General features: G+C 52.4%; 32 protein-coding genes. 18 read left to right on the forward strand and 14 right to left on the reverse strand.

Annotation, left to right across the window (positions count from 1 at the left end; genetic code table 11):
• Positions 1 to 39: 39 nt before the first annotated feature.
• The 4 genes from A8O25_RS14980 to A8O25_RS14995 form a co-directional block, all read right to left on the reverse strand.
• Positions 40 to 1,290 carry an exo-alpha-sialidase gene (locus tag A8O25_RS14980; protein ID WP_153042766.1) on the reverse strand — a complete coding sequence of 417 codons (1,251 nt, stop codon included), beginning with the start codon at positions 1,288 to 1,290 and terminating at the stop codon, positions 40 to 42.
• A gap of 90 nt (positions 1,291 to 1,380) precedes the next feature.
• Positions 1,381 to 3,678, reverse strand: coding sequence for a TonB-dependent receptor (locus A8O25_RS14985; protein WP_066836361.1), 2,298 nt, complete (start codon positions 3,676 to 3,678; stop codon positions 1,381 to 1,383).
• Positions 3,679 to 3,776: 98 nt separating this feature from the next.
• Complete coding sequence (locus tag A8O25_RS14990; protein ID WP_153042767.1) at positions 3,777 to 4,154, reverse strand: hypothetical protein; 378 nt, start codon at positions 4,152 to 4,154, stop codon at positions 3,777 to 3,779.
• Between the two features lie 159 nt (positions 4,155 to 4,313).
• Entirely contained in the window at positions 4,314 to 4,784 is a 471-nt protein-coding gene (locus A8O25_RS14995; RefSeq protein ID WP_066836321.1) for an Mpo1 family 2-hydroxy fatty acid dioxygenase, read from the reverse strand.
• Positions 4,785 to 5,140: 356 nt separating this feature from the next.
• Between A8O25_RS14995 and A8O25_RS15000 the strand changes: the two genes are divergently transcribed.
• Entirely contained in the window at positions 5,141 to 7,279 is a 2,139-nt protein-coding gene (locus A8O25_RS15000) for a dipeptidyl peptidase 3 (protein WP_241499045.1), read from the forward strand.
• Between the two features lie 252 nt (positions 7,280 to 7,531).
• Here A8O25_RS15000 and A8O25_RS15005 read toward each other — a convergent pair whose 3' ends face one another.
• The 4 genes from A8O25_RS15005 to A8O25_RS15025 form a co-directional block, all read right to left on the reverse strand.
• A complete protein-coding gene (locus tag A8O25_RS15005; RefSeq protein ID WP_066836323.1) occupies positions 7,532 to 8,056 on the reverse strand; it encodes a DinB family protein in 525 nt (174 codons plus the stop codon).
• A 537-nt stretch (positions 8,057 to 8,593) separates the two neighbouring features.
• Positions 8,594 to 10,069, reverse strand: coding sequence for an OmpA family protein (locus A8O25_RS15010; RefSeq protein ID WP_074987987.1), 1,476 nt, complete (start codon positions 10,067 to 10,069; stop codon positions 8,594 to 8,596).
• A gap of 292 nt (positions 10,070 to 10,361) precedes the next feature.
• A complete protein-coding gene (gene ychF, locus A8O25_RS15015; protein ID WP_066836327.1) occupies positions 10,362 to 11,459 on the reverse strand; it encodes a redox-regulated ATPase YchF in 1,098 nt (365 codons plus the stop codon).
• 341 nt (positions 11,460 to 11,800) lie between these two features.
• Positions 11,801 to 12,133, reverse strand: a complete 333-nt coding sequence (locus A8O25_RS15025) for a DUF3276 family protein (RefSeq protein WP_066836373.1) — start codon at positions 12,131 to 12,133, stop codon at positions 11,801 to 11,803.
• 131 nt (positions 12,134 to 12,264) lie between these two features.
• Here A8O25_RS15025 and A8O25_RS15030 point away from each other — a divergent pair, with 131 nt between their 5' ends.
• Entirely contained in the window at positions 12,265 to 12,678 is a 414-nt protein-coding gene (locus tag A8O25_RS15030; protein ID WP_161947758.1) for a septal ring lytic transglycosylase RlpA family protein, read from the forward strand.
• Entirely contained in the window at positions 12,659 to 13,576 is a 918-nt protein-coding gene (locus A8O25_RS15035) for a DUF58 domain-containing protein (protein ID WP_066836332.1), read from the forward strand. The genes A8O25_RS15030 and A8O25_RS15035 overlap by 20 nt, the downstream gene beginning before the upstream one ends.
• Before the next feature lie 947 nt (positions 13,577 to 14,523).
• Here the strand turns inward: A8O25_RS15035 and egtD are convergent.
• Genes egtD through A8O25_RS23875 form a run of 3 tightly spaced genes read right to left on the reverse strand, consistent with a single transcriptional unit; the run spans position 14,524 to position 16,843 of the window.
• Positions 14,524 to 15,534 carry an L-histidine N(alpha)-methyltransferase gene (egtD, locus tag A8O25_RS15040; protein WP_082893672.1) on the reverse strand — a complete coding sequence of 337 codons (1,011 nt, stop codon included), beginning with the start codon at positions 15,532 to 15,534 and terminating at the stop codon, positions 14,524 to 14,526.
• 14 nt (positions 15,535 to 15,548) lie between these two features.
• Positions 15,549 to 16,271 (reverse strand): SUMF1/EgtB/PvdO family nonheme iron enzyme, encoded by a 723-nt coding sequence (locus tag A8O25_RS23870; protein WP_241499046.1) that lies wholly within the window; start codon positions 16,269 to 16,271, stop codon positions 15,549 to 15,551.
• Positions 16,157 to 16,843, reverse strand: coding sequence for a DinB family protein (locus tag A8O25_RS23875; protein WP_241499047.1), 687 nt, complete (start codon positions 16,841 to 16,843; stop codon positions 16,157 to 16,159). The genes A8O25_RS23870 and A8O25_RS23875 overlap by 115 nt, the downstream gene beginning before the upstream one ends.
• A 77-nt stretch (positions 16,844 to 16,920) precedes the next feature.
• Between A8O25_RS23875 and A8O25_RS15050 the strand changes: the two genes are divergently transcribed.
• On the forward strand, positions 16,921 to 17,997 hold the full coding sequence (locus A8O25_RS15050) for an o-succinylbenzoate synthase (RefSeq protein WP_066836333.1): 1,077 nt from the start codon (positions 16,921 to 16,923) through the stop codon (positions 17,995 to 17,997).
• A 72-nt stretch (positions 17,998 to 18,069) separates the two neighbouring features.
• On the opposite strand, the gene A8O25_RS15055 is transcribed toward A8O25_RS15050, so the two are convergent.
• Entirely contained in the window at positions 18,070 to 18,759 is a 690-nt protein-coding gene (locus A8O25_RS15055; RefSeq protein ID WP_066836334.1) for an SIR2 family NAD-dependent protein deacylase, read from the reverse strand.
• Positions 18,760 to 18,939: 180 nt separating this feature from the next.
• Positions 18,940 to 21,369 carry a type I DNA topoisomerase gene (gene topA, locus A8O25_RS15060; RefSeq protein WP_066836335.1) on the reverse strand — a complete coding sequence of 810 codons (2,430 nt, stop codon included), beginning with the start codon at positions 21,367 to 21,369 and terminating at the stop codon, positions 18,940 to 18,942.
• 152 nt (positions 21,370 to 21,521) lie between these two features.
• On the opposite strand from topA, the gene A8O25_RS15065 reads away from it, so the two are divergent.
• The 13 genes from A8O25_RS15065 to recQ all read left to right on the forward strand — a co-directional run bounded on the left by A8O25_RS15065 (position 21,522) and on the right by recQ (position 38,370).
• Positions 21,522 to 21,824, forward strand: coding sequence for a SixA phosphatase family protein (locus A8O25_RS15065; RefSeq protein WP_082893673.1), 303 nt, complete (start codon positions 21,522 to 21,524; stop codon positions 21,822 to 21,824).
• Between the two features lie 14 nt (positions 21,825 to 21,838).
• Complete coding sequence (locus tag A8O25_RS23270) at positions 21,839 to 22,006, forward strand: hypothetical protein (RefSeq protein WP_161947759.1); 168 nt, start codon at positions 21,839 to 21,841, stop codon at positions 22,004 to 22,006.
• Positions 22,007 to 22,127: 121 nt separating this feature from the next.
• Positions 22,128 to 22,877, forward strand: a complete 750-nt coding sequence (locus A8O25_RS15070) for a ParA family protein (protein ID WP_066836337.1) — start codon at positions 22,128 to 22,130, stop codon at positions 22,875 to 22,877.
• Positions 22,878 to 23,009: 132 nt separating this feature from the next.
• Complete coding sequence (locus tag A8O25_RS15075; protein ID WP_193788623.1) at positions 23,010 to 28,466, forward strand: HAMP domain-containing protein; 5,457 nt, start codon at positions 23,010 to 23,012, stop codon at positions 28,464 to 28,466.
• On the forward strand, positions 28,466 to 28,969 hold the full coding sequence (locus A8O25_RS15080) for a chemotaxis protein CheW (RefSeq protein ID WP_066836340.1): 504 nt from the start codon (positions 28,466 to 28,468) through the stop codon (positions 28,967 to 28,969). Before A8O25_RS15075 ends, A8O25_RS15080 begins: the two co-directional genes overlap by 1 nt.
• Before the next feature lie 24 nt (positions 28,970 to 28,993).
• Positions 28,994 to 29,374, forward strand: coding sequence for a response regulator (locus A8O25_RS15085; protein ID WP_066836342.1), 381 nt, complete (start codon positions 28,994 to 28,996; stop codon positions 29,372 to 29,374).
• 28 nt (positions 29,375 to 29,402) lie between these two features.
• A complete protein-coding gene (locus tag A8O25_RS15090) occupies positions 29,403 to 30,530 on the forward strand; it encodes a chemotaxis protein CheB (protein ID WP_153042768.1) in 1,128 nt (375 codons plus the stop codon).
• Positions 30,527 to 32,158, forward strand: a complete 1,632-nt coding sequence (locus A8O25_RS15095) for a chemotaxis protein CheA (RefSeq protein WP_066836348.1) — start codon at positions 30,527 to 30,529, stop codon at positions 32,156 to 32,158. The genes A8O25_RS15090 and A8O25_RS15095 overlap by 4 nt, the downstream gene beginning before the upstream one ends.
• Before the next feature lie 33 nt (positions 32,159 to 32,191).
• The gene (locus tag A8O25_RS15100; RefSeq protein ID WP_066836350.1) at positions 32,192 to 32,815 is read left to right on the forward strand and encodes a chemotaxis protein CheC; all 624 of its coding nucleotides are present in this window, start codon (positions 32,192 to 32,194) and stop codon (positions 32,813 to 32,815) included.
• Positions 32,816 to 33,017: 202 nt separating this feature from the next.
• The gene (gene speE, locus A8O25_RS15105) at positions 33,018 to 34,301 is read left to right on the forward strand and encodes a polyamine aminopropyltransferase (protein WP_066836352.1); all 1,284 of its coding nucleotides are present in this window, start codon (positions 33,018 to 33,020) and stop codon (positions 34,299 to 34,301) included.
• Positions 34,302 to 34,304: 3 nt separating this feature from the next.
• Positions 34,305 to 35,399 carry an agmatinase family protein gene (locus A8O25_RS15110; protein ID WP_082893674.1) on the forward strand — a complete coding sequence of 365 codons (1,095 nt, stop codon included), beginning with the start codon at positions 34,305 to 34,307 and terminating at the stop codon, positions 35,397 to 35,399.
• A 270-nt stretch (positions 35,400 to 35,669) separates the two neighbouring features.
• Complete coding sequence (locus A8O25_RS15115; protein ID WP_066836356.1) at positions 35,670 to 36,005, forward strand: phage holin family protein; 336 nt, start codon at positions 35,670 to 35,672, stop codon at positions 36,003 to 36,005.
• Between the two features lie 220 nt (positions 36,006 to 36,225).
• Complete coding sequence (gene recQ, locus A8O25_RS15120) at positions 36,226 to 38,370, forward strand: DNA helicase RecQ (protein WP_066836357.1); 2,145 nt, start codon at positions 36,226 to 36,228, stop codon at positions 38,368 to 38,370.
• A gap of 504 nt (positions 38,371 to 38,874) precedes the next feature.
• Here recQ and A8O25_RS15125 read toward each other — a convergent pair.
• Positions 38,875 to 40,071: a S8 family serine peptidase gene (locus A8O25_RS15125; protein ID WP_066836359.1), complete on the reverse strand. Its 1,197-nt coding sequence runs from the start codon at positions 40,069 to 40,071 to the stop codon at positions 38,875 to 38,877.
• Positions 40,072 to 40,428: 357 nt separating this feature from the next.
• Between A8O25_RS15125 and A8O25_RS15130 the strand changes: the two genes are divergently transcribed.
• Positions 40,429 to 41,190 carry a helix-turn-helix domain-containing protein gene (locus tag A8O25_RS15130; RefSeq protein ID WP_066836377.1) on the forward strand — a complete coding sequence of 254 codons (762 nt, stop codon included), beginning with the start codon at positions 40,429 to 40,431 and terminating at the stop codon, positions 41,188 to 41,190.
• Positions 41,191 to 41,252 lie beyond the last annotated feature (62 nt).

Consider the following 41,252-nt stretch of genomic DNA (forward strand, 5'->3'; position numbering starts at 1 on the left):
CCTGTTTTTTTCAGAAAACAGGCCGAAAACGCAACGTAGTTATTTTTTCCCTTTCCCCTCTAGCCTTTGATACCAGACCTCGCTGGCCCCTCCCTGTTTCTGGGTGTAGGCCACCAGCAGGTGAGAGTCACCCACTCCCACCACCACCGGATAACTGGCACTGACGGTGTCTGCCGTTATAAAAGATTGCTGCACTGGTGCGCCCGTAGCGTCTCTCACTTGCAGCCCAATGCGGCCCCGGAACGGTTTTGCCTGGGGCACCTGCTCATCCCAAACCAGGGCCAGCTGTTCGTTTCCAAAACTCACTAGCTGCGGGTGTTTGGCTGAGGCGAGCGTACTTACCGCCTCCCGCGGCGCGAAGGCACCCGCCTGGGGTTTGTGGGTGTAGAAAACCCCGCTTCCGCCGCCCATGGTGTACCATGCGGCATGCAGCCCGCTCCTGGTCCAGGCCAGCGTTGGCCCGGTATGCGGACAGCCGTTGATGACCCAGTTGTCTACACTAATGCGCTCGCGGGGTTGGAAAGTCTGCCCGTTGTCTGTTGACACCAGGTGCATCATGTCCCGGATGCTGTCATTCAAGATGGCGCGGTAGGCTGCATGCAGGTGGCCTCTACCGTCTACAAACAAATCTGTGCGGCAGCACTGGCAGAGTTGCCGGTCAATCACTTTCTCATAGGTAAAGCCCTGCCGGCCGCTGGTGGAGGAGAAGTAGAGGCTGGAGCCTTCTTTGACCGTGTTCTTGCGGGAATCCAGCCAGATGGCGGCCACTTCGCCGGAAGGCAAAAGGGCTAGGTCAAAGTAGCGTTCATCTATGCTGTTCTCTGCGTCCTGCGCCAGTTGCCGGGCGGGGCTCCAGGTTTTTCCGCTGTCAAATGACTGGGTGTACCTCACCAGGCCGGCGTAGCTGTTTTGGTTACTCGGGTTCTGAACGGCAAAGACCGCTAAGATGTCGCCGTTGGCTTTGAAGACCAGTTTAGACAAGTTTTCGTCATGCGGATACACCCCGGCCGAGGTGGGAATTGCCTGGGGTGGGGCAAAGGTGTGGCCTTGGTCAGTGGAGCGGGCATAGTACAAAAGATAATGGCCGGCTGTATCCTGCGCCTGCACCCAGCTAAGCACCGGGTTACCCTTGTGGTCTTTGGTGAGGTAGGGGCTGGAGGCTTTCAGGTGGTTCAGGGAAATCCTCTTCGGGCCGGCTTGTTCCTCCTGGGCCGGCTTCTGCTGGCAACCCACCCCCAGCAGGGCGAGAAAAAGTAACAGGACAGGTTGATAGTTATAGATTGGTTTCATGTTATTCAGAAAGGGATAAAGTGAATGGTAAAGGCTGTTTTCGGCCTGTTTTTCCAAAAACAGCGAAAAACAGAAAAAAGAAGAAGTGTTTTAGAGCTGCTTACCGTTGGCCGTGAACTGATAGCCCAGCCCAACCGTGAAGGTTCTGGGTACGCCCTGGCGGTAGCTTTTGCCATAGGCGAATTTGTCAACGGTGGTGGCGTAAAGCTCATTGGTGAGGTTGATTACGTTCACCCAGGCTTCCACCCCGTGAAAAGCGTACCCCATTCTGGCATGGAAGAGGTGGTAGCCTTGGTACGTCTCAGAATTGGCAGGATCCATGTAGTACCGGCCCACGCGCTGCCATTCGGCGCTCAGCCGCAGACCGGGCAGGAAAAGAGGCTTGTACGTAATTTCTGTATTGCCAATGTACCTGGGGGCGGTAGCCATCTCATGGCCGGAGTAGTCTTGGCCGCGCTCCACAAAATGCCGGAACCAGTGCCGGGCGTAGGTGCCGCCTACCCTGAGCGTTAACGCCTCTACCGGGGAGGCCTGCAAGGTAAATTCCAAGCCCCGGTGTCGGGTGCGCCCGGCATTCTGATTTTGGTAGGTGCCGTCTGCCAGCCGCACAGAGATGATTTCATTGGTCCCGTCCATCTGGTACACGCTCAGGTCCAGATAGGCTTTCTGCTGCCAGAAGCTCCACCAGCCGCCCAGCTCATAGCTTCTGTAATCAGAAGGTTGCAGGGTAGGTGCTTGCACGCCCCGGTACAGTTCAGTGATCTGCGGCGGGGCAAAGCCTACGCTGTAGTTGGCATAAAGTCCGTTGCTTTTCCCAAAGTCATACGTCAGCCCCAGCTTGGGCGAGAACTGATGATATCCATCGGTTTTGTCTGGCGCCCCGGTGAAAGAAGAAGGCGGCAGGTAATTGTCAAAGGCATAGTCCAGCCGGTCATACCTGAGCGCCGCCACCAGTTTCAGGCGCTCTACCGGTGAGATATCTGCCTGGGTGTAGACGGCGGTGTTCAGCAGGTCTACTGCATAATGCGTCAGGAGTGAATCTTTGGCGGTATAGCCGGTATAGGTTCCGCCTTCGCTGCGGTCAATGTCCAGGAACCGGGCGGTGTAGGTGGCCGGGCTGTAATCAGCGCTTATTCCTGCTATGAGGCTGGCGTTGAGAAAGGAAACCTGTTTTCTGTGCTGGGCAATAATGCCGTAGCTGGTGAACGCGTCTTCATTGATTTCCCCTTTTGCCTTGCGCGGGTTCCCAGAGACATTGGCAATGGCGTAAAACGGATTCTGCCCAATGGCATTCTGCCGGAAGAACAAAGTGGCCTGCGTTTGGTTTTGGGCATCCCAGCTATGCGCCAACGTGCTCCTTATGCGCAGCGCCTCCACCTGGCGGTAGGTGAACGTGTGCGGGCTGCTGTATTCCTTCTTGAAGAAACGGGTACTGTCCAGGCCGCCCGTCTGGTCGGTTGTATAATCCACCCACGTGGCAGAGGTGGTGAGCTTGCTGCGGGCCGATATCTGGTAGTCGGTTCTGAGGGTGAAGGCCAGCTTGTCAAAATCACTGTGGCTGATGAGGCCGTCCCGCTGCGCCGCGTAGTAGCCGCCGGCGTACACCCCCACTTTGCCTAAGGTGTTGCTCACGCTAAAGTCTGTGCGGCGGTAGCCCTGGTTGCTGGCTTCCAGCTGTACTTTGGCAGACAGAACGGGCGATGGGGCCAGGGTAATAAAATTCACGGCTCCGCCAATGGCCTCGCTCCCGTACAGTGAAGAAGCCGGGCCTCTGATCACTTCAATGTTCTTAAGGGCCGCCTGATTGATCTCAATGAGGGCATTGTGGTTAAAATCGCCGGAGGCGCGAATGGGAATGCCGTCTTCCAGATACAGAAAGAGGCTTTTGTAGCCAATGGGCTGCCTTATTGCCATGGTATGCTGCTCATTTCCCAGGTTCACCATGTACACGCCGCTCACTTTGTTCAGGACCTGGTCCAGCGTGGTGGCTTTGGTGTCATGCAATACCTGGGCGGAGATGCTGCTGATGGCCACCGGCGCCTCTGTGCGGCTTTGTGCTTCCCGGCTGGCAGAGACCACCACCTGGTTGATCTGGCTGGCAGCGGGCACCAGGGCCACTACCAGCGGTTGCCCCTGCACGGGAAGTTGCTGGGGAAAATATCCCAGGTAGGAGACCGCCAACGTCTCCTGCGGTTGGCTGGCAGACAGCGTGAACCGTCCTGCCTGGTCTGTGCTGGTAGCCAGCGCGCTGGGTTGGCTTTGCACCGTGGCACCCACTAAGGCTTCTTTGGTATAGGCGTTTATCACCCGCCCCTGCACCGTGTGTTGGGCATGGGCATAGCGGGCCAGCGTCATGCAGAGCATGAGGCAAGCAAAATATCTTTGCATAGAACTGGATTGACAGGAATAGAAATAGAAAATCTGCCGTGCCCCAAAAGTGGGAGGCACAGCCAGGCCCACCAGGGTTCACCTGGTGGCATTTACTTCTAAACTGCCGTCTGGGGCGGGTGAAAGATGGCCTGCAAAGACCCGCTGGGTTTGCCTTCTAAAAGAGCCAGGGGCAAGGCTGAACCTTTATGTGCGAACGCCGGGGGGTAGGAGGCCAGTGACTGGTAGAACAAGGTGATTTCCTGCTTCTGTTTCTGGCGCTTCTGGTTAGAGTTGTTCTCGGTCTGCTCCGCCTTCCTGAGTTTCTTCATCAGGTAGCATTTCCCGTTACATTGCAGTTGGGGCTTTTCCCGGTTAAGGCAGAGAAACTTAGTGATGAAGTCTTTGTTGGCCTGGTACTCTAACAAAATGAAAAGCCTGCTGAATGCTTGGGTCAGCATCACCACCAGGAGTAATATGGTTACTGTTCTTTTCACGTTCTAAAGGCGGGGCAAAGGTAGCCAGGCAACCTGTAACTAGCTTAAAGGATTTGTAAAGTTTTTGTTTCAAAGTCAGAAAGTTTCTTTGGTTATGAACGAGACTGAATTTTCTGTTTTAGGGCTGTTTTTGAGAAAACAGCCCTAAAACAGAAATGGCTAATAGGGAATGCCCAGCCTTTGGTAGATAAAACTCAGCAACCACACCGGGCCAATGAGCAGGAACTGCAGGTCTTTTAGAAAGGAGGGTTTCTTGCCTTCTATCTTGTGCCCAATGAACTGCCCCACCCAGGCCCCAATAAAAATCAGCAGGCAGATAGCCCAGAGCGGGACGGAAGGCACCCTGTCCAGCTGGTAAACCACCCAGAGAAAGAATGCGCTCACCAGAACCATGCCCGCCGCCAGCCGCGGAGAGAGGAGTAGGTAGTAGACCATGGCCGCCAGCACAAACAGAATGCCCCAGTTAAGCAGAAAGGGCAGCTCCAGGAAGAAAGCCGGTACCGGAATAGACCAGATCAACCCCACCAGGCTGATCATGATGGCGGGTACACAGATCCAGTGAATGGTTTTGTTCGTGCCGTTGCGGTGGCTCTCGGCGTATTCGTTTAGCAACTGGTGAAGGGCGGCCATGGCTTTTTTTAGGACCAATGTAACCAATCTGGCAGAAGAAGGAAAGCCCCACATCCCGCTGAGTTACAACTAGAAGAGACTTCCAAAGGAACTTATACCCTCAGCTCTGGTAGAAGTTGCTAAAGCCATTCTGGTAATCCGGGCTAAAATCAAACGTATGGCAGTTTTGTGGCGAAGGCAGCAGTACCCCGTGTCACTACCACAGAGATGCGCTACTTACAGGGCGTAGGTTTGGGCGTGCTGTTTTTCTGAAAACAGGCCGAAAACAGGTTTTATGCCTGGGGCAGGTTGGACTGGTTTTTGCCAGACTAACACATATTAGCTATTTTTAAGATCTTATCAATTAACCCAATAGAATGAAGCACCAACGTTCTGCAGCCTCAGCTTTTTTACTGGCATCACTGCTGGTGGGGGGCTGTGCCAAAAATACCACTTCCAGTACCAGTACCGCCTCTGCCACCGCTTCAGCGGTGCAGGCGAAGGAAATGGTCTCTGTCACCCAGTCTTCACCCCCGCAAGTCACCGAGGGCGAGTTTACCTACGTGGCAGACCAGTTCGCCGACCTCCGGATTCTGCGGTACCGCGTGCCGGGCTTTGAGGAGCTCACCACGCAGCAGAAGGAGCTGCTCTATTACCTCTATGAAGCCGCTCTCTCTGGCCGTGACATCATCTATGACCAGAACTATAAGCACAACCTGCGCATACGCCGCACCTTAGACGCCCTTGTGGCGAACAAAAGAGACCGCTCCACGTCGCCAGACTGGGAAAAGCTGATGGAGTACACCAAGCGCGTCTGGTTCTCTAATGGCATCCATCACCATTACTCCACCAATAAGCTGGTGCCTGAGTTCAGCCAGGCCTTTCTGGCCGAGTCTATCAAAAAAGTGCCAGCCCGGCAGCTTCCGCTGCAGCCGGGTGAAAGCGTAGAGGCCTTTATCAACTGGATAACGCCCCTTCTCTTTGACCCCACTATTGCGCCCAAGCGCGTGAACCAGGCGGCGGGGCAGGATTTGATCGCCACTTCGGCCAACAATTACTATGAGGGCGTAACCCAGAAGGAGGTAGAGGATTTTTACGCGAAGAAGTCGAATAAGAAAGACCTCACCCCGGTTTCCCACGGGCTCAACTCCAAAGTAGTCAAAGAAAACGGCCAACTGGTGGAGAAGGTCTGGAAAGTGGGCGGCATGTATGACGCCGCCATCAAACGCATTGTGTTCTGGCTGGAGAAGGCGATTCCGGTGGCCGAGAACGACCAGCAGCGTCTGGCCCTGCAGAAACTGGCCCAGTACTACCGCACCGGTGATCTGAAAGTGTTTGATGAGTACAACATTGCCTGGGTGAATGATGTGAATTCCAAGACAGATGTGGTCAACGGCTTCATTGAGGTGTACGGTGACCCGCTGGGCATCAAGGCTGCGTATGAGTCAGTGGTCTCTTTCAGAGACGAAGAGGCCACCAAGCGCATCAAAGCCATTGGGGATCAGGCGCAGTGGTTTGAAGACAATTCGCCGCTGCTGCCCCAGCACAAGAAGAAGAACGTGGTAGGCATTACCGCCAAAGTGATTACCACCGTGGTAGAGGCCGGTGATGCCGCCCCGTCTACGCCCATTGGCATCAACCTGCCCAACGCCAACTGGATCAGGAAAGAGCACGGTTCCAAGTCAGTGAACCTGGGCAATATTGTGCACGCATACAATGAGTCTGCCAACACCGGCGGAAGCGCCCTTTCTGAGTTTGCGTTCTCGCCGGAAGAGATTGACCGCGCCAAGAAGTACGGCTCCCTGGCCAGTGACCTGCACACTGACATGCACGAGGTGATTGGCCACGCCTCTGGCCAGATCAACCCTGGCGTAGGCACGCCCAAAGAAACTTTGAAAAGCTACGCCAGCACCATAGAAGAGGGGCGGGCTGACTTAGTGGCGCTTTATTATGTGATGGACCCCAAGCTGGTGCAGATTGGGGTCATGCCTTCTTTAGACGCCGGCAAGGCCGAATATGATGGCTACATCAGAAACGGATTGATGACCCAGCTCTCGCGCCTGGCCCCCGGGGAGCACCTGGAGGAAGCCCACATGCGCAACCGCCAGATGGTGGCTGGCTGGGTGTACGAGAAAGGCCAGAAAGACAAGGTGATTGAGAAAGTGACCCGTGACGGCAAAACGTACTTCAGAATCAATGATTACCAGAAGCTGCGCACCCTCTTTGGGCAGCTTCTGCGGGAGACCCAGCGCATTACCTCTGAAGGGGATTACAACGCCGCCAAGAACCTGGTGGAAACCTACGGCGTGAAAGTAGACCCTGCCCTGCACAAAGAGGTACTGCAGCGCTACAGCAAACTGAATATTGCCCCGTATGCCGGTTTTATCCAACCTAAGCTTTCACCGGTGGTAAAAGACGGCAAAGTGGTAGATGTGTTGATTACGTACCCTGCCAACTTTACCCAGCAGATGCTGGAGTACGGCGAAGTGTACAACCTGCTGCCCAACTATAACTAATTTCTGTTTTCGGGCTGTTTTTCTGAAAACTGCTTAAAAACAAGAAGCGCCTGATTTTTCAGGCGCTTCTTGTTTTTATAGGGCAACAGGATGTACAGCATGTCTGTATCTGTTAGCGGTGAGGGCCAGAATAGGGTTCTGCCAACGTTTTTTTTACCTTGCTAAACCGTGTGATGCGGATAAAAGCGCGGGGGCAGATTCTCACCAAAGCCGTTTGCCTCCCGGAAAAAAGCGAACAGGTACTTCCGTCTGTTAACCGGCAGCTCTCTCCTGCAGGATTTTCACCGTTACCAGCAGTTGGCCCACATGGCGCTGGGTATGTTCGGCGGCATGGAAAAGCAACCCCAGCACCGTAGACGGCAGCTGTGCCCTGCCTACCCCTCTGGGTTGGGTTAGCTCCGGTTCCGGCGTTTGGGTAAGTTGGGCCAACGTTAAGTCAACCTGCAGGTTAAACGCCCCCAACAACTCCTGAACAGTGACCTTTTGCTGGGGAGGAATGCCTTCCTGTGAAAGGTAATGCAACTGTTCCTGTTGCAGGCCTTCACCGCGGGCGTACGTCAAAAGCCGGTCTAACACTCCGCACAGGTGCTGTAAGTGAAAACCAACCGAAGCCACCCCGGCAGGTCTCTGCCACAGCAGGTCATCAGAAAATTCCTGCAGGTATTCCTCCAGTTCTTCTTTGGCCTGCAGAAGGGCATGCGCTACTGGCTGCAGCAGCAGCGGGATATTCGCCACCGGACCGCGCAGCCATACTTCCGGGGCCTTTACTTTAGCCATAGTAACGTAAGTTGATGTGTGATGTGACCTCAACCGAAAGAGGGCAATCTGAGCAAAGATAGAATAACCGCTGTTTTGTCTTCATCTTTAAAAGATTAGCCTTTTAGCTGGCAGAGCACCAATGTATAGTAACTTGTTGAGCTTTAGGTACATTTATTGGTCCTGCGGGGAGCAAAAGGAGGCGAACGGCAACAGCAAGTACTCCTCACTAACTTAATTCAACGGCAGGTTCATTTGAGAGACAAGTAGGTAGTTTGCCTTGGCTCAACGCTTAGCAGGTCATACACCAGCCGAGAGAAACCCCTATCTATTCTGCCATGACAAACGCCAGGAGCAGTTCTCTATACCCCAGCACCTTGGTACAATATTTCCGTTTTCGGGCTGTTTTTGCAAAAGGAGCCCGAAAACAGCAGCCTGGTTAAACGGTTTAATTTGCATGAAGTTCCCTGGAAGGCAAAGCCAGGCACATAGGGGTATAAAACAGAAATGCCCCACCAACCGGCGGGGCATTTCTGTTTCTTAACGCAGTCTATTCACTTATTGGATGAAGAGACGGAACTCAGCGCGGCGGTTTCTGGCACGGCCGGCGTTGGTGGTGTTTGGTGCCACTGGTCTTTCCTCACCAAACCCTTCTGTGATCACACGGTCAGAGCTGATGCCTTTGGTGTCTGTGAAGTAAGACTTGGCAGCTTCGGCACGGCGTACAGAAAGCTCCTGGTTGTACTCGTTAGAACCAATGTGGTCAGCGTGGCCAGAGATACGCAGGTTGTAGTGCGGATACTTGTTCAACATGGTTGAGATTCTGTCAAGAGTTGGGTATGAAGTTTTCTTCAGTACTGCTCTGTTGAATTCGAACTCAATCTTAGGAACACGGGCCATGTAGGTGCTGTCAGCGGCGTCTAGGCCTGGGCAACCCATGTTAGCGGCAGAACCGGCTACGTCTGGGCAACGGTCAACGTCATCATTCACACCGTCTCCGTCTTTGTCAAGTACCACTGGGCAACCGTTGGCATCTACCTGAGTACCGGCTGGGGTGCCTGGGCACTGGTCGTTTTTATCGGCTACGCCGTCACCGTCTGCATCTGGGCAACCCCTGGTTGCGGCAGTACCGGCCTGGTCTGGACACTCGTCTTCTGAGTCTCTGATACCGTCACCGTCTCTGTCTGGGCAGCCTTGCAGGGCAGCAGTACCGGCTTCGGTTGGGCACTGATCCTGATAATCTGGAACCCCGTCACCGTCACCGTCTAACGGACATCCTTTTTTATCTACCTGTACACCGGCAGGGGTGTCTGGGCATTCGTCTCTTCTGTCAGAAACGCCGTCACCGTCTGTGTCTTTGGCTTTCCCTAAACCGAAGGAAACCCCAAACTGGTGCTGCAAGTAGCGGTCGTTCAACTCGTCAGTACCCTGCACCTTGATCCCGTCCAGCAAATCTGTAGATGGATAGTTGAAGGTAGATTGGGCAAAGATTTTGAAGTTGTCTGAGATTTTGAAGTTGATACCAGCCCCGGCGGCATAGTTCATGCGCAGGATGCCCTCATCATAAGAGGCTGGGGTGGAGCCGGTAGGGTAGTAGGCTTCTACACTGGCATACTGGGCACCTACGCTGGCTAACAGGTAAGGCTGAATAAAGGCGTTCTCATTCAGGATCTTACCGTTGTTCAACTTGAGTTTTAAGCCCAGGTTGGCGGTACCCACTTCATCGTCAAAACGGGACATGCCGTTGGTGCCGTTGAAGTTGTACATTCCTTCCTGCTTCATGTTGAAGTAGTTCAACTGTAAAGCGACATCAAAAGAAGGAGACAGGTAACGGTTGATCCCAAGGCCGCCGCCCCAGGTAGAGTTACTCATGTCCCAGATGTCATTACGTAGGTTGGTACGTGCCTGAATGGCATTCGCGTATAAAGAGAGTCCCCAGGGCCTATCAGCAGACTGTGCGAAAGTTTCAGGGGTGGCACCCATAGACAGCAGGAACGCGCCTACCATGGATGCCTTAAGTAATGATTTCTTCATAGTTTTAAAGTAATTGGAATATAGTGTAATGCCCATATTTACATGTTTTAGAATAAAATGTTGCCTTTTCACTGAAAAAATAAAATGCAAGGGCGTGTAAATGGCAGAAGGTGAACTAGTTAAAATTTATAAAAGAAGGGCCTGATTTGCTGGTAGAAGGCTTTTTACAGGCCAAATACCAAGTTTTGCCTTGAGTGGCCCTAGACAGATTATTTATGAATATTTATAAAAAAAGGAGAGCGTTTGGGCTCTCCTTTGTATTATGTTATATAACAATTGCTATACTTAGGTCTTAGACGTTAAACCTGAAGTGCATAATGTCGCCGTCTTGCACCACGTACTCTTTGCCTTCCAGGGCCATTTTGCCAGCCTCTTTGATTTTAGCCTCGGTTTTATACTCCTGGTAGTCTTTCAATTTTATTACCTCAGCCCTGATAAAGCCTTTCTCAAAGTCTGTATGAATCACCCCGGCCGCCTGCGGCGCCTTCCAGCCTTTTCTAATGGTCCAGGCGCGTACTTCCTTTACCCCGGCGGTGAAGTAGGTGATCAGGTCCAGGAGGGCGTAAGAGGCTTTGATCAGGCGGTTCAGCCCAGATTCTGTTAAGCCGTACTCTCCCAGGAACAACTCTTTCTCCTCGGCATCTGTGAAATCAGCAATCTGGGCCTCAATGGCGGCAGAGATCACCACCACCTCGGCGTTCTCCTCTTTCACGTGCGCTTGCAGGGCGTCTAAGAATTTGTTGCCGGTCAGGATAGACTCCTCATCTACGTTGGCTACATAGATCACCGGTTTAATGGTGAGCAGCTGCAGATCTTCTACAGATTCCAGGTCTTCTTCTGAGTAATCAAGGGAGCGGGCGTTTTTGCCGCTTTCCAGGTGCTGCTTGAACCGTTGCAGCGAGGCAAACTCTTTCTTCGCCTTGGCGTCTCCAGACTTGGCGGTACGCTCCACCTTGGCAATTTTTTTGTCAATAGACTCCAGGTCTTTCAGCTGCAGCTCTGTGTCAATCACATCTTTGTCAAACACGGGGTCTACGCCGCCGGCCACGTGCACAATGTTAGGGTCATCAAAGCACCGCACCACGTGAATGATGGCGTCTACTTCTCTGATGTTAGCCAAAAACTTGTTGCCCAGGCCTTCGCCCTTGCTGGCGCCTTTCACCAGGCCGGCAATGTCAACAAACTCCATGACGGTGGGTAGTACCCGCTCAGGGTGCACCAGCTCCTCCAGGATCTGGAGGCGCTCATCTGGCACGGTGATCACGCCCACGTTGGGCTCAATGGTACAGAAAGGGTAATTGGCAGATTCTGCCTTGGCGTTTGACAAAGCATTGAATAGCGTAGATTTGCCCACGTTTGGTAAACCCACTATTCCGCAACGAAGTCCCATATAAATAAGGTTGGTATAAGTTCAGGTGAAAATTCTGTGTTTGGCGGCTCCCTGCGCTGAGCAGGGCACCGCCTGAAACGGCCGCAAATATACGCAATCCCTTTTGAATGAGCGTTGGCCGGAAGAAAGGATCTGGTTTTGCCCCGGTCTGGGAGAAAAGCCCCATACCGCACAGGGGCAGAGGCGTTTTGGGGTTGTTTTCAGAAAATCAGGTCAAAAACAGAAAAGAGGGGATGCAGCGGTTTCTGCCTGTTTTAGCAAAAACAGCCCGGAAACAGGAACCGGGAAGGCATAAAAAAAGCTCACGCGAGGCATGAGCTTGGGGAGAATTGAAAGCGGGACTATTCCCACTTCAGTTCTTCATCCACAGCGGCTTCTGTTTCAGCATGCTCCAGACGTTCCAGTTCAGCCAGTGCCTCTTCAGATAACAATTCGCCTTTCACGTGGTTAACGGTATCCTGCAGCGCTTCCATGAACTTGGCAAAGTCTTCTTTGTACAGGAAAATCTTGTGCTTTTCGTAAGAGTAGTTGTCATCCTTGAACTTTCTCTTGCTCTCTGTGATAGTCAGATAATAATCATTGGAGCGGGTTGACTTCACATCAAAGAAATAGGTGCGCTTTCCTGCTCTTACTCTTTGCGAGTAGATTTCTGCTTTGTCGTTGTTCTCTTCCACCATAACTTGAAGGGTTCCTAAAGTATTTGAGGTAGCCAATTTAAAAGAACTGTTTCATATCTAAAAATTTTTAAGATTAATTTTAATAGTTAAATTCGAATGTACTAATGTTCCAAGAGGGGCTCCTTGCCGTGATAAACCGCATTATCCTGCTCATTCTCTGCTTCTTGCCGTATTTTTCAGCAGCGGGCGTTACGCCGCAAAAGGGAAAAGCGACTTATTACGCTTCTTCATTTAATGGAAAAAAGACTACCACCGGGGAGCCGTACAACCCAAAATCTTACACTGCCGCCCATGCCACGCTGCCTTTGCACTCGTATGTACGGGTGCAAAATCTGCAGAATGGCCGGAGTGTGGTGGTCAGGATCAATGACCGCATGAGCCGTAAATCACGGTTTATCATTGACGTTTCTACCGTGGCGGCCAAAGAGCTGAAGATTTATGGGAAGGGAATGGGGCAGGTGCGGCTTACCCGTATAAGTAAACAGGAGGCACTGGCGTTACAGAAGAAAGAAAAGAAACAGCATGAGCAGAATAACGGTTGACCTAGACAGTGTGCGGCACCTGAAGAACCTGGAGTTTCTGGCCAAGCGGTTGGTAGAGGGGTTTATTACCGGATTGCACAAGTCGCCGTACCACGGGTTTTCCGTTGAATTCTCAGAGCACCGCCTTTACAACTCCGGCGAGAGCACCCGCCACATGGACTGGAAAGTCTTTGCCCGCACAGATAAGCTCTTTGTGAAGCGGTATGAGGAGGAAACCAACCTGCGGTGCCAGCTGCTGCTGGATGTCTCCGGGTCCATGTATTACCCCACCGCCAACTACGGCAAACTTGCCTACGCCGTGCTGAGTGCGGCGGCGCTGGCCACCCTGCTGCAAAAACAGCGCGATGCGGTAGGCCTCACCACCTTCTCTGATGTCATTGAGTTGCAGACCCCCATTAAATCAACCGGGGCCCACCTGCATACGCTGCTCCTGCATTTGCAGCAACAGCTGCAGAAGCCGGCCCCCCCGCAGAAGGAAACCAAAGTGGCCGCCATGCTGCACCATGTGGCGCAGCAGCTCCCCAAGCGATCGCTGGTGATTTTGTTCAGTGACCTGCTAAGCCAATATGAGCAGCTGGATGAGATTTTTCTGGCGCTCCAGCACCTGCGCCACCAGCAGCACGAAGTCTTGCTTTTCCATTTCACCCACGCCGAGACCGAAGAGGAATTCCAGTTCCCTGACCGCCCCTTTACCTTTATTGGTCTGGAGAACGGGGAGAAAGTCAAGGTGCAGCCGGCCGAGCTGCGGGAAACCTACGTGGCGGCTATGCGGCAGTTTAAGAACGAACTGAAGCTGCGCTGTGGGCAGTACCGGATTGATCTGGTGTCGGTTGACCTGCGGGATCCTATTGAGAAGGTGCTGCAGGCGTATTTGGTGAAGAGGCAGAAGGTAAGGTGATCTGGGGTTCTGTGAGTTGTTCTTGAATATTCAGGTAGCTTTTGGTGAAGCTTGTCTGATCCCCTGGCTTTGCCGTTTGCTCCGGTGCGACATCACTTTTCTGTTTCATGGTTTCCGCTATGCGCTCACGGCCGCGGGCCCCGTCCTGGCGGCTCGCACTGCTGTTAAAACTACGCCTTTGGCGTTGCCTTCGGCACCGTAGTAACAGAGGCGCTCATCCCCACGACTGGTCTCTGTTCCTTCCCTGAACAGCTTGTGCAGTCATGTCTGCCTCTGCAGGTAACCGTTGCTGATCCGCTAGCCTGTGGCGAGCCCGTGCTGCGCACATCAGTCGGGGGCATGCGTGGTGGAATGTCTGAGGCAGACTGTTAGTGGCTGCTGCTATTGTAGCAGGTCCCGCTGGCGCGAGTCTCCAGACTCGTGCCTGATGATGACGGGTAGTCTCTGACTACCCTCGCTGCCGGGCAGCGACAATGCGCCGTGGTGATCAATTCGTGCTTCAATTCTTGGACTCCCGCTGGCGCGAGCTTGCAGCTAGTGCCTTTTTACTGGTCTTGCTGTTGTTGGTGATCTGTCACGCCTGAAACTTGGGCATACCTCCTTGGCGGCAGTTTGGAACAGCCATGAAGCAAAGCCTTACCTTACTTTTGCATAGAACTGATGCAATAGTGCGGAAGCTACTGACGTGCCTTACATATAGTAAAGCTGTTTAGTGTTTTGATAGAAATGGTTTGGCAATGATTCAAGTTTCTGTTTTCGGGCTGTTTTTCAGAAAACAGCCTGAAAACAGAAACCAATGGCTAGTGAAAAACCGTACCCGGCAGCTTTTGGCTGCCAGTTTCAAAAACTCTAAACATCTTCTTTATATAAAAGGAATAGACCACTCCTGATTCTGCTTTAGAATATCCCTTTCTTAGCTTTTCCCTTAAATAGTGATAAAACAACCCTTACGGTAAGGGTTTGAGCAGGATATCGGCGAAGCCGTGGGTGGTGTCTGTGAAATAGTCTTCTACTTCATACTGGCAGGCGGCGGCCATCTCGTGGATCTGCCTGAGGGAGTATTTGTAGGAGTTTTCAGTGTGAATGGCTTCCCAGGCCTCAAAGGAGAAGGTTTGCTGAAGGGCTTGCACGTGTACCTCCTGCGGCTGCTTGCTGATGAGAAAGCTGCGCATAGTGCCCTCCACGGGGTCATACTCAGCAAAGTGCTGGAACTGCTCCAGGGCAAAATCTGCCGAAAGCTCCTGGTTAATGCGGTGCAGCAGGTTCAGGTTGAAGGCAGAGGTGACACCGGCGGCATCATCATAGGCCCGCCTAATCTTCTCCGGGTCCTTTCGCAAATCAACCCCTACAAGCACGCGGTCCTGGGGGGAAAGTTTTCGGCGCAGTTCGCAGAGAAACTGCTGGGCTTCTCCGGGGGCAAAATTCCCGATGTTGGAGCCCAGGAACAACACCAGTTTGCGGGCCGGACTCTGCTCGTTAAGCCATTGCAGGCCCTGCACATACTCGGCGGCCAGGCCGGTGACTTTCAAAGTAGGATAGGTTGCCTGCAGTTCTTCCAGCAAGTGTTCAACCTGCCGGGGCGAAATATCCAGCGGCACAAAATTGAAATCAGTTTGCTGGGAGACCAGTTCCTTGATCAAAAGTTTGGTTTTAAGCGCATCTCCGGCACCAAGGTCCACCAGCTGGAACGGCTCCTGGGTGCCAAAGGCGAAGAGGATCTCTTTGCGCTGTTTGTCCAGAATCTCGTGCTCCAGTTCAGTGAGGTAGTACTCTGGCAGCTCCATGATTTGCTGGAACAGCTGGCTGCCCCTGGCATCATAGAAGAACTTTGAGGAGAGTTTTTTGGGGAACTGGCTTAACCCCTGGGCAACATCCTGGGCCAGCCCGCTGTCTTTTTGGTCATTGGTTGGCAACAGGTTGATGAACTGCTGTAAAGAGGTGGTAGCCTTTGGGGTCATATTTAAATGTAGGTTTATCTTTTGGCCAGCCTGATGCCGGTGAACTGCCAGCGTTTGTCTGCATGAAAGAAGTTACGATACGTGGGCCTGATATGGTTTTGCGGCGTAGCGCAGGAGCCGCCTCTGAGCACCATCTGGTTGATCATGAACTTACCGTTGTACTCGCCAATAGCACCGGGGGCGGTTTCAAAGTGAGGGTAGGGCAGGTAGCTGCTGTAAGTCCATTCCCAGGTGTTGCCCAGCAACTGGGCGGCATAGGGTTGTTCTGCGGGAAACACGGCTGGCACCGGCTGGTACCGCTCACTCTCCACAAAGTTGCCGGTTGCCAAGGGGTTAGGGTATTTCTGCGACAGTGCCTCCCATTCAAACTCAGTCAACAGCCGGTGCCCTGACCAGTTGGCATAGGCCAGGGCCTCATAGAAGCAGACATGGGTGACCGGTGCTGCCAGGTCAAGCGGCTGCAGCCCGTGCAGGGTAAACTGGAACCATTGATCCTCCTGCTGCAGCCAATAGAGGGGCGCCTGCCACTGCTGGGCCTGCACCAGTTGCCAGCCCTCTTCCAGCCAGTGCCTGAAATCAGCGTAGCCGCCGTCTTGCATGAAACGCAGGTATTCACCGTTGGTCACCGGGGCAGCCTGGGCCTCAAAGGCAGGTATAAACACCTGATGCGCCTGTAGCTCATTGTCAAAGCAGAAGCCCTGGCCCCGGTGCCCAACGGTGTAAAGGCCTTCTGGCACGGGGAGCCATCTGTTTTGGGCTGTTTTTCAGAAAACAGGCCCAAAACAGCCGTTGCCGGACTGGGCAGGTAAGCGGGCAGCAGCGGGTTGCAGCTCAGAATGTACTTGATGTCTGTCACCAGCAGCTCCTGGTGCTGTTGCTCATGCTGCAGGCCCAGTTCCAGCACGGCGGCTAGTTCCGGCTTCTCCAGAAGCAGGGTGTCTGCCAGGACTTTTTCCATGTACTGGTCCACATGTTGGCGGTATGCGTAAATGTCTTGCAGCGGAGGTCTGGAAAGGGTGCCCCGGTCTGAGCGCGCAATGCGGCTGCCCATGCTGTTGTAGTACGAGTTAAACAGAAATGCGTACTGCGGGTGGAAGTGCTTGTAGCCGCTAACGTGGGGCTGCAGGATAAACGTCTCAAAAAACCAGGTTGTGTGCCCCAGGTGCCACTTTGGCGGGCTCACGTCTACCATGGGCTGCATCACGGTGTCTTCTGGGGTGAGGGGCGCGCAGAGTTTTTCGGTTTGCCGCCGTACCGCCCGGTAACGGGCCAGGTACAGCTCCGGCTGGGTATTCAGGGCGTGCTGCATGTGGTTTCTACGGATTGTTCCTTCCTAAACTTAGATCCCGTAAAAAGGTTATAATTTTACTTTCTCTTACTCGTGCCATGCCCATAGTTGTCACTCCGTTTTTCAGGAAACTCCTGTTCAAGTTTGATGCCCGCACCTCCAGAGGGGCCATGCGGGAGCACCATGCCCACTATATTCGCATTCACCATACAGACAACCCGCAGGTGCAGGGGTGGGGGGAGTGCTCGCCGCTGCCCGGGCTGAGCCTTGATTACCGCCCAGACTTCTATCAGGTGCTGCAGGAACTGTGCCGGGAGTACAACTCCCTGGAGCTCAAGCGGGGGCAAGAGGAGGAAGGCGAATACTTTTGGCTGAAGCTGCAGGACTTCCCCTCTATTTTATTCGCCTGGGAAACCGCCTGGGTTGATTTTCTGAGGGGGGGCAACAAAGTGCTCTACAAGTCAAGCTTCACCAGAGGGGAAAGCGGGATTAAGATGAACGGCCTGGTCTGGATGGGAGAGGCTGCCTTTATGCGGGAGCAGATTGAGAAGAAGCTGGAGCAGGGTTTTACGTGCCTCAAATTGAAAATTGGCGGGCTTGACTTTGTGCAGGAAATCAAGATCCTCAGGGAAATCAGGAAAGTGGCGGGTGCCGACCAACTGGAGCTGCGGCTAGATGCCAACGGCGCGTTTGCGGTGCAGGAAGCGGAGGAGAAACTCAGGGAGCTGGCTTTGTTTGACATTCATTCTATTGAGCAGCCCATCAGGCAGGGGCAACTTGAGGCCATGCAGCTCCTGTGTGGTGTGTCGCCCATCCCTATAGCCCTTGATGAGGAGTTAATAGGCGTACAGGGAACCGAGCAGAAATGGAAGTTGCTGGATTTCATTCGTCCAGCCTATGTGATTTTAAAGCCAACTTTAACCGGCGGGCTTTCCTCTTCCCGGAGCTGGATTCAGGTGGCCGAGTCATTGGGTATAGCCTGGTGGCTCACCTCAGCACTTGAGTCTAACATTGGCCTGAACGCCATTGCCCAGTTTGCCGCCGAGTTCCACAACCCGCTTCCGCAGGGCTTGGGTACCGGGCAGTTATACCACAACAACCTGGCGTCACCGCTGCAGGTAAGAGGCGAGGAGCTGTGGTACAACCCGGAGCAGAGCTGGGAGCTGCCAACCTAAACATCCTGTTTTCGCTGTTTTTCTGAAAACAGCCCGAAAACAGGAACTGCTGAAACGGAGGGGGAGAAACGGTTATTTTTCCAGCAGCGCTTTGACCAGTTGCGGCACGCCCACCGTTGCCTTCTCCTGGATTATAGTCACATTACGGCGGTGGCTCAGAGCAGGGGTGTGCGGGTCAACCAGGTAAACAGGGGTGTCATGCGGGGCGTAAGACAAGAGCCCGGCAGCCGGGTACACTTGCAGGCTGGTGCCAATGACCAGAAAATAATCTGCCGTTAAGGCTTCTTCAATGGCCTGTTCCATCATGGGCACGGCTTCGCCGAACCAGACAATATTGGGTCGCAGCTGATATCCTTTCTCGCATAAGTCCCCCAGGTTCAGTTCCCAACCCGTCATGGGGTAAACCAAAGATTCATCATAGGTGCTCCGGCTTTCAAAGAGCTTGCCGTGCAGGTGCAGAATGTGGGAGGAACCCGCGCGTTCATGCAGGTCATCTACATTTTGGGTGATGATACGCACGTCATAATTCTGCTCCAGGTCCACCAGCGCCCTGTGTCCTGCATTTGGCTCCACCCCCTGCGCGCTCTTGCGCCGCTGGTTGTAAAACTCCAGTACCAGTTCAGGATTCCTGCGCCACCCTTCCGGCGAGGCTACAGCCATGACATCATGGCCTTCCCAGAGACCGTTGGCATCTCTGAAAGTGGCCAAACCGCTTTCAGCACTGATTCCTGCCCCGGTGAGTACTACAACTTTCTGCCGCATAACACTAAGTAAATGAAGAGGTAAGGGTGTCTTGGGTTTAGTAGGGGTTACCACATTCCCGTTTACTTATTCCCTTTCTAAAAGATTCAGAAGTCTGGAAACAGAAACTCCTTTTTTGCTGTTTTTAGAAAAACAGGCCAAAAACGGAGTGAACAAAGATTAATGCGCCGCCTTTAGCCTTTAGCTTGACTTCTTTTTAGTGGCAGGCTTGGTGGTGGTTCCTTTTTTGGCGGCTGCTTTTTTGGCCGGGCCTTTCTTGGCGGCGGCTGGGGTGTCTGCCGTGGCCGCTTTCTTCTTGAAACCTCCCCGCGCAGGTTTGTCTGGCGTCTTCTCTGCCAAGTCCAGACACTGCTCCAGCGTCAGTTCTGCCGGCTCTTGCCCCTTGGGGATTTTCACGTTCTTCTTGCCCACCACAATGTAAGGCCCAAAACGACCATTCAGCACTTGCACGTCCGGGTTCTCCGGGAATGATTTGATCAGCTTCTCGGCATCTGCCTTGCGTTTGGCCTCAATAAGGGCTACGGCTTCCTGCTCTGTCACCAGCAGCGGGTCCAGGTCTTTGGGCAGCGAGTAGAACTTGCTGTTGTGCTGAATGTAGGGGCCAAACCGGCCAATGGCGGCTTTCATGTCCTTGCCTTCGTACTCACCTACCACGCGCGGCAACTTGAATAATTCCAAGGCTTGCTCTAAGGTGATAGACTCCAGGAACTGTCCCTTGCGCAGGCTGGCATAGGCCGGTTTGGCATCTGTGCCCTCTACCTCTTCCCCTAGCTGCACATACGGCCCAAAGCGCCCCAGCTTGGCAATCACTTTCATGCCAGAGACCGGGTCAACGCCTAGTTCGCGGGCCCCGCTAACGGTAGACCTTTCAACGTTGGCACTGCTTTCAATGGTTTTATGAAAACTTGAGTAGAAGGTGTCAATCATCTTGTCCCACTGCTTCTTACCGCTGGCTATCTCATCAAATTCTTCTTCTACCCTGGCGGTGAAGGAATAGTCAATCACACTTTCAAAATGGGAGACCAGAAAATCAGTGACCACCATGGCAATGTCAGTGGGGAACAGCTTGGCTTTTTCGGCCCCGGCCATCTCTGTTTTCTGCTGCGCCGTGATCTGGTCTTTCTCCAGAGTAAGTACCTGGTAAGGCCGCTCTTTCCCTTCTCTATTGTCTTTTTCCACGTAGCCGCGTTTTTGAATGGTAGAGATGGTAGGCGCGTACGTAGACGGGCGCCCAATGCCCATTTCCTCCAGTTTTTTCACCAGGCTCGCCTCTGTGTAGCGCGGGGCTGGGCGGCTGAAGCGCTGGGTGGCCTGCAGGCGCTGCAGTTGCAGCGCCTGGCCTTCTGAGAGCGGAGGCAACATGCCTTTCACATCATCATCGGCCAGTTCCTCGTCATCTGTTGACTCTGAGTACACTTTCAGGAAACCTTCAAAGCGCACCACTTCGCCGGTGGCGATGAGTCTCTCTGGCTGGCCGCTAATGCTGATGGTGGCGGTGGTTTTCTCTATCTCGGCGTCTGCCATCTGCGAGGCAATGGCGCGTTTCCTGATCAGGTCATAGAGGCGCTGCTCATTGCGGTCATCACTCACGAGGGTGGCGGCAAAGTCAGTGGGCCTGATAGATTCGTGGGCCTCCTGCGCCTGCTTTGATTTGGTCTTGTACTGGCGGGTCTTCACGTAGTTGTCCCCAAAACTGCGGGCAATTTCGGCGGCAGCCGCCGTCATGGCATCCTGAGACAGGTTCACCGAGTCTGTACGCATGTAGGAGATCTTACCGGCCTCATACAGGCGCTGCGCCACGGTCATGGTCTGGGCAACAGAGAAGTAAAGTTTGCGGCTGGCCTCCTGCTGCAGGGTGGAGGTGGTGAAGGGCGGGGCAGGGGTGCGCTTGGTTGGTTTTTTCTCCAGGCTCTCAATGGTGAAGGCCGCGCCAATGCAGCGCCTGAGGAAATCCTCTGCCTCTTCACGGGTTTTGAAGCGGGTGTTCAACTCTGCCTCCAGTCTCTTGCCACCGGCGTCAAACTGCGCCACCACCTTAAAGGCCGACTCCGCTTTGTGGCGCTCAATTTCCCGCTCCCGCTCTACCACCAGGCGTACCGCCACTGACTGTACACGGCCGGCGGAAAGGCCGGTTTTGATTTTCTTCCAGAGCACCGGTGACAGCTCAAACCCCACCAGACGGTCCAGCACGCGCCGTGCCTGCTGGGCGTTCACCAGGTTCACATCAATGGTGCGCGGGTTCTCAATGGCGTTTAAAATGGCATTCTTGGTGATCTCCCTGAACACAATGCGGCGGGTTTTGGCCTCGTTCAGGTTCAGGGCCTCGGCCAGATGCCAGGAAATGGCCTCCCCCTCGCGGTCCTCATCAGAGGCGAGCCAGACCACCTCTGCCTCTTTGGCCAGTTTCTTAAGTTGGGAGATGACCTCTTTTTTGTCAGAGTTTATGACATAAGTTGGCTTGAATCCGTTTTGAATATCAATTGCGTTGTTATCTTTGGGGAGGTCGCGCACGTGTCCGAAGCTGGATTTTACAATAAAATCCTTGCCTAGATAGCCTTCAATGGTCTTGGCCTTGGCCGGCGACTCCACAATAACTAAGTTTTTTATCATACAGGAAAAGAGGCGGGCAGTGCCCAAAAATTTTTCAAAGATGAAGTAATTTTCTGAGACAATGCAAACCGGTAGTGAAGGAGACGGTTTCTCAGTAGGTACTTAAATATATACCAAGACTCTGTAAAAAGGTTTTTTAGCCATCTAGTAGAATGAAGAATCTTTTATTGATGCGGCACGCCACGGCGGCCGAAAAAGAAACGGGGCAGCAGGATGCTGACCGGGAACTGACTCTTTTTGGGGAGCGCCAGGCCGGCGAGATGGGCATCAAGCTGAAGAGCCTGGGGCTGGTGCCAGAGCTGGTTCTGTGCAGCCCCGCCGTACGCACCCGCGCCACCGTTGAGAACCTCATGGCCGAGGTGGGGCGCAACCTGCCTTTGCAGCTGGAGCAGGTGATCTACCATGGCTCTGAGACTGAGATCTGCGTCTTGTCTCAGATGTTTCTGATGAGGTAGACACTCTGCTGCTAGTGGGGCACAATCCGGTGATCTCTTTTCTGGCCGCCATGCTCCAGCATGAAGGGCAAGAGCCTGTAAACTTTCTACCGGCCACCGTGGCCCACCTGCATTTCACCGGCATGACGTGGGAGCATTTGCGGGCGGGCACCTGTAAACTGCAGGCTCTCTACACCGCGTAGCCTTTCTGTTTTTTGGCCTGTTATCTTGAAAACAGGCAAAAACAGAAATGGATTGGCGTTTTCTTTTGTAGTTTAGCGCAGTTTCAGCGGTGAAAAATTTATTTTAGATTTTCTGCAACCTATGCCAGCAACCATCGTATCGGTCATCAACCAAAAAGGGGGTACGGGTAAAACCACCACTACCATTAACCTGGGAAGTGCCCTCCAGAGACTGGGAAAACGCGTTTTGTTGATCGATCTTGACCCCCAAGCCAACCTCTCTTATTCCTTAGGTATCACGGAGCCCGCCTGTACGCTGGCCGAGGTCTTTTCCGGGCAGCAGAAACTCACTGACTGCCTGCAGGAGAGAAACGGTCTCTGGGTGGCCCCGGGCTCCAATGAACTGGTTGATATAGAGATTTCACTGGTAAGCCAGAAGGAGCGGGAGCTGTTCCTGCAGCACATGCTGCGGGAGGTGGAAGGCTTTGACTACATCCTGATTGACTGCCCGCCTTCCCTGTCCCTGTTGACCTTGAACGCGCTGGTGGCCTCTACTGAGGTGGTCATTCCTTTGCAGATGGAAGTGCTTACCCTGCAGGGGTTGGGGCAAATCCTGAACACGGTGGCGCAGATCAGGGAAACGCTGAACCCTAACCTGCGGGTGAAGGGCATAGTGGTGGTCATGTTTGACAAGCGCCGCAAGTTGAGCTCTGAGATTGAAGATTACCTGAAGGAGAACATTGATGAATACATCTTCCACCAGCGCATCAGGCTGAACGTCAAACTGGCAGAGGCGCCTTCCTTTGGGCAAAGTGTGCTGGATTATGACGCATCTTCTTATGGGGCCAAAGATTACCTGGGGTTGGCCAAAGAATTTGTATCAATTTCTTAGCAAGGGAAACTTTCAGAAGTCTTATAATATTAGTAAATTGCGTGGTGGGCAGATTTGCAGCGCCACCGCATAAAAATTAAATTGGCATCTTTTGCCGCAGCAGATACATAACGCTCCTCAATCATAGATAAGATGGCTTTAGGTAAGAATCTAAAACTCAACAAGGATAAACTCATTGGGAAGGCAGAGGCTGGAGCTCCTGCTGGAGACCCGCAGGAAGGCGCCCCTTCCACTCCTGCAGAGACCCCTCCTGCAGAACAGCCCAAAGAAGATGAGACCCTTGTAGTAGAGGTGCCGTTGGCAGATGTAAAAGTCTCTGCCACCAAAGCCTCTGCTGGCAAGGAAACCCGTGCAGAAGGAAAAGGAAAAGAAATGGAAAAGGGTGTGCCAATGGCCACAAATTCAATCGCCCGCATGTCTCATGACCAGGCAAAGAACCAGGCCAGGAAAAGTGATTCGCCCAGGCTGTCAACAGAGAACCAGGACTCTGACTATATTAACGAGCAGTTGAACCGCGTGCTCTACGCGCTGGACGCTTTTAAGAAGGGAGACGTTTCGGTTCGTCTGACCAAGCAGAACAACGACATCTTCTCTGAGATTGCCGAAGCCTACAACTCCATGGTGGAGATGATTGGCGGGGTAGGCGGCGAGGTGTCCCGTATCTCTAAAGTAGCCGGGGTGGAGGGGAACCTGAAAGCCCGTGCCTCAGCAGAGAACGCCTCCGGTTTCTGGAAAGACATGATCAACAATATCAACGGCCTGGTTGACTCCATTGCCGTTCCGGTATTAGAGGTGGGCAAGGTATTGAAGAACATCTCCCGGGGTAATCTGGATGAGACGTTCCAGATTCCCGTGTCCGGTGACTTCAAGGTCATGGCCGAAACCATCAACCGTACCATTGACAACCTGAACCTGTTTGCCGGTGAGGTAACCCGGGTGGCGCTGGAAGTGGGTACCGAAGGTAAACTGGGCGGACAGGCGTCTGTACCAAACGTGGCCGGTATCTGGAAAGAGCTGACCGATAATGTGAACGCCATGGCCTCTAACCTTACCTCTCAGGTAAGGGATATTGCCAAAGTAACCACGGCCGTGGCCCAGGGTAATCTGGACCAGAAGGTAACAGTAGACCTGAAAGGGGAAATGCTTCAGCTGAAGGAGAACATCAACCAGATGGTGGACTCTTTGAACATCTTCGGGGATGAAGTAACCCGGGTGGCCCGTGAAGTGGGTACTGAGGGTAAACTGGGAGGCCAGGCGAAGGTGCCGAACGTGGGCGGGGTATGGAAAGACCTCACCGACAACGTGAACACCATGGCCAGCAACTTAACCTCGCAGCTCCGTGACATTGCCAACGTGGCCACCGCGGTGGCGAAAGGGGACTTGACCCAGAAGATCACAGTAAATGTGAAAGGTGAGCTGGCCGAGCTAAAAGACAACCTGAACCAGATGGTGGACAGCCTTAACATCTTCGCGGATGAGGTGACCCGGGTAAGCCGTGAGGTGGGTACCGAAGGTATCTTGGGTGGGCAAGCCAACGTGCCAAAGGTAGCCGGTATCTGGAAAGAGCTGACCGACAACGTGAACTCCATGGCCTCCAACCTGACCCTGCAAGTTCGTGACATCGCCAATGTTGCGACTGCGGTGGCGAGAGGTGACCTGAGCCAGAAGATCACGGTAAATGTAAATGGCGAGCTTCTTCAGCTGAAGGACAACCTGAACCAGATGGTGGACAGCCTTAACATCTTTGCCGGTGAGGTGACCCGTGTGGCACTGGAAGTGGGTACCGAGGGTAAACTGGGCGGACAGGCATCTGTGCCAAACGTGGCAGGTGTTTGGAAGGCCCTAACTGACAATGTGAACTACATGGCCTCCAACCTGACGCTACAAGTTCGTGACATTGCCAACGTAGCAACTGCTGTTGCCCGTGGTGACCTGAGCCAGAAGATCACGGTGAACGTGAAAGGCGAGTTGGCCGAGCTGAAAGACAACCTGAACCAGATGGTGGACTCGCTGAACATCTTCGCCGGTGAGGTAACTAGGGTGGCCCGTGAAGTGGGTACCGAAGGTAAACTGGGCGGCCAGGCATCGGTGCCAAACGTAGGCGGTGTTTGGAAAGACCTGACAGAAAATGTGAACTACATGGCGTCTAATTTGACGCTGCAAGTACGTGATATAGCCAATGTGGCAACTGCGGTGGCTCGCGGAGATTTGAGCCAGAAGATCACTGTAGGGGTGAAAGGCGAACTGGCCGAACTGAAGGACAACCTGAACCAGATGGTGGACAGCTTGAACATCTTCGCCGGTGAGGTGACCCGGGTGGCGCTGGAAGTGGGTACCGAGGGTAAACTGGGCGGACAGGCATCTGTGCCGAACGTGGCAGGAACCTGGAAGGCGCTCACTGACAACGTGAACTCCATGGCCTCCAACCTGACGCTGCAGGTGCGTGACATCGCGAATGTGGCGACCGCGGTGGCGAGAGGTGACCTGAGCCAGAAGATCACGGTGAACGTGAAGGGCGAGCTGGCCGAGCTGAAAGACAACCTGAACCAGATGGTGGACAGCTTGAACATCTTCGCCGGTGAGGTGACCCGCGTGGCGAAAGAAGTAGGAACCGAAGGTAAACTGGGCGGCCAGGCCAATGTGCCAAACGTAGGTGGTGTTTGGAAAGACCTCACCGAGAACGTAAACTACATGGCCTCCAACCTGACGCTGCAGGTGCGTGACATTGCCAACGTGGCGACCGCGGTGGCGAGAGGTGACCTGAGCCAGAAGATTACGGTAGATGTGAAAGGCGAGCTCCTTCAATTGAAGGACAACCTGAACCAGATGGTGGACTCGCTCAACATCTTCGCCGGTGAGGTAACCAGAGTGGCCCGTGAAGTGGGTACTGAAGGAATCTTAGGTGGTCAAGCCAGCGTGCCTAATGTAGGTGGCGTTTGGAAAGACCTGACTGAGAACGTGAACTACATGGCGTCCAACCTGACGCTGCAAGTGCGTGATATTGCCAACGTGGCAACTGCCGTTGCCCGTGGTGATTTGAGCCAGAAGATTACCGTTGATGTAAAAGGCGAATTAGCCGAACTGAAGAATAACCTGAACCAGATGGTGGACTCGCTCAATATTTTTGCGGACGAGGTAACCAGGGTAGCAAGGGAAGTGGGTACCGAAGGTAAACTGGGCGGACAGGCTTCTGTGCCAAAAGTACGCGGTACCTGGAAAGAGTTGACGGACAACGTGAACTCCATGGCCTCCAACCTGACGCTGCAGGTGCGTGACATCGCCAACGTGGCGACTGCCGTTGCCCGTGGTGACCTGAGCCAGAAAATCACGGTTGATGTAAAAGGAGAGTTCTTAGAATTGAAGAACATCCTGAACCAGATGGTGGACTCCCTGAACATCTTTGCCGGTGAGGTGACCCGGGTGGCGCTGGAAGTGGGTACTGAGGGTAAACTGGGCGGTCAGGCATCTGTGCCGAACGTGGCAGGAACCTGGAAGGCGCTCACTGACAACGTGAACTCCATGGCCTCCAACCTTACCAGCCAGGTACGTGACATCGCCAATGTGGCGACCGCGGTGGCGAAAGGGGATTTGAGCCAGAAGATGACGGTGAACGTGAAGGGTGAGATTCTTCAGTTGAAAGACATCCTGAACCAGATGGTGGACTCGCTGAACATCTTCGCCGGTGAGGTGACCCGTGTGGCGCTGGAAGTGGGTACAGAAGGTAAACTGGGTGGCCAGGCAAGCGTACCAAATGTGGGCGGTGTTTGGAAAGCCCTTACTGATAATGTAAACACCATGGCCTCCAACCTGACCCTGCAGGTGCGTGACATTGCCAATGTTGCAACCGCGGTGGCGAAAGGCGACCTGACCCAGAAGATCACGGTGAATGTACGCGGTGAATTAGCCGAGCTGAAGGACAACCTGAACCAGATGGTGGACAGTTTGAACATCTTCGCCGGTGAAGTAACCCGGGTGGCGTTGGAAGTGGGTACTGAGGGTAGACTGGGCGGACAAGCCAAAGTGCCGAATGTAGCCGGTGTTTGGAAAGCCCTGACTGACAATGTAAACGTAATGGCCTCTAACCTGACTACTCAGGTACGGGGAATTGTGAAAGTAGTAACCGCGGTGTCTAAGGGTGACTTGACCCAGAAACTGACCCTGCAAGCCAAAGGCGAACTCGCTGATCTGGCAGATACCATCAACAGCATGGTGGAAGACCTGAACCGTTTAGCGGGTGAGGTTAGCCGTGTGGCCAGAGTGGCGGGTGTGGAAGGGAAACTGACAGAGCGTGCCTCTGTACCAGGTGTGAGCGGAAGCTGGAAAGAACTGGTGGACACTTTGAACGACCTGTTGGAGTCAATTGTAACGCCGGTTCTGGAAGTGTCTCGCGTAGTACGTTCCATCTCTGAAGGTGACTTGACTCAAAAAGTAGAGATTCATACCGCAGGTGATATTTTGGCCATGTCAAACGCCTTGAACCTGGCGGTAGACAACCTCAACGCGCTCTTAGGAGAAATCAACGACAGCTCACTGATTGTAGGAAGCTCTTCTGAGGAAATGGCCGCCAAAGGGCTTGAAATGAACCGCGTAACGGTAGATGTGGCCCTGGCCATGCAACAGATGGCAGAGGGTGCGCAGAACCAAGCCTTGAAAACAGACCAGGCCTTTAAGCTGATTGAGGAAATCATGAAAGCGACCAAAGAAACGGCGAACAAGGCAGACGTGGTAAACCGTTCGGCGGTAATGGGTGAGGAGACTTCCCAGTTGGGACTGAAAACAGTGGCCGAGGTGGTGCGCAACATGGAGGAGATTTCTTCTTCTGCCGCGCTGACTGCCAAAACCATTGAAGTATTAAGTACCCGCAGCCAGGAAATTTCCAAGTCCTTGGGCGTGATCACCGACATTGCGTCCCAAACCAACTTGCTGGCCTTGAATGCGGCCATTGAGGCGGCCCGTGCGGGTGAGGCAGGACGTGGTTTCGCGGTGGTAGCTGAAGAGATCCGTAAGCTGGCAGAAGGTTCCAGAAAATCAGCCAGTGAGATTGCCACCCTGGTAGAAGATGTGAAGAAAGATACCTCTTCTGCCGCTGCTGCGATTGCGACCATGGAAGGCCGCGTATTGAAAGGAAAGAATGCTACGTTTGAAGCATCTGGCGCCTTTAAGAATATTGCGACTTCCAGTGGTGAAACCCTTCGCAGTGCCCAGGACATCTTAGAATCTACTGAGGTTCAGAAATCGTCTATTGGAGATGTAGTGAAGTACGTGGAAGAAGTGGTGGCCATTGCCGAGCAGACAGCCTCTGGTACGCAACAGGTAGCAGGAACTGCCAAGCAATTGTCGGCTTCCATGCAGGAACTGACCGCTTCCAGCCAGCGTCTGAATGACATTGCAGATGACCTGCAGGTGGGTATTTCGGCCTTCAAGCTGATTAACGGGAACATTGTTTTCCCTAACCGGAACAACCGCAAGCTTTCTGCCGTGCCGGCTGCGCGCAAGCGTGCTTTTATAGCGCCTGAAGATGACATAGACTCAGATTTGGCCAAGAAGGCAGTAGCCAAAAAAACAGGTAAATCCAGAGGACAAGACTAATGGAGTCACAGAATATTCGTGATAAAAAAGAGGCGGCGGTTGAGGTAAAGGTGCATCTCATTGTCTTTAAACTAGGCACTGAGGAATACGGGGTACGCATTGACCAGGTAAAGGAGGTTACCATTACCCCAGAGATCACCCGCATGCCCAAAACCCCTTCCTTCATCAAGGGGGTTTCTAATATAAGAGGGGATATTATTGCTATTATGGACCTGGAGGAGCGCTTTAACATTGAGCGCTCCACAGCAGGCACCCAAAGCAAACACACCTATACTCTTGTTATGGAGGCGAAGGATTATACCATGGGCTTTATTGTCCGGGAGGTGCCGCAGTCTCTGTCACTCCCGGTTTCAAGCATTGACAAAGCCCCTTCCTTCATTCAGGACATTAACATCAATGAGAACTTCATTGAGGGAATTGGAAAAATTGATGACCGTCTGATCATAGTGTTAGACATCTACAAAATCCTGACCTCTGAGGAAATCATGGAACTGAAATCATAGTGCTTATTTCTGAACTAGACTATTATGGAAATTACTGAGAAAAAAAGAATACTGATTGTAGATGACTCGTTCTACATGCGCACTATGCTTAAAAACATGTTGCTGGATGCGGGTTATGATGTAGTGGGCGAGGCACCAGACGGTAAGACTGCCCTGGAAATGGCCCGCGACAAGGTTCCGGATCTGGTTACCTTAGACGTTATTTTGCCAGATAACACCGGGCTTGATGTATTAAAGGGCATCAAACAAGACAACCCAGAGATCAAGGTGGTAATTGTAAGCGCCGTGGGGCAGGAAGTCATCATGAATGAAGCCGCTGAGTACGGGGCCTTGCATTACATTATCAAGCCTTTTTCTGAAGACAAAGTGTTGGAGGCATTGACCAATGCATTCAAAGAAGAATAACAGTTCATTTTAGTACCGCCACAAACCAGTGCCGCTAACGCCTACACGTAAAATCAGAGTCTTGATTGGAGACGCATCTGTACGCTCCAGATTGGTGCTATTGGGCATGATCAATGCCGATCCCAATCTGGAGGTGGTAGATACTGCCCAGTCCAGAGATGAATTGCTGACCAAGGCAATGTCCTACCAGCCTGATGTGATTGTGACGCATAGCGGCTTAACCTTGAGCGGACATTTACCTTCTTTTACTTCGGTATTAACTACTGAATCTTCCCTGCTTTTGCTGGTGTCTGCTGAAATGGCGCTCCAAAGCCATCCTGCCTCAAACGTGAAAGCGTTTCAGGAATCAGAGCCGGAAGCTGTGAGGAATGGCAAAAAGCGCCCCGGATATAAGGAGGAGCTGATGGCTAAGCTAAAGGAGTTTGGGGGAAGGTTCACAGGCAGCCAAAACGGCTTGAGGAAAGAGAAAAGGAAGGAGCATTTTTCTATGCCCACTTCTACTTCAGCAGTTGATTTATTTTCTTATTCTGCGCTGAATAAACCGCTTCGTCTGGTGGTGATAGGGGCTTCTACCGGTGGGTCAAAGGCGGTTGAATGTTTGATCAGAGAGTTAGAAGTAGTACAGCCAACAGCAGTGCTGGTAGCCTTGCATATGCCGGAGAAATTCACCAAACGTCTGGCCAGAAGGTTGCAGAAACTCACGCATTGGCGCGTGGAAGAAGGCTATGAAGGCATGGCTGTTACCCCGCAGACCATCATTATAGCTCCGGGAGGAATGGATATGCTGGTTAGGCGTACGCCGCTCAGGCCAAACCGCCTCTTCCTGGAAATTATGCCGGCCACTGCTGTGGAGTCACCTTCTGTGGATCTGCTCATGCAGTCTGCCGCCGCCTGTGCCCGGGCGCAGGTGCTGGGGGTGATTATGACCGGCATGGGAAAAGACGGTTCTGCCGGGGCCTGTGCCATTCAGGAGAATGGCGGAGTGGTGATTGCGCAGAATGAAGAGACGTCCTCTATTTTCGGGATGGCCAAGAATGCGATTGAACGCGGGGTGGTGAATGGGGTTTTCCCGTTGGGGCAGATAAATACCATCATCAATAGATTTGTGAGTGATAGACACCTGAGCCACGGGCTCTATTGTAATTTGACAGGATGAAATCGAGGGATCAGGAATATAAAGAGATATTTATAGCTGAGGCTCTCGAATACTATGATGCGCTGAACCGGCACATTAGTGATCTGGAGAAAAGCCCTGAAGATGAACAGCTGTTGGCTGAGATCTTCAGGCTGCTGCACAACCTGAAGGCCAACGCAAAGGCCATTGGGTATGTTTCTATTGCAGATGTGTCCCATAAACTGGAGACGGCTTTCGGGTTGATCCGGAACAAGGAGCTGAATTTTAGTGATGAGGTGGTGACGGTGCTTTTTGATGGCATTGATATGTTGGGTGAGATGATCACCAACATTGACAGCCCCAAAGAGGTGGAGCCAAGCCCGGCCCTGCTCCGCAACCTGGACATCATTGTCAATTCAATTTCAGAGAATACGGCAGAGCTGTCAAAGGTGCAGAAGTACTATACTTCTAAAAACCTTTCGCTCTCTGACCTGATTTATATACAGATAAAGAAGCTGGACCACCTGCTGAACCTGGTGGGCGAGTTGATCATTGACCGGGACCGGATTGTCTCCATCAGCAAGGAGCTGGACAATGAGGATCTGAAAAACGTAAGCGCCCACCTGTACCGCATCACAGATGAGCTGCAGTACAGTGTGATGGATGCCCGTCTGGTGAACGTGGGTTCTTTGTTTAACAAATTTCCGCGTATAGTACGGGACATAGCCGTGGCAGAGAAGAAGGAGATCAACCTGGAGATTTCAGGGCAGGACATTCAGATTGACCGGAATATCCTGCAGATCATCACAGATTCACTGCTGCACCTTATGCGGAACGCCATTTCGCACGGGATTGAGAAAGCAGACATGCGCAAGAAACTGAAGAAGACGCCGCAGGGCAATGTCTTCCTTTCTGCCCAGAATGACCGTGACACGGTTATTCTGAAACTGACCGATGACGGCAAGGGCATTGACCAGCAGGAAGTAAGGAAGGCCATTGTGCAGCGCGGTTTCTTGCCGGCTGAGGCCGCTGAGGATCTGCGGGAGTCTGAGGTGCTTTCTTATCTCTTTGAACCGGGGTTTTCACTGGCCAAAGAAGTGACAGAAGTGTCAGGGCGCGGGGTGGGGCTGGATGTGGTGAAGAATGCCATTGACTCCATTGGCGGAAGAATACGGGTAGACTCTAAAAAAGGCGAAGGCACCACCTTCACCCTTTTCCTGCCTACCTCTATTGCCGTTAAAGGGGCGCTGCTGTGCCAGGTAGAAGAAAACTTCTATGCTATTCCGTTGATGCATACAGACTCAGTGGTGGCGCTGCCATCTGTAGAGCTGCATGAGGTGGGCGACCTGCTGGTGGCCGATATCAATGGGGAGACCATTACCATTGTGTACCTGAAGGAGCTCTTTAATTCTGAGCTACATGAATACAGCGGTAAGAAGTCTAAGTTAGAGGGTGATGTGCAGAACATCATTATTGTGACCTACAATAACCGTAAGCTGGGTTTGATTGTTGATAAACTGCTGAGACAGCAGGATATTGTCATCAAAGCCTTAAGCAAACCAGTGAATACGATTGAAATTTATGCGGGGGTAACCTTGTTGGGCTCAGGCAAAGTGTGCCTGGTGCTGGATGTGGCGGCTATCACCCGTTATTTTATTGCCAGGAGATAAGTGCGGTAGGAAACATTAAATTAAGAGCCAGCTATGGAGCTTCAAGTAAATGAACTAGAGCGGGATATCATCAAAGAGATTCTCAACATAGGCTTAGCAAGGGCGGCAGATTCGTTTGCAGTCATTGCCAAAGACCGGGTACTCCTCAAAGTGCCGGACTTGCAGTTGATGGAGGCCGAGGAACTCCTGAAAATTGTACGGGCCTATGAGAAAACGCACACGTTTATTCAGTCAGATATAAAAGGGGAACTGAACGGGGCCACCCTTATGCTCTTCTCTGATGCCCATATAGAGCAGCTTTCCAAAGTTTGCCTGGGAATGAAATTAACGCCAGGTGAACCGCTCACAGAGATGCAGGAGTCCCTGCTGCTGGAGGTGAGCAACATCATCACCGGCGCCTTGGTGACCCAGCTGGCCAATATCCTCAAGTCAAATATCTACGGCTCGCCGCCGGTGGCACCCAAACATGACATTGCCATGTCATTGCGTGATATTTTCACTGACCACCCGCTTTTCCAACCGCTGGTGTTTACGGTCATCACACAGTTCACCCATAACTCACAACTGGTGGAGTTGCCGCTGCTGCTGTTCTTTGATACCAACACCTTTATTAAAATTCTGGAGATCATCAGGTCCTATAATTTCCTTACCAAGTAGAAAATACTCCCGTTCAACTATCTTATGATAGAAAAAGAGCCGCCCCCAGCGGCTCTTTTCATTTACATAATAGTTGATCTCCGGCGTAGGCGTGTTTTTGTAAAAACAGCCCTAAAACGCCGGGGGCGGGTAACTTTTCATTCCAGTATCTTTTTTGTTGTTTTGCGCGTCTGAAATATAAATAGTAACTGAATAACCGCTTATGGACGCCTTAGGAAGACACATCCTGGTAGAGTTCTACAACTGTTCCCCGGAGTTAATGAATGATGTGGTGCACATTGAAAACAGCATGGTAGAAGCCGCTGAAACCGCAGGTGCCACCGTCATCAACAGTACGTTTCACCACTTCTCCCCCTATGGCGTCTCTGGCGTGGTGGTGATCCAGGAAAGCCATCTGGCCATTCACACCTGGCCAGAGTACGGGTATGCCGCAGTTGACCTGTTTACCTGTGGGGAGACCGTAGACCCGTGGGTTTCCTATAATTTTCTGAAAGAAGCCTTCAAAGCCAGCCACGGCTCCTCCATGGAGTGCCGCCGGGGGCAGCAAAGTCTGCTCAAGCGAACAGATTTCACAGTAGAGTCCCGGGACACAGGCCAGGTGGTGGCGCCCATCCCTACCATTACCCGTGATGTCTGGTTTACCGAGCGGGACGAGAACATTGCCCTTTCGCTAAAGCATTCAGGCAACCAGCTATATAAAAAGCAGAGCCCGTACCAGAAGGTGGAGGTGTTTGAGACGCTGGCTTACGGCAACATGCTCACCCTGGATGGTATGGTGATGTGCACCCAGAAAGATGAATACGTGTACCATGAAATGATTACCCACGTACCGGTCTTCAGTCATGGGAATGTGAAAAGAGCCCTGGTGATAGGCGGGGGAGACGGGGGAACCGTTCGCGAATTGCTTCGGCACGAGGCTATAGAAGAGGTGGTACTGGTAGAAATTGACGAACTGGTCATTGAGGCCTGCAAACTGCACCTGCCTGAGACCGCCAGCGCTTTCAACCACCCCCGGTTGAACCTGCTGGTGGCAGACGGTATTCAATACATCCAGGATTGTCCAGATGCGGCCTTTGACCTGATCATAGTAGACTCAGCAGATCCGGTAGGCCCGGGCGAAGGCCTTTTTACGGCCGCTTTCTACGCTGAGGTATACCGCTGCCTGACCTCTAACGGAATCATGATCACACAAAGTGAGTCGCCGCGCTTCAACACCAAGGTGTTTGTAGAGATCTATGACACTTACAAAAGCATTTTTGGCGCAGAGAAAGTACACTGCTACCTGGCGGCCATCCCCACCTACCCAACCGGTACCTGGAGCTTCTCTTTCTGTTCTAAAGGAGAGGTGCAGCCTAAGAACTTTGACCAGACGGCGGCGGCGGCGTTCTCCCGCTCACAAGGGTTGCGCTATTACAATGAAGACATCCATACGGCTGCCTTTGCGCTGCCAAACTTTGTTAAAGACTTACTTTCTTCAAAAGCCTAAACCATGGACTTTCAGCAACCATCAATGTGCGATTCTAAACGCACCAAATTAACGTCTTTTGATCCTAACGGAGTGGGGGAGGTGGGCAGCGGTCTCTTCGGGTTGCCCTTTACGGAGGAGGAGTCTGAGGTGGTGGTATTTCCAATTCCGTGGGAAGTCACCGTCTCTTACAACGCCGGTACCGCCCAGGGCCCTGCTGCCGTGCGGGACGCCTCGCCGCAGCTGGACCTGTTTGACCCTGAGCTGCAAAATGCCTGGCATCTGGGCATTCACATGCCAGAAGTGCCAGAAGAATGGGCGCAGGAGAGCAGACGCCTCCGGGAAAAGACAGAAGCCTATATTGGCTGGCTGGAAGGCAGCGTGCAAGGCACAGAAGAGCAGTTTCAGCAGACCATTAAGGAGGTGAACCAGAAAGGGGAGGAGCTGCTGCAGTGGTCTAAACAGGCCACCCTGGAGTACCTGGACAAAGGCAAGCTGGTGGGGGTTTTAGGAGGAGACCACAGCACCCCCCTCGGTTTCATGCATGCCCTGGCCCAGAAGCATGAGGAGTTTGGCATTCTGCAGGTAGATGCCCATGCTGATCTGAGGAATGCGTATGAGGGCTTCACCTATTCGCACGCCTCCATCATGTTCAACGCCCTGAAGCTGCCGCAGGTGAAAAAGCTGGTGCAGGTGGGTATCAGAGACCTCTGCCAGGGCGAAGCGGAGCTGGTTGACCAAAGCAACGGCCGTATCACCACGTTCTATGACAGCAAAATCAAAACCAAGATGTACGAGGGCAACACCTGGCGCAAGCAATGCAAGAAAATCATTGCGCAGCTGCCCCAGAAGGTGTACATCAGCTTTGACATTGACGGCTTAGACCCTAAGCTCTGCCCCGGCACCGGCACCCCTGTTCCCGGCGGCTTTGAGTTTGAGGAGGCGGTTTACCTGATCAAGGCACTGGTGAAGTCGGGCCGAGAAATCATTGGCTTTGACCTCTGCGAAGTGGCACCCGGTGACACCGAGTGGAACGGGAACGTAGGCGCGCGCCTGCTCTACAAACTCTGCAACTGGATGGCCGTATCTCAGGGGAGGCTGGTGGCTGACCACAAGTAACCTGTTTTCCTGTTTTCGGCCTGTTTTTCAGCAATACTTCGGACAATTCTAAAAGGCAAAAAGAGGCTTTAGAGGCTATAAATGGGGTTTAAGTAATTATATGTCAGTTAGGTATTTCCCAAAAGGGAGAAAAACCATTGGATGCTAAACCTGTACATGCCCTCAAACGCTACTAACGCACTTTTTCTACTCATCTAAACTGTCCGAAGTATTGTCAGAAAACAGGCCGAAAACAGGAAATTTCTACCATGCTTTAACTCAGATAAAACTATGGGATTCATTTTAAAAATCATTCTAACCGGGATTGCCGCTCTCTTGCTGGCCAATTTTGTGCCGGGCATTCTGCTGGAAGGCATTGTGAGTGGTATTCTGCTGGCCCTGGTGCTGGCTATCCTGAACGCGGTGGTAAGGCCAATTCTAATCTTTCTTACCATACCGGTTACGTTTCTCACCTTGGGGCTGTTCCTGCTGGTGATTAACGCGATCATACTTTACTTGGCAGACTTTATCTTAGACGGCTTTTCGGTAGAAGGTTTCCTGAACGCCATCATCTTCAGCTTGATTCTGTCTGTGGTCACCTACATCATTGACTTGATCACCGGCTAACTCCTGCTAGCAGGTATTGCCTTAGCCCGAAGTCATTCGGGCTATTTTTTTGCCCGCTACTTTCTCCCCACCGCTGCTTTCAAGAGGAAAAAGCCTTCAACCTCAGATCTGGTACTGCCAGCAGGGAAAACCCACCCGCGTCTAAGAGGGACTTATTTTAAGGAAAGGTTGCTAAGGAAATTAGCCGTTTTTGGCTTATTTTTGTGAAAACAGGTGAAAAATGGAAGTACGGGAAGCACGGGAAGTTCTGAAGCTATATTTTGGGTATGACCAGTTCCGGCCGGGGCAGGAGGAGATAATCTCTCATGTACTGGCGAAACGGGACACGGTAGTGCTTATGCCAACGGGCGGCGGAAAATCTGTGTGCTACCAGGTGCCGGGGTTGGTAATGCCGGGAATAACGGTAGTGGTCTCCCCACTCATTGCCCTAATGAAAGACCAGGTGGAGGCGCTGCTGGGCAACGGTGTCAACGCGGCGTACCTCAACAGCTCGCAGTCTGCCAAAGAGCAGCAGCTGGTAGAGCAACAGTGTTACAACGGCCAGCTTAAAATGCTCTATGTCTCACCAGAGAAACTTTTGTCAGCGGGCTTTTTCTCCTTTCTGAAGAGTTTAAAAATAAACCTGTTCGCCATTGATGAGGCCCACTGTATCTCTGCCTGGGGGCATGACTTCCGGCCGGAGTACCTGCAGCTCAAGAACCTGAAGCTCCAGTTCCCGGAGGTACCGGTAATTGCGCTCACCGCCACGGCAGACAGGCTCACCCAGCGTGACATCCTGACGCAGCTGTACCTCCAGGACCCCAAAGTCTTCATCTCCTCTTTTGACCGCCCCAATATCTACCTGCAGGTGCAGCCGGGGCAGAAACGCATGGAGGCTATTCTTGATTTTCTGGAGCAGCGCCCTTTTCAGCCGGGCATCATTTACTGCCTGAGCCGTAAGGCCACTGAGAGCCTGGCCAATAAACTGAAGGAGAAAGGCTTCAACGCAGACTACTACCACGCCGGCATGAGTGCCAGAGACAGGGAACGGGTGCAGGAGAAGTTTCTGCAGGACAACGTGCAGATCATGTGCGCCACCATTGCGTTTGGGATGGGGATTGACAAATCTAATGTGCGCTGGGTCATTCACTACAACCTGCCCAAGAACCTGGAGAGCTACTACCAGGAGATTGGCCGGGCGGGTAGGGACGGTGCCTCTGCCGAGGCGCTGCTGTTTTACAGTTTTGCAGATGTGATGACCCTGCGGGACATCATCAACCAGGGGGAGAACAAAGAGCAGGCCCTGGCGCATGCCAAGTTGGACCGGATGCAGCAGTTTGCCGAGAGCACCAGTTGCCGGCGCAAAACCCTCATGCACTATTTTGGGGAGGAATATCCCAAAGACTGCGGCAACTGTGATATCTGTGACAATCCCCCCACTTCGTTCAACGGCACGGAGTACGCGCAGAAGATTCTTTCGGCGGTAGCCAGAACCCAGGAGTCAGTGTCTGCCGCCCAGGTGGTAGATATATTGCGGGGCTCCCGAAACCAGCAGAGCCTGAGCCGGGGGTATGACAAACTCAAAACCTTTGGCGTGGGCCGTGACGTGGCTCCCCAGGACTGGCAGCGCTATATTCACCAGCTCATCAATCTGGGCATGTTAGACATTGCCTATGAGGAGCACGGCGCCCTTAAACTGAACAACGGGAGCAAGGAAGTGCTGTTCAACGGCAAAAATGTGGAGCTGGTGAAGTTCCAGCCGGTAGACCCCAAAGAGGAGAAGGAAAAGCGTCAGAAGAAATCCAGGAGTGCGGTGGAGAATGCCCTGTTTGAGCACTTGCGCCAGCTTAGGAAGGAACTGGCCAATGAACGGAGCATTCCGCCCTACGTGGTCTTCACAGATAATACCCTGCAGGAGATTGTGGAGCAGCGGCCTACCAATAAAATGGCGTTTCTGGCTATCTCTGGGGTGGCGCAGGCCAAGTATGAGCAGTACGGCGAGACTTTTATCAATGCCATCTTGAGTTTTCTGGCGCAGCAGGCAGAGCAGCAGCAGGCCCGCCTGAAGGGAACCACCCACCTGGTGACGTATGAGTTGTTACGGCAGGGCAAGACCCCGGAGCAGATCTCAGAACAACGGCAGGTGCAGCTCACCACTATTTTCTCACATCTGGCCACGCTTTACCAGCAGGGGTATGAGGTGGATCTGAAGCCTTATCTCTCAGACTGGGAGTATTCACGGGTGCGGGAGGGCATTATTGCCACCAAGCAAACCGCGGCGCTGAAACCCATCTTTGAATATCTGGACGGCGAGGTAGACTATCTTAAAATTAGGCTGGGGATTGGCCGGTTCAACAAAGAAGAGGGCGCCCTGGCTAAAGCCTAACGAAAGAACAGCGGGCTATAGATAAGCTTTTCAGGTATGGGCACGCCCTGCTTCTCTGGAATTTTAGAGGTCTTCCTGCAGAATTTATAAAACAGCAGAAGCTGAACAGGGTTTCTCCTTTACGAATCCAAGAGCTTGAAAGGGTAAAAGTGTAGGCTGGTGTTTCCTGTTTCTGGGCTGTTTTTCAGAAAATAACCCGGAAACAGGAAGCCGTTTCAACCTTAAGGTACCTCTTGCGGCGCACGCCTAGGTAAAATCAATAAACTCCTAACAGCTTTACAGTAGGGATGACGGTTCTGGCCACAGGCAGAAATAGCTTCACCTACTTAGGGTATTCCCTTTACTGAAAGCCCCTTTCAAAGAGATCAGAAGTGAGTGCTGGATTCTGTTTTCGCTGTTTTTCAGAAAACAGGCCGAAAACAGAAAGGTTCTTTAACAGAAACCTATTAACGCGAAAAGGCCCCTCTACTGGTAGAGGGGCCTTTTCTGTGGGGGATATGTTAATTATTTAAGGGCGATTGGATCGGCTTTGCCGTCTGGGTCACCTACAACTGTACCTTGGGAATTCACTCTGCCGCCGTTCAAGGCTAAGATACCGGCAACGTGCGGAGCGGCAAAGGAAGTACCGTTTCCGTTGGCGTAAGTGCCGTTTTTGCTGGTAGATCTGATGGCAGTGCCAGGGGCCGCAAACTTAACGGAAGTACCGAAGTTAGAGGTGGAGTTGAATTTACCGTATGAGTCCATGTTAGACACTACGTACACATTAGGCGCCACTACACGGGCAGGAGAATCATTCTTGCAGTCAATGTAGCTGTTACCGGCCGCAATGGCTATGTAGATGCCTCTGGCTGCTGTCTTCTTCACTAGATCATCTAACAAGGTAGAGCCGTCTACTCTTAGGCTCATGTTCACCACATCACCTGGCTTTCCGTTTTTGTACACATGGTTCAACGCAGAGTAAATGCGGGTCAAAGTCCCGTAACCAGTGTCATCAAACACACGCAGGGCTACAATGGTGGCATTGGCGGCTACGCCTACCACGCCAATGTTATTGTTCTTGGCGCCAATGATACCGGCAACGCCGGTTCCGTGGCCGTAGCCGTCTTCTACAGACGTAACGCCAGAGATAAAGGACTTGCTGCGGGCAACGTCCACATTCAGATCAGGGTGGTCAGTGTCTACGCCTGAGTCAATAACCCAAACTGTCTTACCGGTGCCGTCTCCATATCCCACCCGGGCAACGCCCCATGGAATTTCTTGGGTTGACGTGGTAGTTGTGGTGGTGGTGGTAGTAGAGGAAGTAGAAGTGGTTGAATTGGTAGTAGTTTTAAGTGGCTTACCGAGCATAACAGCTTGCTCCGGTTCAATGTAGGCAACATCTTTATCAGCTTTCAAGGCTTCCACCTCTTCACGGGACAATGAGCCGGCAAAACCGTCTGAGGCACCGTCAAAAACCTGCTTAATTCTTTCGCGCTTAATGCGGTGTGCACCCAGCACGCGCTCTCTGAGGCTTTCGCTGCTGGTACTGCCATCTTTCAGGACCACAATGTATTTGCCTGCCACGGCAGAGGAGGTAGCCGTTGGCTCAGAAGGAGTGGGAACAGCTTCTTCTAATATTTCGTCCTTTTGGCAACCCGCCATGGTAAACACAGATGCAAGCGCGAAGAACGACACTGCTTTCTTGAACTTTCCTGATTTCATATACTAAATTTTAATAGTTAAAGAAAAAGCATGGATAAAAGAAGGATTTGAAACCACTTCCTTATTTGTCTCGTAACCGCCCCTTTTCAGTAATGGTTCAATATGGACTGAAATAAAACTGATTTATTTCTGAAGTGATTTATAGCCTATTTGCTCTTTAATTCAGGTATATAGCACTATATAGATGCTTCTATCCCTTTAAAAATCTACTCAACCTTGCCCTATTAGGAGGAGAGGGCGGGGCTGCAGGGAATTGTCTAACTAGGAAAAATTTTATTTTAAATGAATGCCAAAATATTTAGTTTCGTGCTAAAGAATTAGTATTTTTACTAATCATTACCTATAGACTACTTGATCATGCTTAGCACGAACCTTAAATATTTACGAAAACAGCACAACCTCACCCAAGTTCAGCTGGCAGAGAAGCTGGAGATAAAGCGTTCCCTGATTGGGGCGTATGAAGAAGGCAGGGCTGAGCCTAAACTGGTAACCCTGGTGAAAATGGGCCAGGTGTTCAACCTGCCGGTAGATGATTTGATCAGCCCTGACCTGCCCAACGCCCTTCAATCTGGTTCGTCTAAGAACAAATCAAATGTGCGGGTGCTGTCTATTACGGTTGACTCCCAGGACCGGGAGAATATTGAGCTGGTACCGTACAAGGCCAGTGCCGGGTATCTGAACGGCTACTCTGACCCAGAATTCATGGAGGAGCTGCCAAAGTTCAGATTACCCATGATCCAGGGCCCTGGCACATACCGCGCCTTTGAGATCAAGGGGGACTCCATGCTGCCCATTCCTTCAGGAACGGTCATTGTGGGCCGCTATGTGGAGCGTTGGCAGGAGATTAAAGACGGAACCCCCTGCATTGTGGTAAGTCTGCAGGAAGGAATCGTGTTCAAGAGAATCTATCAGCAGGAGAAACATACTGCACTGAGACTGCACTCAGACAACCCCATTTATGAGCCGTATGAGGTGAAACTGGAAGATGTGGTAGAGCTGTGGGAGGCAAAAGCCTATATCAGTACGTCTTTCCCTATGGCGGAAATCTCTCTGGACAAGCTTACCTCGCTGGTGTTGGATCTGCAGCAGGAGGTGAAAAAACTTAAAGTCACCAAGTAAGTCACACCTTTGTATATAGTAGTACACCCCTCTGTTTTGGGGCTGTTTTTTGAAAAACAGCC

Origin of the sequence: Rufibacter ruber (assembly GCF_001647275.1) — a bacterium.
Taxonomy (GTDB): Bacteria; Bacteroidota; Bacteroidia; order Cytophagales; family Hymenobacteraceae; genus Nibribacter; species Nibribacter ruber_C.

Bases quoted from the DNA above. Each gene is read 5' to 3' on its own strand.
- speE (WP_066836352.1), top strand. From the start codon at position 33,018: ATGGACGCCTTAGGAAGACACATCCTGGTAGAGTTCTACAACTGTTCC.
- recQ (WP_066836357.1), top strand. From the start codon at position 36,226: ATGGAAGTACGGGAAGCACGGGAAGTTCTGAAGCTATATTTTGGGTAT.
- A8O25_RS15100 (WP_066836350.1), top strand. From the start codon at position 32,192: ATGGAGCTTCAAGTAAATGAACTAGAGCGGGATATCATCAAAGAGATT.
- A8O25_RS23875 (WP_241499047.1), bottom strand. From the start codon at position 16,843: ATGCAGCACGCCCTGAATACCCAGCCGGAGCTGTACCTGGCCCGTTAC.
- egtD (WP_082893672.1), bottom strand. From the start codon at position 15,534: ATGACCCCAAAGGCTACCACCTCTTTACAGCAGTTCATCAACCTGTTG.
- A8O25_RS15085 (WP_066836342.1), top strand. From the start codon at position 28,994: ATGGAAATTACTGAGAAAAAAAGAATACTGATTGTAGATGACTCGTTC.
- A8O25_RS14985 (WP_066836361.1), bottom strand. From the start codon at position 3,678: ATGCAAAGATATTTTGCTTGCCTCATGCTCTGCATGACGCTGGCCCGC.
- A8O25_RS15050 (WP_066836333.1), top strand. From the start codon at position 16,921: ATGCCCATAGTTGTCACTCCGTTTTTCAGGAAACTCCTGTTCAAGTTT.
- A8O25_RS15080 (WP_066836340.1), top strand. From the start codon at position 28,466: ATGGAGTCACAGAATATTCGTGATAAAAAAGAGGCGGCGGTTGAGGTA.
- A8O25_RS15010 (WP_074987987.1), bottom strand. From the start codon at position 10,069: ATGAAGAAATCATTACTTAAGGCATCCATGGTAGGCGCGTTCCTGCTG.
- A8O25_RS15065 (WP_082893673.1), top strand. From the start codon at position 21,522: ATGAAGAATCTTTTATTGATGCGGCACGCCACGGCGGCCGAAAAAGAA.
- A8O25_RS15095 (WP_066836348.1), top strand. From the start codon at position 30,527: ATGAAATCGAGGGATCAGGAATATAAAGAGATATTTATAGCTGAGGCT.
- A8O25_RS15005 (WP_066836323.1), bottom strand. From the start codon at position 8,056: ATGGCTAAAGTAAAGGCCCCGGAAGTATGGCTGCGCGGTCCGGTGGCG.
- A8O25_RS14980 (WP_153042766.1), bottom strand. From the start codon at position 1,290: ATGAAACCAATCTATAACTATCAACCTGTCCTGTTACTTTTTCTCGCC.
- A8O25_RS15110 (WP_082893674.1), top strand. From the start codon at position 34,305: ATGGACTTTCAGCAACCATCAATGTGCGATTCTAAACGCACCAAATTA.
- A8O25_RS15070 (WP_066836337.1), top strand. From the start codon at position 22,128: ATGCCAGCAACCATCGTATCGGTCATCAACCAAAAAGGGGGTACGGGT.
- A8O25_RS14995 (WP_066836321.1), bottom strand. From the start codon at position 4,784: ATGGCCGCCCTTCACCAGTTGCTAAACGAATACGCCGAGAGCCACCGC.
- A8O25_RS15000 (WP_241499045.1), top strand. From the start codon at position 5,141: ATGAAGCACCAACGTTCTGCAGCCTCAGCTTTTTTACTGGCATCACTG.
- A8O25_RS15130 (WP_066836377.1), top strand. From the start codon at position 40,429: ATGCTTAGCACGAACCTTAAATATTTACGAAAACAGCACAACCTCACC.
- A8O25_RS15115 (WP_066836356.1), top strand. From the start codon at position 35,670: ATGGGATTCATTTTAAAAATCATTCTAACCGGGATTGCCGCTCTCTTG.
- A8O25_RS15035 (WP_066836332.1), top strand. From the start codon at position 12,659: ATGAGCAGAATAACGGTTGACCTAGACAGTGTGCGGCACCTGAAGAAC.
- A8O25_RS15075 (WP_193788623.1), top strand. From the start codon at position 23,010: ATGGCTTTAGGTAAGAATCTAAAACTCAACAAGGATAAACTCATTGGG.
- A8O25_RS15055 (WP_066836334.1), bottom strand. From the start codon at position 18,759: ATGCGGCAGAAAGTTGTAGTACTCACCGGGGCAGGAATCAGTGCTGAA.
- A8O25_RS15125 (WP_066836359.1), bottom strand. From the start codon at position 40,071: ATGAAATCAGGAAAGTTCAAGAAAGCAGTGTCGTTCTTCGCGCTTGCA.
- topA (WP_066836335.1), bottom strand. From the start codon at position 21,369: ATGATAAAAAACTTAGTTATTGTGGAGTCGCCGGCCAAGGCCAAGACC.
- ychF (WP_066836327.1), bottom strand. From the start codon at position 11,459: ATGGGACTTCGTTGCGGAATAGTGGGTTTACCAAACGTGGGCAAATCT.